Here is a 42,654-nt window from a genome sequence, read left to right as displayed (position 1 = left end):
AGCACTGGGGTTATAACCTTAGATAACTTGGAGCGGCACACGAGGCTCGAACTCGTGACCTCGACCTTGGCAAGGTCGCGCTCTACCAACTGAGCTAGTGCCGCATTTCGTTATCTTGGGGGCTATGCCCTCTCAACACGGACGCATTCTACAGAGATTATTAAACGCGTCAATACAAAAAATGCTAGTTTTGAACTGTTTGCTTGTTTTTTATCTAAAACGGTGCGTTATTATACATTTACAGTTAATTTTTGGTCAATTCACTCCATGCAGCGTTCAAATATTGCAGCATAGAACTCAGGGTCAAAAAGGTTGCTATATAGAGTAGCCCAAAACTTAAATAATTCATCCAGGTGTCATATTGCCAAATCAAACCAATGATGGCTAACATTTGCGCAGCAGTTTTAATTTTCCCCATATTAGATACAGCCACGTTACCACGCTTGCCCTGCTCAGCCATCCATTCCCTTAATGCTGATATAACTATTTCTCGACTAATAATAATAAGCGCAGGAATAGTCATATACATTGACTGATATTGATCAGAGAGAGCAACAAGTGCAGCACACACCATTACCTTGTCTGCAACAGGATCTAAAAAGGCTCCAAATGGCGTTGATTGTTCTAATTTTCTTGCAAGGTAGCCATCAAGTATATCGGTAATTGATGCAAGCCAAAAAATAAAAGCGGCAGCAAAAAAAGCCCAGCTATAAGGCAAATAAAATATCACCAAAAAAATGGGGATAAGAAAAAGTCTAAATGTTGTGAGTGTGTTTGGAATATTCCACATAACTACTTGGATATGTCTTTTCTTTTATATTCGCATGAAGGGCTAGCCCTTGTCATGTAAATGGTTAAATATCTTCTCAGCCATATCAGGGCTGATCCCGGGAACTTTCTTTAATTGTTCTATATTAGCAGCTTTTACCCCCTGCATGCCCCCTAAATATTTTAATAATGTTTGGCGACGTTTAGAACCTACTCCATTAATTTCTTCCAACAATGATTGTGTTCGCTGTTTTTGGCGCTTATTACGATGCCCAGCTATTGCAAAACGGTGAGATTCATCTCGTATATGTTGTATTAGGTGAAGTGCAGGCGCATCAGAATCCATCGGAATTGTTTTACGCCCCCCATCTATGAGTAATGTTTCTAGGCCAGGTTTACGGCTCGTCCCTTTTGCAACCCCAACTAGCAGAGGCATTTTAGAATGAGACCAATTAGAAAAATATTGCTCTGCACGCCCTAACTGTCCTTTACCGCCATCTATAAATATTACATCTGGGATTTTGTCTTCATCCACTAATTTGTTGTAACGCTTATTTAAAGCAAACTCCATGGCTGCATAATCATCACCACCGGTTATACCGGTTACATTATAGCGCCTGTATTCTTTTGTATTTGGGCCTTGTGAATCGAAAACAACGCAACTTGCTACCGTGTTTTCTCCCATAGTATGGCTTATATCAAAACATTCCATTCGCGCTATATCATCTAGGCGTAATGTTGCTTTTAATTGGGCATAGCGTTTATTAATAGAGTCTTGTGTACTTTGTTTGACAGCAATACTGTTTAACGCATTTTTATTTGCTAGTTGAAGGTATTGCGCACGCTCTCCACGTGTAACCACTTTAAGCGCCACTTTACGATCGCTTATTTGCGTCAGTGCTTCGCTTAACGCACTGCTCTCTTCTATTTCAAACGGGAGTATAATTTCTTTAGCAATGCGTCCTGTTGCACCTGGTGCTAAATAATATTGACCTAAGAATGAAGTTAAAATTTCTTGCTCGCTTGAATCTTTTGGTACTTTTGGAAAGTACGTTTTACTGCCTAGTACTTTATGATCGCGAATCATTAATAAATGTATGCCGTTTAATCCATTTAAATGCGCAAAGCCCACCACATCCATTTCTGCAAAGTTACCCGAAATAGATTGTTGCTCCTGCATTTTACGCAGTAGCATTATTTGGTCACGTACTTTTGCGGCAAGCTCAAAGTTGAGCTCCGCACTGGCCGCTTCCATTTTTTTTATTAGTTCGGCAATGACTTCATCCGATTTACCCGTCAGAAATTTGCGAACATAGTCAACTTGTTCACTGTAGTCTTGCTCGGTAACTTTGTTAACGCATGGCGCAGAGCAACGCTTGAGCTGATACTGCAAACAAGGGCGACTTCGGGCACGATAATAAGCATCTTCGCATTGACGAACGGGAAATATTTTTTGCATTAAACGCAAACTTTCCGAGACAGCGCCTGCACTCGGAAATGGACCAAAATACTCACCTTTTATTTTTCGGCTCCCTCTATGGAACGCTAACCGCGGATGCTTATGGTTCGTTAATAAAATATAGGGGTAAGACTTATCATCTCGCAGTAGAATATTATAACGAGGCTGATATTTTTTTATGAGGTTATTTTCGAGCAGTAGCGCTTCGGTTTCGGTGTTGGTCAGTGTGACTTCAATATCATTAATGTTACTGACTAAAACACGGGTTTTGCTGTCGGTAATGTTGGATCTAAAGTAACTGCTTACGCGTTTTTTTAATTGTTTAGCTTTACCAACATAAATAACTTGGTTGTCACTATCAAGCATGCGGTAAACACCGGGCTCGCTTGATAGCGTTTTTAAAAAATGTACGTGATCAAATTCAGACATATAAAAGGGTTAGTACGACACGTCTATGTCAATCATCTTATGACGAATAGCTAAATGTGTAAGTTCAACATCGCCACCTACATTTAATTTTTCAAACATACGGTAACGATAGCTATTAACTGTTTTAGAACTGAGGTTTAAGCGCTCTGCAATATCTTGTGCTTTTTCACCTTTGGTGATCATAAGCATTATTTGAAGTTCGCGTTCTGATAAACTCTGGAACGGATTTTCGTCTGTGCGACCAGTAACCTGTGCCAGTGCTATTTGTTGTGCAATTTCAGGCGCAATGTAGCGTTGACCGGCGTGGACTGAACGAATGGCACGAACCATTTCATCAGAGCCAGCTCCTTTGGTAAGAAAGCCATGAGCACCAATTTGCATTACTTTAGACGGAAATGGGTCTTCGCAATTAACAGTAAGAACGATAATTTTTACATCTGGGCAATAGCGACAAATCTTTTTAGTTGCCTCTAATCCCCCCATGCCAGGCATATTCATATCCATAAGTACAATATTAGGTGTGTGCTGTCGGCAAAACTGAACAGCGGCTTCACCGTCTTTTGCTTCACCTACAACTTTAAACCCACGCACATCATCTAATATGCGTCTGATCCCAGTTCGTACTAGTTCATGATCATCAACTAAAAGTACATTAATCAATGCAATACCCTCATTAACTCAACTACACACGTCTAAATAATTTAATTTGTCACATTAACACAGTTAAAGCGAAACAATAACTAATATTATCGCTCTCACTCAGGCACGTTAACTAAAGTTAAAACTACTGAAATCAATGTACCCAGCGATTTAAGAGGCTGACTTTTCACTAAAACGGTCAACCCATAATGCAATAATACCATCACCGGTAACATTACATGCCGTACCAAAGCTGTCTTGTGCTAAGTACAGTGCAATCATTAATGCCACAGCTCCTTCATTAAAGCCAAGCATGCTTGTCAGTAAGCCAAGCGCCGACATTACCGCACCACCCGGTGCGCCTGGCGCTGCAATCATCACAACACCGAGCATAAATATAAATGGCAACATACCTATTAACGATGGCACTTCCATCCCGGGTGATAAAAACATAACAGCCATGGCACACGTAACAATCGTAATTGTTGAACCCGACAAATGAATGGTGGCACATAAAGGTACTGTAAAGTTTGCTACGTCTTCTTTCACATTATTTGCTTTACTTGATTGCAACGACACAGGAATAGTTGCTGCACTCGACATAGTACCTAATGCAGTAAAATAAGCCGGTAGCATATTTTTAACTAACTCAAGTGGATTACGCTTCAATAAAATGCCTGTTGCAATATACAGAACACTTAACCATAACCAATGCATTACAAGGGCTGCAATAAGCACCACGCCAAATGTTTGTAGAGTATCAACCACTGTGCCTGCTACAGTCATTTCAGCAAATACACCGGCAATATAAAACGGTAATGCAGGAATAATCACTTTTGACAATAACGCATCTATTACATCACGCCCCTGATCCGATACTTTTTTTAGTGTGTCTAATTCAAGCTGGCTCATACCAATACCAAATATGAAAGCCGTAGCAAGCGCAGTCATCACCCCCATTAATGGTGGGATTTCTATATCAATAAGACTGCCTATTTCCGTGGCTACTTCAGCTTCGAATGTAATACCCCCACTTAAAAATGGGATAACAGCACTGACTAATAAAAAAGCAAGCGTGCCGGCAATGACGGTAGAGCTATATGCAAATCCAACCGTTTTACCAAGTAAGTGGCCAGAACCTTTAGGAAGCCCTGCAATACCAGAAGCAATAAAAAACAGAATAATAAGAGGAATAGTGAAGGAAATAATTTGACCAATTAACTCTTTAACCGTAAATAAGAGTTCAACACCTGTCAAAGGCACATAAAAGCCTACCAATATACCAGCCACAATGCCGGCAATTAACTTTAAAATTAACTTCATTTTTATTACTCAATTATTGTTAGATAAACGTTTTTATCATGTTTTGGTTAGCTTGTGTCATAAAACCGCTGAACTAAAGTTTGTTTGCATAAATAATCATCAATAAAAAGTGCATTTGACCTCGGTAAAGTATCGTATTCAAAAATCAGTCAATTTATTAGCCGTTAGGCCGCATGGGTGTCTGCGCCTATTTAAATATTTAAGCGTCTCTTTAGTTTATTTATAGGTAAAAAGCCGACATTACAAACAAAAGCGTCTTATCATTAAATTTAATGTGCGCACCTAATAACAAAAGGCACAGCTAATATAGATTTTTATTTCACTTAGTTATAAGCTCAATAGATATATCTTATAGCCAAACTTTACTTTTATTTTTTAAACTCTCAGTAAAGTGTCAACATATAGTTAGTAGCAAAGGCTATTAGCACGTTGATCAGATTGTATCCAAAGGAACATTATGTCTACTATTTTTGAAGATAACTCACTTAGTATCGGTAATACACCACTGGTAAAACTTAAACGTGTTACAGGTGGGAATGTATTCGCTAAAGTGGAAGCGCGTAACCCAAGCTTTAGTATTAAATGCCGCATTGGTGCATCGATGATTTGGGAGGCTGAAAAAGCAGGTCAGCTAACTGAGGGTAAAGAACTTATCGAGCCTACATCTGGTAATACAGGTATTGCATTGGCCTTCGTTGCCGCAGCACGTGGTTATAAACTGACGCTTACTATGCCTAACACTATGAGCTTAGAGCGTCGTAAACTTCTAAAAGCGTTGGGTGCTAACCTTGTGCTTACAGACGGTGCTAAAGGTATGAATGGTGCAATCCAAAAAGCAAAAGAGATTCAAGCCACCGATCCTGAAAAGTATATCTTGCTACAGCAGTTTGAGAATCCAGCAAACCCAAAAATACACTTTGAGACTACAGGCCCAGAAATTTTTGACGCTCTTGACGGAAAAGTGGATTACTTTGTAGCAGGCGTAGGTACTGGCGGGACTATAACAGGTGTTAGTCGTTACCTTAAAACAGAAAAAGGTTTAAATGTTAAGTCTATTGCAGTTGAGCCAACTAATTCGCCAGTGATCAGCCAAACACTTGCCGGTGAAGAAGTTAAACCAGGGCCACATAAAATCCAAGGTATTGGCGCAGGATTTATCCCTGGAAACCTAGACATGAGCCTAATAGATGCTGCAGAGCAAGTATCTAACGAAGATGCAATTGCAATGGCACATGAACTAATGAAAAAAGAAGGTATACTAGTGGGTATTTCATCGGGCGCTGCTGTAGTGGCAGCAAAACGTATTGCTGAAAAACCAGAAAATGCCGACAAAAATATTGTTGTTATTTTACCAAGTGCCACTGAACGTTACTTATCAAGCCCACTATTTGATGAGGAATTTAGTGACCAAGAGCTTGTTCAATAATCATAGCTAACCTTTTTTTGAAAGGATGCCTAGGCATCCTTTTTTATTATTTACTCTGCAATATCTTTTTATTTACCTTCCATGTCTTTACATATTAGCTAATTCACCACACACTTAAATAAAACTAACTAACAAAAATTAACATGAAAAAAATAACCTATTTAGTCAGCCTTATTCTGTGTTTGTTTTTAGTTGCCTGTAGCGATGATGTAAAAAAACTTGGTGATTCACCCGGAGACACTGCAACAGCCTATTTTGATGCCTTGTACAATCAGCAAGACCTTCAAAAAGCAACAACCATGGCAACACCCAACCTTACGCGAATCATGAAGTCGTACGGTACAGCTAAACAATTTACTCGTAACTTAGTTAATATGCAGTACGATGAGGTTATTATTGAAGTCGATATGACCAATATGAGTGTACGCGAACAGTATGGTGACAATGCTAAAATAAATCTTATTTTCACCGGTTATTTAAATGGTAACAAAATAGATGACATGCGTAGCGTAAAAATGCTACGTAAAAAAGGTAAATGGTATATCGACAAAATAGTTGCTGACCCATACGCACGCTAATCATTATATTGAAAAAAGGCCTTACACTTGTAAGGCCTTTTTTATTTACAGTTCAAATAATTAGCTACAACTCGCCTTGCTGAAAGTTATCAACCGCTATTGCTTGTTTACGTAGCTTATTGGCATGGTGCATAGCATCGGCATCGGTTTGCGTTACTAAATCATTGTCTAATGCAAAGTTAATCGCACCTTCAATATCGAGCGTTGCAGGAATATTACCCTTGCGCTGCCATTGTTTTAAATCTTTGAATTGAGCCTGCATATCGTGCATAGCTAAAAATGCATTTTCCATTACCCCTGTACCTGCGTTTTCATCTACATAACACAAATGAGTTAAGCGATTTCTAAACACACCTGGTTGTGTCATATGCTCGCAAATACGTTGTGCAATTTCATCGCTTGGTTTTTCGTAATGATTGCCAATTGGAAATACAATACGCTTAAGCACAAAATTAATAATCGGGTTTGAGAAATTTTTGAAAAAGCCATCAAACGCTTGGCCAATTTCAAATAACGATGTTTCTATCGCATATTTAACAAAAGGTAAGTCTGCTTGTTGACGACCTTCGTCTTCGTAGCGTTTTAAAACAGTAGAAGCTAAATACAACTGGCTCAATACGTCGCCTAATCGGGCAGATATCATCTCTTTGCGTTTGAGCTCACCACCTAACATTAACATGGCTACGTCGGTACAAATAGCTAAGCCTCTGCTCATTCTGCTTAGGTGCTTGTAATAAACTGCTGTTTCGCCGCCAACAGGCGCTTTTGCAAAGTAACTACGTGTTAAACCATGTATAAATGCCATGCTGGCATTACTTACAGCAAATAATATATGGTTCATTAATAAACCATCAAATTGATTCAGAGCAGCATCGTCGTCTTCAAGTGCAGCGGCCTCCATTTCTTTTAGAACAAAGGGGTGACAACGGGTCGCACCTTGGCCAAATATCATTAAATTTCGAGTTAAAATATTTGCGCCTTCTACCGTAATAGACACCGGTATTCCCATATAACCATGTGCCAAATAGTTATTTGGTCCCACCTGAATGCCTTTGCCTGAATGAATATCCATCGCATCATTCATGACTGTACGACCCATTTCCGTCATATGGTATTTGGCAATAGCGGTGACAACCGAAGGGCTAAGTTTTAAATCGATTGCGCCAGCCGTCATTAATCGACATGACTCTAGCGTGTAAGTTAAGCCACCAATGCGAGCAAGCGCTTCTTGCACACCTTCAAATTGCCCAATAGACACACCAAATTGCTGGCGAACTACGGCATATGCTGAAGTCATTTTAGCCGCTAGGTGACCGGTTGCAGCACTTAAAGCCGGCAGCGAAATACCACGCCCTGCACTTAAACACTCCACCAGCATGCGCCAGCCACGCCCCGCACACTCTTGCCCACCGATAATCCAGTCAAGCGGAATAAACACATCTTCACCATAGGTTGTACCGTTCATAAATGCCATATTGAGTGGGTAATGGCGCTCACCTGTTTTAACTCCTGGGTGATCGGTTGGAATAAGTGCGCACGTAATACCAAGCTCTTTTTCGTCTCCTAATAAACCATCGGGGTCATACATTTTAAAAGCAAGGCCTAATACTGTGGCAACGGGTGCAAGGGTAATGTAACGTTTTGACCAGTTTAAACGTAGGCCAATTACTTCTTCACCGTTGTGCTCTCCTTTACATACAACACCAGAGTCTGGAATGCTACCGGCATCAGAGCCTGCTTCTGGGCCTGTAAGTGCAAAGCATGGAACATCTTCACCATTGGCAAGCGTTGGTAACCAGCGGTCTTGTTGCTCTTTAGTACCGTAATGCAGCAATAGCTCACCTGGCCCTAAACTATTTGGCACCATTACGGTAACCGCCGCAGTTAAACTCTTAGTCGAAATTTTTGAAACAATGGTTGAATTAGCAATCGCCGAAAACTCTCGCCCACCAAACTTTTCAGGAATGATTAATGCAAAAAAACCTTCTTTTTTAAGTAATCCCACACTTCTTTTGGCAAGTCTTTGTCTTTTTGCACTATTTGGTAATCATCTAGCATCGCCATTAGGGTCTCAACCTGATTAGCCATAAATGCGTTTTCTTTTTCACTCAATTCTGGCTTTGGAAAATTGTGTAATTTTTTCCAATCAGGGTTACCACTAAATAGTTCTCCATCCCACCAAACATCGCCTGCTTCCATAGCCTCTCGCTCTGTTTGCGAAAGCGGTGGAAGTACTTTTTTAAACATTTTAAACGTGGGTCTACTGATCAGGTTTAAGCGGATATCTTTAACAGCAAAAATAACCACCATAACAACCAGTAAAATGATAAATACCGACATGCCTACATTCCTTTAACATTAGAAATTAATAACCTAAGTATGACCCATCTTAGTTTAAATACAATCATTGCAAATACGCTGTCTACTAAGCCTGTAAATTAGGGAATAAAGAATAAACTAGTCTGTAATTATTAATTTTGATATGGGTAAAGCAACTAAAAAATAAAACGTATAAGCCTTATCAATACAAAAGCCCGCTGCATGAGCGGGCTTATATTTTAATTAAGCTGAAAACTTAAATTGCGTTATTCATTAAAACTGAAAACGCATGTTTGCAAAGTAAGCATCATTATCAGAGTCATCGGCATTATTCTCGTAACCTACTTTAAGGCCAATATTTTTGTTAATAAAGTGCTGAGCACCAAAGCTGTAGGTATCTTGTTTATCGTAGCTTGCAAATACAGAAGTCGCTTTTGAGAAGTAGTAATTCGTTTCTGCCACCCATTGGTTTTCAGCATCATCAATACTTTCGTATTTACCTTCAAATGTTAAGTAGTTACCTTGCTGTAAATCAATAAAGTATTTAGCAGCAACGGCGCGGTAGTCAAAATCATCATCCGCAGTAACAGTTACACCAACGTAATCGGTACTGTTAAGCATATGGTTATACGCTAAATCGAATAAAGCGAAGTCTTCGCCATCTTTATTTTCAACTAGCGTCACTTTTGCAAGCAAATCTGGGTTAAAAAAGTAACCGCCTGAAATTGTATATGCTTCGTTATGATTGCCAACATCAAGGTTTGTGTATGATGCACCAATAACAAATTCATTAATAAAGTACTCACCACCAACTAACGTTGTATCGCTAAAGTCATCATCAGCGTATGCGCCGTAAATGTTGCTTTGTTTATTAATGTATTCAAATTGGTCGTACGGGCCTAATGTTTTTTTAGGTGATAGGTAATAAATAGAATCTACAGCAACGGTATCGTTATTGTCGCTGTCTTTGTAACTTAAGTTACTGATTGAGTTATAGCTGTCTGCAGCAGCCGCAGTGCTAGATAATAAAATGCTTGAAATAATAACTGCTAATTTTTTCATTGTAAGACTTCCCTATGTACATTGCGTTTTATGCTTTAGCTAAATTACTAAAGTGGGCACATGCTAACGCCGGGAAACTGAATGAAAACTTAATTAAACTATTGTATTTGTTGAGTTAATTGTAAGGAGGTGTAAGAAACTGTAAAATTAAAGTAGTTGCAACATTTAGTCAACAACTACTTAAAGTATATGTATGATTATAGAGCGTGTTGGCTAATTACTCTATAAACTTCATTAATGTTATCGCCTGCTTTAAACTCTTTTGTAAGTGGCGTTGGGTCAGAGCCAATCCAAATTTTAAGTTCAGCATCCAAATCAAAGTGCCCTGCACTCTCTTTGCTAAACTTGGTAATTTTAGAGTAAGCAATACTCACCATTTCCATTTTAGAACCAGTTACACCTTGCTTATCAATTAAAATTAAGCGCTTATTAGTAAAAATGAACATATCGCGAATAACTTTATAGGCTTTTTCGACGTGCTCACCCTCAATTAATGTATTAGCGAGTACTTTTTCTAAATCAGAATCATCAACTTCGCTTGCGTTACCCATTAATCCGCTTAATAAACCCATTATACTTTCTCCTGTTTAAAAATTTGATTTTCTAATGTATGGCCATTAACCAATTGCCTGTATTGCCAATTATGTTGGTGGCAAAACTGTAATAGTGCAATATCAAGTGCCTGCTCAGATTGTGTGTATTCAATAACATACTCTTTGTGTTGGCTCATATAAACAGAGCTTACACCATTGAGTAACTGTAACTGTTGCTCAACGTTTTCATACATCTCGTTTAGCATTAATGTGTAAAAGTGTTTGTCGGTTTGATTTACTTTTGTTTGGTGCTCACTCAATACGCCTTTATCTAAATGCAGCACTTGGGAACATAATCGCTCAAGCTCAGTTAAATCGTGCGAGCTTAAAATAAAGGTTGCTTCAGAGCTCAACGTTGACACCAACTCACGTACTTCTCTGGCATGAATAGGGTCAAGTCCTGCAGTTGCCTCATCTAGCATAACAATTTGCGGCGAACCAATAAGAGCCTGCGCTATGGTTACACGTTTGCGCATACCATGAGATAAATCACCTGCACGGTTTTTAGCAATTTCACGCAGCCCAACCAAATCAAGCACGCGCAATGCTTCTGTTTGACTTTGCTTGGTACTCATACCTTGTAATTTGGCGTAAAAAGCAAGTTGTTTATCTATATTAAAACGCGGATCGAGCTGCGCATCTTGTGGTAAAGCACTGACCTTATTAAATAATGCGGCACTGCCGGGTTTATGGCCGAGTATTTCAAGCTCACCATTGCTGGGCGCTATATAGCCGCATAACAAACTAAATAATGTCGTTTTACCCGCACCATTTGGGCCAACTAGAGCAACAGGAGCACCTTGCTCAATTTTAAAGTTCACATTATTAAGCGCAAGTTTAGACCCATACGACTTACTTAAATTACGCCCTGTAATTAATGGATTCATAGTGAGCTCCTTGCAAAAATACGTTGAGCCACTGCCAGTAACACAGCTGTTTGTACAAGTGGTATTCCCACGGCACTTAATAATGGCAGGTTTTGACCGGCGAGTTGCTCTATTTGTACACCCGGGAATAAATAATCAAGCACGCTTAATGCAGGTATTTGCCATTGTAGTAAACCCACTACAATTCCACCCGCTGTAAAATATAAAATAGCGAGTACAATTGATAACCGCGATGAACGTGCAAAAGTATTAATTAAAGTCATTAACGCCACAAACGGTGCAAATGTAACTATAAGAATTGAAAATATCGACACAGCGCGGCCAACGCCACCTACCAACAAACTCGGATCGCGATACCCTAACACCGCTAATGTGGCCACAAGAGTAATTGCTACCAAACACGTTAATACCGCTAATTGCCCAATAAACCGGCCAAACAAAATTTCAAATCGGGTTGAACGCAATGATAAAAACCTAAGTGTACCGCGCTCTCTGTCACCCACTGTTTGGTCACTACAAATAAATAAACTAAATACAGGAAAACTGTACAAAGCAATTAACCAATACATAGCAAACTCGGCTTCAGGCCAATCAAGAAGTTTACTCAAGCCAATTGAGCCTGAAATATCGCGGGCTATTTGCTCAAAGTTTGGGGAGCTAATAATGCTCACAGCTTGCCCTATCGGGTAGCGCAAAATAATTAACCAAACAAGTGCAAACGCCGCAAGGGCTATAAGCCCACGTTTAGTTAAAAACATACGTACAAGCTCAAATCCCGCTATTTGCGTTAATCGCCCTACGTTTATTGGTAATGGTGTTGCCATTGACTATCCTTAATGACGTTGCTCATGCTTTAGTTCAAAGCCTAATATAACTACCCTAAGTGTAAACACCTTGAATTACCAGCAAAAAAAAGCCCACGAAGAGTGAGCTTTGTAACAAACCATTTAAATGTAACTAGCGCATAGTTATAAATGCAGCTTGTATACCTCAAGCGCTTGGGTTAAATCAGCTATTAAGTCATCGATATCTTCAAGGCCAATATGCAATCTAATAACCGGTCCTAGATCCCACCCGGTGGTTGAACGCAACCCTTTCATGGTTAAATTAGCGGTGACCAAGCTTTCAAAGCCTCCCCACGAAAAACCCATCTTAAAATGCTGAAGGCTATCTAAAAATGCATCTATCGCTTTTTGATTCCCTGTTTTCATAACAATTGAAAACAAGCCATTACTACCATCAAAATCGCGCTTAAAAAACGCATGGCCTGGGCAGGTTTCAAAGGCTGGATGGCGAATATGATCAACTAACTCATGCTGTTCAAGCCATTTTGCCACCTCTATCGCCGCCTTTTCATGCTGATTTAAACGCACGCTCATAGTGCGTAAACCGCGTAATGCTAAGTATGCATCGTCAGCACTTGTACACTGACCTAGTAAGTAAGAATGCTCGCGCAGCGTTGGCCAATATTTTTTATTAGCCACTGCAACCCCCATCATTACATCTGAATGGCCAACAATGTACTTTGTTGCCGCTTGAATACTAATATCGACGCCATGTTCTAGCGGACGGTAATGAAGACCGTTTCCATAGGTATTATCCAGCATGGTCATTACATTATGTTCTTTGGCTACGTTTACCATGGCAGGGACGTCTTGAATTTCCATCGTTATGGAGCCTGGCGATTCTAAAAATAACACCTTGGTATTTGGCTTAATATAATCTTTTATACTTGCACCAACTGTTGGCGGATAATAAGTAGTGGTAATACCTAGGCCTGCTAAAATTTTATCGCAAAAATCGCGAGTAGGCTCATACGCATTATCAACCATTAAAATATGGTCGCCACTTTTTAAAAACGACAATAGCGCTTGGCTAATTGCAGCAGCCCCGCACGGATAAAGTGCACACCCTTCACCGCCTTCTAAATCGGTAATTGCTTCTTGTAATGCAAAATGGGTGGTTGTGCCACGACGCCCATAAAAAAGGGTTTTATCGCCACGCTTCTTCGCCGCTTCTTTAAGTTCTGCAACCGAATCAAATACCACCGTTGATGCGCGCTGCACAACGGGGTTTACTACACCATGGGTGTAAGCTTTTTTGCGCCCAGATGACACAAGCTGAGTATTTTTATTACTGTTACTCGACATGGTTATTCCTTATGGATTAGTACGCCAATGTTCAATTAAATAGCGAGAAATAGAATCAGTACGAGGAAGTTTTAAATGATCTCCTTCGTCATGCCAATTACCAAAGTTTGCCAAATCTTCACGGCTAAACCACCTAGCATCATCAAGCTCATCTTTATCTACGTTAATTTGCTCAGACGTTGCCTTTGCAAAAAAGCCAAGCATGATAGATGAAGGAAATGGCCATGGCTGAGAGGCCACATAAGTTACGTCATCAACGTCAATCCCTGCCTCTTCTTTTACCTCACGGGCAACAGCTTGCTCTAAAGTTTCACCTGGGTCTACAAAGCCGGCTAATGACGAATACATTCCCGTGGGCCACATTGCTTGGCGGCCAAGCAAACATCGCTCAATGCCATCAGCAAACGTTTTAGTTACAACCATAATTACCGCAGGGTCAGTACGAGGAAAAGTAGGGTGTTTACAGCGCTCGTTTTCACATAAACGAGAATGTCCTGCTTCAACTAAGTGGTTTTTACTGCCACAACGCCCACAAAAACGATGCGTTGCATGCCAGTAACACAATCCGCGGGCAAGTGCAGCAATAGACCCCTCTTTTATATCAACAAGTGGGCCCTGTTTACGAATATCCATAAACTCTGCGCCACTTATTATGGGGGTAAGTGTTGTGTCATCAATAGTAGATACATCGAGGGCAAACACCCCCTGCTGTGTGGTTTTTAAGCCTAAAAATAGGGCATTGGTTAAGTTTAGCTGTGCAATTTTCTCGTACGGTAAAAACTTTATTTGAGGCGTATTTTTAATAAATAATGTCTCGTTGTTTTTTACCAAAAGCCACACGCTTTGCGACGACAATTGACCTTTTAGCCATATTGGGTCTTTTCGCACATTGGAGCATCTATCAAGCGGCATATCACTGTAGTTGAGCATGTAAATCCTTAATTACTCGTTATCGCTTAAAATTAACATAACCGACGAGCAAACCCAATTTATTACAGCAACAATAAAGCCTATATTAAACTATATAAGCTCTGTATTAAAAACTCTCATGTTGCAGGCACTTAGCCTCTTTTTTGTAAGCTTTAAAGTAATAAATTATCATCAATCAAATGAAACTGTTCTGCACTTTGTTTGAGTACTTCAGCGGTTAACTTATCTGCTCCATAAACATCACACGGCACATTATATTGATTTTTTAAATGAGCAAGTAACAGTGCAAAATCACCGTCGCCCGAGAGCAAAATTACTTTATCGAGATTTTTTCCATGCTCTAACATATCTATCGTTATGCCTACGTCCCAGTCGCCTTTAGCACTGCCATCTCGGCGCTGAATAAACGGCTTTAGTTTTACTTCAAACCCAATCGCTCTCAAAATATTTTGAAACTGATTTTGCTTTTCATCTCCACGATAAATAGCGTAAGCAAATGCACAATCTATTTCGTACTGCTCCTGAATAACTCGCCAAAAAGCATTGTAATCAAAGTTTTTACTATAGCTTTCTCTACACGTGTAATAAATGTTTTGTACGTCAACAAATATGCCTACACGTGGTTTAATGTTTTGCTGCGAGTTAAATGAAGTCATGTAATGCCCTAGTTAGAATAATAGCTATAGCGAAATAATTTAAACTCAGTGTACCTTGCTATTTGCTTTTAAGTAACCTAAATTAGTTACATAACGCTATGTAACCATTTTTGGTTACATTTTAAAAAGTAACTAATTTGGATTGTTATGATTGGTGTGATCAGCGGCGATATTATTAAATCGCAAACTATTCCTAAACAGCAATACGATGCCATGCTTTATGAGCTAGAGCAAAGTTTACGTTGTGTATCGGGCGAGAGTACACTTTGGAATATTTATCGAGGCGATTCTTTTCAATTACAAATTAATGACCCTGAGTATTTGTTTAAGCATGCCGTTTTAATTTATTTATATTTGAAGGTATCAGGGTACGAAGTCAGACAAAGTATGGCTATTGGGGAAATAGATAACCCGCGCAATGATATAAAAACAGCTACAGGTTCAGCATTTACTCTTTCGGGTCATGGCCTTGATAAAATAGCCAATCAACGGTTTTTATTTAATACGCCTCCTCAAAACATCCATGAAAGTTTAAACCTCAATTTAGCCTTTGCTGATGTACTCCTTACTAAAATAACACAAAAACAAGCCAATGCTTTGTACGCCTATTTAACCAGTACAGATAATAGCCATGCAGCTTTAGCAAAAGATCTTAAAACCAGCAGAGAAAACGTAACTAAGCTACTTAATTTAGCCCATTACCAACTTATCGAACGGTTTTTAGAGCATGCGAGCAACATCATAAAAAATATAAATCAAGGGAGAAGCTAATGGCTTTTTCGCTTTTACTCGTAGCCCTAATTATTGGCCATTTATTGGCTGATTTTTACTGGCAACCTATGAGCTGGGTTAACGACAGAAACTCCCGCCACTTCAAAGCAACTAAACTGTATTTTCATGTATTGGTCCATGGGGTCACTAGCGCAATAATTATTAGCGCTTGGGAATACACTTATGGCTGGCAACAAATTAGCAGTGTTGTAATAGCAACCGCCGTTATTATGCTTAGTCATTACGCAATTGATATAGCCAAATCTTACTCAAGCAAAGGTGTCGTGCCCTTTTTATTGGATCAACTTGCCCACATAGCCGTAATAATCTACTTAAGCGTATGGCTGAGCGATAATACACACTTTTTAGATACCCTATATTCACTTGTCACTAACCCAAATGTGCTGTGGGTTGTGTGCGGTTATTTAATTATTTTAAGCCCAAGTGCAGTATTTATTAGAATGATGCTAGAGCGTTTAACGGGTAACTTTAGCAGTAAAGGCAGCTTAGTACTTGCAGGGCAAAGTATTGGCATGTTGGAGCGCGTATTAATGCTGAGCTTTATTTTACTCGATCAATTTGCGGGGGTTGGATTTTTATTAGCGGCTAAGTCGGTCTTTAGGTTTGGCGATTTAAGCGCCAGTAAAGATAAAAAGCTCACCGAATACGTAATGTTAGGCACACTACTTAGCGTAAGTGTAACTTTGTTTGTAGGTTTAATAGTAAGGTATTTAATACATTAAAAAACGCGCTACCGTTTAAAGTAAGCGCGTTTTTATTAAAACTAACTAAACCTAATTAGTCATTATTATTTGGACGGCGACGGCGCTGACCGTTTCCGCCTACCGACTGACGCTTTGCCCAGGGATTTTGTGCGTTATCATCTTTTTTTAGCAGCAGGCTTTTTAGAGCCACCGCGACGAGGGCCAGTACCGTTGCCGCCATTATTTGGCTTTTTACTATTTGGCTTACTGCTATCAGATTTAGGCTTGTTAAAAGGTTGCTTTTTCTTTGGCTTTTTAGCAGGTAATGGGCGTGCGTCTAATGCGCGTTCTGCTACTGGGTTTACTGGTTCAAAGCCCTCTTCTTCAGCACGAGGAATAAGCTCACCAATAAAGCGTTCAATACCGTATAAATCGACTGCATCATCAATTGTAACAAACGAAATTGCATGGCCCGATGCACCCGCACGTCCTGTTCGGCCAATACGGTGAACATAATCTTCATACACATTTGGTAAGTCGTAGTTAACAACATGCGGAAGCTCAACAATATCAAGGCCACGTGCCACAATATCAGTGGCTACAAGTACACGTACTTCGCCACTTTTAAAACCATCTAACGCTTTTACACGTGCGCCTTGCGATTTATTACCATGAATAGCTGCGCCTACGATATCGTCGCGCTCAAGTTGTTTAACCAATCGGTTTGCACCGTGTTTAGTGCGGCTAAATACTAAAACTTGCTGCCAATCGTTACTACGAATTAAATGACTTAGTAAAGCTGTTTTACGGCCTTTATCTACCGCGTAAACGCTTTGCGTTACACTTTTAGCTGTGGTGTTTTTTGCAGCGACTGAAATTTCAACCGGATCGTTTATTAATCCTTTAGCTAACGCTCGAATATCATCTGAAAACGTAGCCGAAAACATGAGGTTTTGGCGCTTAGCAGGCATTTTAGCAATAAGGCGTTTAATGTCGTGAATAAACCCCATGTCGAGCATGCGGTCGGCTTCATCTAAAACGAGCACTTCTACGCTATCAAACTTAACGGCATTTTGATTATGTAAATCAATTAAACGCCCAGGTGTTGCCACTAAAATATCGACACCTTTACGAAGGCGCTGCATTTGCGGGTTAATTTTAACCCCACCATACACAACAAACGAACTCACGTTTGAATGCTTAGCGTACTCTTCAACGTTTTCGCTTACCTGAAGTGCAAGTTCACGTGTAGGCGCTAAAATAAGCGCACGTACATGGTTACTTTTCGCTTTTGGACCCGTAGATAAACGTTCGATAAGTGGAAGCGTAAAACCCGCTGTTTTACCTGTGCCAGTTTGTGCTGCCGCCATTACATCGCGACGCTCTATAATTGCAGGAATTGCTTGAGCCTGAATTGGCGTTGGCGTTTCATAGCCCTTTTCTAAAACCGCATTAACTAAAGACTGTGATAAACCTAGACCTTCAAAACTCATATAAACTCTCTTTTAAATAAGGCCAAAACGGCCAGTTGCGCGCATTATACCTGTCGTGGGCTAGAATGCATGCCATTATTTACTTTGCACTCAATTGAAGCCATATATTACTAAGCTTAAAACGCAAAAAACGGACTAAAAGCCGTTTTTTGTTAATGCTTAAAAACCTAGAAGTAAGGCTTAATTAAGCTCAGGTATTACTTAACACCTAGCTCGCGTAAACGTTCTTGCAAGTAGCTATCTGCGGTGTAACGCTCTGAAAGTACAACATCTGGGCGCGGGTGTAAAAACAGCGGTAATGAAATACGCGACTTAGTAGACGCTTTGCCTGTTGGATTAATAACTCGGTGAATAGTAGACGGGAAATAGCCGCCAGATGCTTCTTGCAGCATATCGCCAATGTTAATAATTAAGCTACCAAAATCACATGGTACATCTAACCAACCGCCGTCTGTCTTTTGAACTTGTAAGCCCGGCTCGTTTGACGCTGGTAATACAGTTAGTAAGTTGATGTCGCCATGTGCAGCTGCGCGAATTGCGCCTGGCTCTTCATCACCAGTCATTGGTGGGTAATGTAGAATACGTAGCAATGTTTGATCAGAGTCTGCAATCATGTCTTTTAGATCAATCGAAAACTTAGCACGCACATCGGCAGGCGCCTCAGCTTGAACCCAGCTTAAAAGTGTTGCAGCAAACTCGTTTGCTAAGCGGTAGTACTCACGTACATCAGCTTCAAGCTCAGCAGGTACACGCCCTTTTGGATAAACATGAAAGTACTCTTTTATGTCTTTAACGGTAAAGCCTTTAGCTACTTCAGACACTGAAGGCGGAAAGTAACCGTCTTGTGTTTCTTTAGAGTATAAAAAGTCGTGCTTTTGCTCTGAGTTAAAAAAGTCTTGCCAGTTTTTGTAAATAGACTCAACTAAAGACTGTGGAATTGGGTGGTTTTTTAAAACACCAAATCCAGTATTTCTTAACGATTCAACAAATTGTGCAGCCGCATCGGGAGCTTTATAATCAACAGTAGGTAATTGCATTGTACGTTCCAGTGAATAGGTTATTTGAAGTTAGGTACTTCAAGTACTTTTATGTATATAAAGTAGCAAGGACTTCATTATAGCGCCATGCGAGGATAGACAAACAGCCCCAAAAACATAAGGACATATGTCCGCAAAGCGCCCCCATCAAAGGGTGTATTGATCAAGATCAATAAATAAAAATGATTGAATTTGCACACATTGATGCATATGTATGGTCTAGTATTACAACGTATTTTATTTGTTCAAAAAGGCGACCCATGCGACAAAAAGTATCTTTTAAAAGTGGTAATTTAGAACTTGCCGGACAACTTGAACTCCCCGATGATGAAGTAAAATTTTATGCCCTCTTTGCCCATTGTTTTACCTGCGGTAAAGACATTGCAGCAGCAACACGTATTAGTCGTGCTTTAACAAAGCAAGGAATCGCTGTACTTCGTTTCGATTTTACCGGTCTAGGCAACAGCGATGGCGACTTTGCAAACAGTAACTTTTCATCAAATATTCAAGACTTAGTATCTGCTGCTGATCATTTGCGAGCGCACTTTAAAGCACCGCAATTACTCATTGGTCACAGTTTAGGGGGTGCCGCAGTGCTTGCTGCTGCACAATATATTCCTGAGGTGACAGCTATTACAACCATTGGCGCACCGTCAGATGCACAACATGTAGCACATAATTTTGAAGCCCATTTAGATGAAATAAACGCAGCTGGCGAAGCAAAAGTGAGTTTAGCTGGGCGTGAATTTACCATTAAAAAGCAATTTATCGACGATATAGCTAAATACGATAAAAGCCACATAAGTAAACTTAAACGCGCTTTATTAGTCATGCACTCACCGGTTGATACAACCGTAAACATTACTGAAGCTGAAAAAATTTACGCATCCGCTAAGCACCCAAAAAGCTTTATAAGTCTAGATAACGCCGATCATTTACTGACAAATAAAAACGATGCCGATTACGCAGCAACAATTATTGCACATTGGGCAAACCGCTACGTAAATTACGCATAAGGAAAACTTACCATTACGCGCTGCTAAAACGGCGCGTTAACCTGCTAATTTATAAACTTAGCAACTTCTTTACTCATTCTATCAACCAACCAGTTAGGACCACCATCATACATATCGTTATGGCGCGATTTTTCTATACGTAATTGAGTAACCGGAAACTCACTCAACTCTTTTTCGCTTAAAAGCACGCCGGCATCTGCCGGGTAATCACTACCTCTAAGGGTAAGTACACGAATATCTTTATTACGAGGCAGTAACATGCGGCGATGATCAAGCGTAATTAAATCACTGACTTCATCAGGATACAAGGCTGAAATATCTCCACCATTAGAATGACCAAATAAAGTGAGCTTTGAAAAATCATACTCTGTGTATTTGGCTGCTAATTCATTAACTAAAAATTTAAGGGTGACCACACCGCGGTGCCAGTTCTCCATGCGAGTTGCCATATAAGGTGGATGCACATTTAACATAGGATCTGTTTTTAATTCATGGCCCACTGCAATGGCTAAATAGCCTTGTTTGTTAAATTCATCACTGGCAAAAGTATAGCTATTGTGAGCCATACCATACCCTGCATTAATAAAGGCAACTGGGCATTTATTTTGTTTGCTGCATTTAACGTTATTTGTTGGCAACGAAATGCTAATTGGGATCTCACGATCACGGCTAATGTCTGTAATATATGTTTCGCTGGCATAGGAGCTTACACTTGTGAAAAGAAGTGTGAGGTAAAAAAGTGTTTTATGCATATTACTTAACGTATTGTTTATTATAATTAATGCGGGTTAGTTTAGGCGTTTTATACTATTAATGACAGCCTTAAAAGTAATAGTAGTCTGTGTGGTTATACCAAATTTATTTACATTTAAATTGCAGATTAAAAAATGTTGAAAAAGACTAACAGCCGCAAACACAAAATTGTGCGATAATAGAGGCAATTGTTCCAATATACTCAGTAAAAGATCCGATACATGAAATCATACAGCACCATTGAACAGCGCATTGAAATTCTAGAAGAAAAGTTAGCCTTAATTAATGATGAAATTAGCACATTAAAAACACCCGCTAAAAACAACAATGAACGGATTATATTTAAGTTTATTGAAACCGGCAGTACAGGTAAAACAAAGGACTTTGTTCGTGAATTAGGAATTAAATCACCGCGTGATGGACTGTTTTCATCGGGTGATGTTACTGCTTTAATTAAAAATGGCGCTGACGATATTTCACCTGCGTTACTAGCGATTGCTAGGCAACTAGCCAGTGCACGCAATAAAAATGGTCCTAGCCGGTAATTAAGCAACGCGTGTAATGTTAAGAAGCTTAGGCATCACCTTTGCTTCTTTATTTTAGTTAACCTTTATAATTAACCCTTTTATCTTCTCAATTATCAATGGCTGTAGTCGCCTCTCTCTGGCAAATCTTTTCTTAGCGCAAGCACTGCAATATAAATAAGCCCAAATAATGGAAATAATGCTAAGCAACCGCCTACAAAGGCTAAAACACCAGGGCTGGTGCTTTTTCGCTTACCTATTTTGTAGCTAATTACAGCAAAGACAGGGATACACAGCACAATAAGAAAAGCTAAAAATTCACCAAAGAAGGTTGCATTGATCGACATAATAATTCCTTTTTCATCAGTTTGGTTAAATTACAATCTGCGCTAAATTTAACCACAAAAAAACCCTTAAGCAAACAACTTAAGGGTTTTAAATTCAATGCTGTAAACTCAGCTTAAATTACTCTTCGCTGGCGGCTGCTTTCTCTACCACACTGATTGCCAGTTCAGTCAACGAATCACTATTCGCTTTACTTGGCGCGTCGGTTAATAGACAAGACGCTTGTGTAGTTTTAGGGAAAGCAATAACGTCACGAATGTTATCTGTTCCGCATAAAAGCATAACTAAACGGTCTAAACCAAATGCTAAACCTGCATGTGGCGGTGTACCGTATTTAAGGGCATCAAGTAAAAAGCCAAATTTATCTTGTTGCTCTTGTGCCTCAATACCTAAAATTCTAAATGCGGCTTCTTGCATATCTGCATTGTGAATACGTACCGAACCACCACCTACTTCGTAGCCGTTTAATACCATATCGTAGGCATCTGAAATAGCCGCTGCTGGGTTTGCTTCAAGCTCACTTGCACTAATATCTTTTGGTGCTGTGAACGGATGATGCACAGCGTGTAATGTACCTTCGTCATCTTCTTCAAACATTGGGAAGTCAACAACCCAAAGTGGTGCCCAGCTATCTAAATTAGTGATTTCTAAATCTACACCGATTTTAAGGCGTAGGGCACCCATAGCTTCATTTACTGTGTTGCGCTTATCAGCACCAAATAAAATGATATCGCCCGTTTGTGCATTAGTACGCTCGAGTAACTGTGTGATCACATCTTCGCTTAAGAATTTAGCGATTGGCGATTGCACGCCTTCAACGCCTGCATCACGGTCGTTTACTTTCATCCATGCTAAGCCTTTAGCACCATAAATACCAATAAACTTAGTGTAATCATCAAGTTGCTTACGCGAAAGCTTAGCGCCACCCGGTACTGTTAATACAGCAACACGGCCTTTTTCATCGTTTGCAGGGCCTGAGAATACTTTAAACTCAACATCTTTCACTAAATCAGCAACGTCTACTAATTTCATTGGGTTACGTAAGTCTGGCTTATCAGAACCATATAAGCTCATCGCCTCAGAATAAGGCATAATTGGGAAGTCGCCTAAGTCAACGTTTAGTAACGATTGCCACATTTCACGGATCATTTTTTCAGTCATACCACGTACTTGATCCGAACTCATAAACGAGGTTTCTAAATCTATTTGCGTAAATTCAGGCTGGCGATCGGCACGTAAATCCTCATCACGGAAACATTTAACAATTTGGTAGTAACGGTCAAAACCTGACATCATCAACAATTGTTTGAATAATTGTGGCGATTGCGGTAATGCGTAAAAGCTGCCTTTATGAACACGGCTTGGCACTAAGTAATCGCGCGCGCCTTCTGGCGTTGCTTTTGTAAGTACCGGTGTTTCAATGTCTAAAAAGCCATTTTCATCTAAAAAGCGACGAACAAAGCTGCTTGCTTTAGCGCGTAGTTTAATACGGTCGCTCATTTCAAGGCGGCGAAGGTCTAAATAGCGGTACTTTAAGCGGCGCTCTTCAGAGTTTGTTTGGTTAAAATCAAGCGGCAATGGCTCTGAACGGTTAATAATTGTAAGCTCGGTGCCTAAAATTTCTACTTCGCCAGTTGCCATGTCTTTATTTACTTGGCTTTCTGGGCGAGCACGTACAACCCCTTTTAACTGAACACAAAATTCTTGACGAAGCTTGTTCGCTGTATCCATTAGTCCTTCAACTTCTGGATCGAATACAACTTGTACTAAACCTTCTCTATCGCGTAAATCGACAAAGATAAGTCCACCAAGGTCACGTCGTTTGTTGATCCAGCCACATAGTTCAACTTCTTGATCTACGTGAGTTTTATTTAGCTGTCCGCAGTATATAGAGCGCATAGTTTTCCTGTCAGATAAAAGGCTTCAACGGTAAAAATTATTTGTTTTTATAGGCGCATAATTTAAAAAAGAGCCACCACACTTCAAATAAAGCCGTAAGCAATCTAAGAATATTCAAATTAAGCCCTGCATTATACCCAAGTAGGTTGAAGATGCTAGGCGTGTTTAGTGTGTTGGTGTTAATTTAAAGCAGGCACTGTTGGTATTTGCTACACTGGCGGCACGATGTAATTTATCAGCTATTTTTTATGTTATATATTGGATGCCCTCAGTGGTCTAGCACTGCATGGAAGGGCAATTTATTTTCAAGCCAATGTAAAAACGCCGACATGCTAAGCCAATACGCGCAGCATTTTAATTCGGTAGAAGGTAACACCAGTTTTTACGCCGACCCATCACCTAGTACTGCTTTGCGCTGGGCACAAAGCGTACCTGACGATTTTAAATTTACCTTTAAATTTCATCGTCGTTTTAGCCACGAGCTACAGCTGACCAATGTGCAAAAAGAACTTACCGATTGGCTAACTCTATTTGCCCCTTTGCTTGAAAAAACAGGGCAAATAATGCTGCAATTACCCAAAGCATTTGGCCCAAATGATTTATCCAAATTGGTACACTTTATTAGCTTACTGCCTAAAGAGCTTACCTATGGTGTAGAAGTACGCCATACTGAGTTTTTTAAAAAAGGTGAAGCCGAAATAGCGCTTAATCAGTTATTAATGGCAAACAACATAAATCGTATTTCAATGGATACGCGAGCGCTTTTTGCAGTAAAGCCAACCACCGAAGCGTTAATAGATGCGCAGCAAAAAAAGCCTCACTTGCCGGTGCATGCAATTGCCACGGGGTCAGAGCCTATAGCACGGTTTGTGATTGCAGATTTACAAAACGACTACCAAACCTTTTACAAGCCGTGGCTTAGTAAAGTAAAACAATGGCTTGATGAGGGTAAATCCCCTTACGTGTTTTTTCATACTGCTGATAATCGTGAGTCGCCATTACTTGCACGCCAATTTTGTAAAGATCTTGGGTATAACCATAGTGTACTCAATCCGTTTAGCGGCGAGAAAGAAGCGCAGCAACATGCCCTTTTTTAAAAATAAAACAAGAATATAGAGACATAAAAATGAGTGAATACGCCCGTTACTTTACAGGCTACCCTACAAATATTGTTGAGCAAGTATTAAGCCTAATTAGTAACAACAAGGTTTGTGACTACTTACTTAAAAAGTACCCGCAAGCGCACACCATAACCACCGATAAACTACTTTATAGCTACGCCACTGATTTAAAAAAACAGTATTTAAAAAACGCTCCACCATTTGGCCGTGCGGCGTTTAAAAAACAAGGCGATATGGTTACCAACGCATTGGGTACGCACACCTATCGTATGCAAGGCAAAACCCGTAAACACGATTTAGCCATAAACAGCGATTTATTGCGCGCCCCCGAGCCTTTATTAAAAGCGTTGGTTGTGCACGAACTCGCCCATTTTAAGGAAAAAGATCACAATAAAGGCTTTTATAAACTGTGCTGCCATATGGAGCCGCAATACCACCAGCTAGAGTTAGATTTAAGGATATTTTGTGTGGTGGTAGCGATGGGAGAGAACCCGTATACATGAGCGGTTAGCCGTTAGCCGTTAGCCTAAAATATAAATACAACTTAATCTATTATCAAAGTATTCATAAATAAAAACGCGATATTAAATCGCGTTTTTTGAATAACTTTTCAGCTTATAGCTATAAACTGTCAACTTTGGAGGTTACAGCCCTAGTTCAGCCATAAAGTCGTCATCTGCATCGTCTTGCGCGGGCTCTTTTTTTGCCTGCGCTTTCTCAGCTTTTTGCTTAGCTTCGTTTTCGATAATGTCGTCTGGGTCAATGGCTTCAATAATGTCAAAATCGTGTAGTTTAATAAACTCAGTTTTATCCATTGCCAGTTCTAGGTAAAAAATATTTTGATTGCGGGTAGTAAACGTTACGCGGCGTGCTTGCGGGCGATCCATTGTGGTATCAACCGAAATTTGCACTTGTTTATTAATTGCCATCATTTTTGGCTGATTTTGCGTAATAGAGGTATGAAGTTGTTCGCGAACCTTAGAAGTAAAGTCACCTACTATCTGGTTCATTAACTCGCCCATTACGTTTGAAACATCGTCTGACAAGTGACTGTGTGCAATTTCTTCTTCTGGCATACCCATGTTGCGCATGTAGTCGCCGTATATTTCCATTGCCGCTTGCGATGTGAAGTTGGTGACAACAAGCCCTGTAAATCCGCCATCAAATAATACAAAGCAACCAATATCTGGTCGCATGCAGGTGCGTGTTATTTTTTGCACCATGGCTGAGTAACTTATTTCGTTACCACTTGCTGATGAAAGTACCCCTGTCACTGAGTGACAAAGTGTTGCTAGTATATCGTCGGTGCTAATAACTTTACTTTTACTCATTTAACGTTCTCTTTTGTACTTATTATTCATAATTCTAGCCAACCTACTGAATTTATCACTGACTATCCAGTATAAAATGTTAAAATAACCCTATTATTTTTAAAGAGACTGCCTTCGTGACCATAAAAGACAGTATTTACGCCTCTGAGCAACAAGTAAAAGATTTTAGCTTTGACCAAAATGTGGTTGAAGTATTCCCCGATATGATTCAGCGCTCTGTGCCTGGCTATGCCACCATAGTAAGCACGATGGGTAAATTAGCGGGCCAATACGCACAAAGTAATTCAAACCTTTACGACTTAGGCTGCTCGCTTGGTGCAGTAACGCTGAGTATGCGTCGCAATATTCGTACCGATAATTGCCATATTATTGCAGTAGACAACTCACAAGCCATGGTTGAGCGTTGCAAACTGCATTTACAAGGTTTTAAATCTGAGGTACCTGTAACAGTTACTTTAGGGGATATTAACGTGCTTGATATCAAAAACGCATCGGTTGTGGCAATGAACTTTACACTGCAGTTTATACCCCATGCGCAGCGCCAAGCTGTTATTGAAAAAATATACGCTAATTTAAAGCCTGGCGGTGTGTTACTACTAAGCGAAAAAATTAAAGCCGAAAACGAGCAATGCGATAATTTATTGATTGATTTGCATCACGACTTTAAACGTCATAATGGCTACTCTGAGCTTGAAATAAGTCAAAAACGTACCGCAATAGAAAACGTAATGCGCCCCGATACACTCAGCACGCACCTTAACAGGCTAGATGATATTGGCTTTAGCCAAACACAAGTGTGGTACCAATGTTTTAATTTTTGCTCAATGGTAGCAATTAAATAATAAAGAGTAATTTATGTCTCAATGGTTTAATCAATTTTACGCAGCTATTGCACAAAGCCCACTTAGCCACTGGTTAGAAACCCTACCCGCTCAATTAAAACATTGGCAGCTAGAGGCAAGCCATGGTGATTTACCAAAATGGCAAAAAGTACTTAAAAATTTGCCTGTGGTAAAAACAACTCACGTTGATATAGCCACTAAAGTAGAAATTGGCGCAAAAGGGGAGATGAGCGAAGGCGAGCAAAAGCAAACTACACATTTATTAAAACGCATGATGCCTTGGCGTAAAGGCCCATTTAATGTGCATGGTATTGAAATAAACACCGAATGGCGCAGCGATTGGAAATGGGACAGGCTCCTTCCACATATTGAGCCATTAAAAGGCCGTACCGTGTTAGATATTGGTTGTGGCTCGGGATATCACTTGTGGCGCATGCGCGGAGAAGGCGCCGAGTTTGTAGTGGGTATTGACCCGTCTGACTTATTTTTATGTCAGTTTCAGGCTATTAAACACTATAACCCAGACGAAAACGTACATTTGTTACCCCTAGGTGTAGAAGCCCTACCAGAGCTTAAAGCTTTTGATACGGTGTTTTCGATGGGGGTGCTATATCACCGTCGCTCGCCTATCGACTTTTTAGCGCAATTAAAAGCGCAGCTTCGCCCGGGTGGCGAATTGGTGCTAGAAACGCTAGTAATTGAAGGCGACGAAAACACGGTACTTGTACCAACTGATCGCTACGCTAAAATGCGCAATGTATGGTTTATTCCAAGTACTGCTGCATTAAAACTGTGGATGGAGCGCGTTGGCTTTAAAGATGTGCAAATTAAAGATTGCGCAATTACCACGCTTAAAGAGCAACGTAAAACTGATTGGATGGAAAATGAATCGTTAGTTGACTTTTTAGACCCAAACGATACAAGTAAAACCATTGAAGGTTACCCTGCCCCACTCAGAGCAATACTTACAGCTAAAGCCTAATTGCGATATTGAGTTTTATTTTATTATTAAAAAGCGCCGTTGGGCGCTTTTTTGTTTACTAATACAGCAACTAGCGGACAAGTGTCCTTGTTAATTATTTCAAAGCTATATTTGCGCTAGCCGCGCAGATGCAATTGTTGTAAAATATGCGCGTTTCTAAGCAACCCAAAACAACTATTTTGAGGAAAACCTGTGAGCGAACAAAAACAGTCTCTAAGCTACAAAGACGCGGGCGTAGATATCGACGCTGGTAATGCACTTGTTGAGCGTATTAAAGGCGTAGTTAAAAAAACTCGTCGTCCGGAAGTGATGGGCGGAATTGGTGGTTTTGGCGCACTTTGCGAAATTCCTGAAGGTTACAAGCAACCTGTATTAGTTGCTGGTACTGATGGTGTTGGTACTAAACTTCGTTTAGCTATCGACTTAAAAAAGCACGACACTGTTGGTATTGATTTAGTTGCAATGTGTGTAAACGATTTAATAGTACAAGGCGCTGAACCCCTGTTTTTTCTAGATTACTATGCAACGGGTAAACTAGACATAGACACAGCAGCTGACGTAGTAACCGGTATTGGTAAAGGGTGTGAAATTTCTGGTTGTGCCCTAATTGGTGGCGAAACAGCAGAAATGCCAGGTATGTATGATGGTGAAGACTACGACATGGCAGGCTTTTGTACCGGTGTAGTAGAAAAATCTAAAATTATTGATGGCACTAAAGTAGCAGCAGGCGATCAACTTATTGCACTTGCATCTAGCGGCCCTCACTCAAACGGTTTTTCTTTAATTCGCAAAGTACTTGAAGTATCAAACGCCGACACTAATCAAGTAATTGACGGTAAAACATTAGGCGAGCATTTATTAGAGCCTACACGTATTTACGTAAAAACTTTACTTGAGTTATTTAAACACGTTGACGTACATGCCCTTTCGCACATTACGGGTGGTGGCTTTTGGGAAAATATCCCTCGCGTATTACCTGCATCTGCTAAGGCAGTGGTTAAAGGTGATAGCTGGCAATGGCCAAGCGTTTTTAACTGGTTACAAGAAAACGGTAATATTACCACGCATGAAATGTACCGCACATTTAACTGTGGCGTAGGCATGGTGTTGGTTGTTCCTGCCGATAAACTTGAGCAAAGCTTAACTTTGCTTAAAGATTTAGGTGAAAACGCTTGGCACCTTGGCGAAATCCAAGATGCGGCTCCAGGCGAAGAGCAAGTAGACATTGTAGGTGGTGCTAAGTAATGGCACCCACTCGTCTAGTAGTTTTAATTTCAGGCAGTGGCTCTAATTTACAAGCCATTATAGATGCCTGTGAACGTGGCGAGATAAACGGACATATTGCGGCTGTTATTAGTAATAAAGCAGACGCGTATGGCCTAGAGCGTGCTAAAAATGCAGGCATTACAACGCAAGTTCTTAGTCATAAAGATTTTGACTCGCGCGAGGCCTACGACGCGCAGTTAATGAACGTTATTGACTCTTTTGAACCAAATCTAGTTGTATTAGCTGGGTTTATGCGTATTCTTACACCTAGCTTAGTGCAAAAATATATTGGAAAAATGTTGAACATTCATCCATCTTTGTTGCCTAAGTACCAGGGGCTGAATACCCACCAAAGAGCAATTGATGCAAAAGACGATGTTCATGGCGTAAGTGTTCACTTTGTAACTGAAGAATTAGACGGTGGTCCGGTCATTCTTCAAGCGCAAATACCTGTACTCAAGGATGATACAGCAGACAAATTAGCAAAACGCGTGCACGAACAAGAGCATATAATTTATCCTTTGGTGGTCAAATGGTTCAGTGAACAAAGACTTACTATGGAAGCAGATTATGCGGTTCTTGACAAAAAACAACTTCCTGCACACGGCGCGCACTACCCACAATAAAAAAATAAGCGCCCTAATGCTATTTGCGGGCGCTTTACTTCCAACAAGCCTTATTGCAGGCGAATTGACTCAATACGAAGCCAAGTATGATATTTTGCGTAAAGGCAGCAATCACGGCACGGCAGTTCGTTCTCTTAAAAAGCTTGATGATGAAAATTATGAATTAACCTACCACAGTGACATTGAGTGGATGATTTTTTCTGACTCGCGTAAAGAAACCTCTAAATTTACGTTTAAAGACGGTAAGGTCTCTCCTGATCATTATTCAATGCTACGTAAAGGAACAGGTCCCGATAAAAACTATAAAATTGATTTTGACAAAGAGAATGAAATTGTTACCAGCAGTAACAGTGAGTACCCGCTAAAATGCGAGTGGACTGATGATTTTCAAGATGCCATTTCGTATCAAGTTCAGGTTCGTGAAGGGTTAAAGAAAGGCGAAACCAACTTCTCGTTTCCGCTTGTTGATAAAAAAGGTAACCGTCGGGATTATAACTTTGAAGTGGTAGGCACAGAGATGATTTCTTTGCCTATAGGTAACATAGAGGCAATTAAAGTAAAACGTTTATACGATACCGACAAGCGACAAGCCCTCGCTTGGTTTGCACCTGAAATGGATTACATGCTTGTGCGCATGTGGAAAGGTGAAAAAGGGACTGAGCAGTTTGAAGTTCAAATGAACTCCTTTACTGTGACTGCACCAACCGCAACAGCTGAGCACACTAAAAACCTTCAAGCTAACTAGCTAACGATTTATTTGCAAAATGGGTGAACTATATAAGCTCACCCATTTTAAATAACGAAAACTCGCCTGGCTCCATTTTTTGCCAACGCTCGTCATTAGTGAGCGGCCTTGTTGCAATGACAGTTACCACATCGTTTGGGGTTGTCTCTTTTTGAAAATCAACAACCATATCTGCATCTATTAATGTAGCTTTACCAAAAGGCGCACGGCGCGTTATGTAATGTAAGTTATTAGTGCAGTACGCTAAAACAAATACACCATCGGTCAAGAGCATATTAAATACGCCCTTTTCACGCAGCGTGTGAGAAAGCTTGGCAGCGTATCTAAAAACAGACGCCATATTAGATGGTCGTTTAGGGTATTTTTCACGAATTTTATCAAGCAACCAACAAAAAGCGAGTTCACTGTCAGTGTTACCCACTGGACGATAATATTCGGGTTTTAAATCGTGATAGTTTGAAAGCTGCCCATTGTGTGCATAGGTTATTTCTCGCCCCCACAGCTCACGCGTAAACGGGTGGGTATTTTCAAGGCATACTCGCCCGCGATTACCTTGACGTATATGGCTAATAACCGACACACTTTTTATAGGATAGGCTTTAACAAGCTTAGCAATTTCTGATTGGTAGCTTGGTTCTGGGTCTTTAAAAGTTCGACACCCTTTTCCCTCATAAAACGTAATGCCCCATCCATCTTTGTGTGGCCCCGTATTACCACCACGCTCTAATAGACCTGCAAAACTGAAACATATATCAGTAGGCACATTGGCAGACATACCAAGTAATTCACACATTTATAAAAAAGCCCTTAAAAAGTACGGATAAATAGCAGTACATTTTACAAAAAAAATTTTCTAAATTAGTTGCATATTTACTTAAAAAAATCATTATGGCTACCTGAATTATAAATTTTTAACGCTCTGAATTAATAAAAAACATAATGTGTATGGAAAAAAGCACTATCCGTCCCCTTAAAAGGTATTTTGTAAAGCAAAACTTCTGACTTTTTACTATAATTTTACACGCTAATTTACTTGAAACTTGAGCTGACTAGCGCTACTCTAAATGAGGTGGTCTGACCTCTATTAAGGAATTAAAATGACACTCATATTTACACTCGGTTTAATCGTGCTGCTGTGCACTGCGATTTACCACAGAGCGAGTTGGAACACAGCACTTGGTGTTTCTGCTGCAACATTATTAATCGGTACCTTCGCAGGTGCTTTTGGTTTAATTAGCTGGTTGATCTTTTTGATCATCGCAGTGCCTCTTTCAGTTACTGGTATTCGCCAGCAATACATCATCAAACCTATCTTTACGGTATTCAAAAAAGTAACACCGAGCATGTCTGACACTGAAAAGTCAGCTATCGATGCGGGTACAACTTGGTGGGAAGCTGATTTATTTTGCGGTAACCCTGATTGGAAAAAGCTACACCAATACCCTGTGCCTAAACTTACTATTGAAGAGCAAGCCTTTATAGATGGCCCTGTTGAAGTAGTATGTAGCATGCTAGATGATTGGGAAGCAACACACGAGCTAACTGATTTACCGCAAGATGTATGGCAATACCTTAAAGACAATAAATTCTTTGCCATGATCATTAAAAAAGAATACGGCGGTTTAGAGTTTTCTGCGTTTGCTCAGTCTTGTGTACTTCAAAAACTAACGAGTAAATCAACATTACTTTCGTCAATTGTTGGTGTTCCAAACTCGTTAGGTCCAGGTGAATTATTACAACACTATGGTACAAAAGAGCAAAAAGACCATTACTTACCGCGCTTAGCTAGCGGCCAAGAAATTCCATGTTTTGCATTAACATCACCAGAAGCTGGCTCTGACGCAAGTTCAATCCCTGATTACGGTGTTGTATGTAAAGGACAATGGAACGGTGAAGAAGTTGTAGGTATAAGCCTAACGTGGAACAAGCGCTATATCACGCTTGCGCCTGTGGCAACGGTGCTTGGTCTTGCATTTAAATTACAAGATCCAGATGGCTTATTAAGTGATGTAAAAGAGCCAGGTATTACCTGTGCATTGATCCCAACAGATACTCCTGGAGTAGAAATTGGTCGTCGTCACTTCCCGCTTAACGTACCATTCCAAAATGGTCCTACTCGCGGTAAAGACATTTTTGTACCTCTTGATTACATTATTGGTGGGCCAGATATGGCTGGCCAAGGCTGGCGCATGCTAGTTGAGTGTTTATCGGTAGGCCGTGCAATTACATTACCGTCTAACTCTGCCGGCGGCATTAAAATGATTGCAACCGCTACGGGTGCATACAGCCGTATTCGTCGTCAATTCCGTTTACCTATTGGTAAAATGGAAGGTGTTGAAGAATCAATGGCTAAACTTGCCGGTTACGCATACAGCTCAGATGCTGCAGTAAGTATGTCGACTGGTGCGGTTGATTTAGGTGAAAAACCATCTGTTGTATCAGCGATTATTAAATATCACTTAACCGAACAAATGCGCGATGCAACAATCCATGCAATGGACGTTCTTGGCGGTAAAGGGATCATGCTTGGTCCAAATAACTATTTAGGTCGTGGCTACCAAGGTGCACCTATTGCCATAACCGTTGAAGGTGCAAACATCCTGACCCGTAATATGATCATATACGGCCAGGGTGCGATTCGCTGTCATCCGTTTGTACTAACCGAGCTAGGTGCGTGCGAAATTGAAGACCGCGAAGAAGCGCTTAACGTATTTGATAAAGCGCTAATGGGTCACATAGGCTTTACTATGTCAAACCTAGTGCGTACTAAATGGCTAGCCCTTACAGGTGCTCGCTTTACAAGTGTGCCTTACCATGACGAAACAGCTGAGTTTTACCGTATAGCGTCGCGCTTTAGTGCTTCTTTAGCACTTATGTCAGATATTAGCATGGCTGTATTTGGCGGCTCTCTTAAACGTAAAGAGCGTATTTCTGCACGTTTAGGTGACTTACTTAGCTACCTTTACTTAGTATCTGCAACGCTTAAGCGTTACAACGACGAAGGCCGTAAAAAAGAAGATTTTGCGCTTGTTCAATGGAGCTGTCAGGATCACCTTTACCACTGTCAACGTGCTCTTGCTGACTTAATTAACAATATGCCTTCTGCACCACTTCGTGGCGTATTAAAAGTGTTATTGTTCCCGTTTGGCCGTCCGGTACGTAAACCGACAGATAAGTTAGAGCATAAACTAGCTCAAATCTTACAAGTTCCTAGCGAAACACGTAACCGTTTAGCAAGTTATGTATACTTAACAAATGAGCCTCTTAACCTTGTAGGTCGTCAGGAGCAAACGCTTAAAGACGTACTAGAAGTAGAGCCGCTATTTGAAAGAGTATGTAAAGAGAAAGGTGTTAAACTACCGTTCTTCCAACTTGATAAAGTAGCGCAAATGGGTCTTGAAGCAGGTATTTTAAGCCAAGCTGAGGCCGATAAGCTAGCTGCTGTAGAGCAAGCTCGTTTAGACGTAATCAACGTAGACGATTTTGACCCTGCTGATTTGCTTGCAGGTAAAGCAGCGCGTGATAGCGTTATTACAAAAGTGGATGCCGCTTAACTAGTTTAGTAAAGCAAGCAACCCAACGTTAGAAATAATCCAAACCAGCGCATAATGCGCTGGTTTTTTTTGTGCAAAATAAACCTGCAATAAACACCACACAAACCCCAGGCTTAGCAAAGTGCTGTTTAATCTATCAAACGTAATGCTATAGGCTATAAAGGCTCCTAAAAACAAAAGCATACTGGGCATAAACTGGCTAATATAAAACGCTCGCGCCTTTTGATTCATTTTAAAAAACAACCGATGTTGTCCATGAACTTTAGTACAATCAAATTGTAATGAGCTGCTAAAAAGTACAATAAAAGCAACCGCCACACCGGCTATTATATTCACAAGATCTGGCCGCTTTTCTAATAACTCAGCAGATGCCATAAATACACACAAAAGCAACGATATACGCCATACTAATGTCCAACTATGGTTTATGAAGTAACAAAACCAAAAGCTAAATAAAGACCGAACACTCGTCATTCCATTTATATTAATGACAGGTATAGATGCGCTTAAAAGAAAGATAATTGCAAAACCCAAATGATAAATTAGCGGCGATAACTCAAAAGGAGTAAACAAAAATAAAGTACTTAAAGTAAATCCATAAACGAGCGCGCTAGGTTTGTATAAACAAACAATGCCTAAACCTAACTGTATAAACATAAAAACAAAAAAATGCGGTACTTTTATCCACTGAGCCCAAGTTAAATCAAGCGCTATCAACAGACTCGTTATAAGCCAGCCATTACTAATAAGTAATAATTTAATATCTGCTATGTTCAGCCAGCTAGGACAAGCTATTGTGTGTTGAAATAGCCGTTGCTTGCTATTTTTAATTGCCGACTTAATCGCGCTTAACATCACACTTTGCAATAACAAATAAAACAAGGCTATTTGGGCACCATATGCAGGTGCATCTGTACTATCTATAATTTCCCTAGGCCCAAAAAGAGCAACAACACCAAGCCTAAAATAGATGAACCCAACACCACTAAAAATATCAAACCAAAGCTTTTTAACTGCAGTAGCAGCTGCTTAAGCTCAAACGTGTATGCTAGGTACCGATAACTCATAAATGCACGATACTGCTCAAGCTTACCTTTCACGCTCGCGAAACTCATAGCGAAACACACTTAAAGCCATGCTCAATAAATACAGCCGGCTCATGGCAAGTAATAATAATTTGCCCATTAGGCTTATCATTTAAATACACATCGAGTAATTGTAAAAGGTGCTCAATGCTTGTTTGATCAAGCGCAGCACTTGGCTCATCAAGTAGTAAATACGGTGACTTTCGCATTAGCGCTAATATTAGCTGACACTTTTTTTGGTTACCCGAGGACAAAGCATCAAAACACGTATTTAAAAATGCTGTAAAGCTAAACCCTTTAACCAGCTCATGTGGCCACGGGCAGTCGACAGCACTAACAGACAAGTCAATAATTTGATGGGCTGTTAAAAAATCAGGTAACGTAATACGGTCACTGGCTATGGCCACTGTTTTTGTGGGCTCATTCAACTCCCTCCCCGCAAACAAAAGTGAGCCACTTTGCGGTTTATCAAGCCCCGCTAGCATCATAAGTAAGGTGGTTTTACCGTGGCCATTAGGTGCTTCTATGCAGAGTTTTTGATCTGAAAAACCTGGTTATAATTTTTAAAAACTACATTGTTGGAAAATTGCTTATTTAAACCAATAACTTCAATCATAAAATATCCTTATAAACTAAGGTTTTATTATAAGCCTACAAAGTAAAGAGGCAAACTTATTGATTTGATTACTGCGTTAGCTAAAAGTACTTACTCATTTTTATAAATAAACTAATACCAACTCGCTTAATTAAATGAGCTATTTTGAGGCTGGGAAAACGTGTTAATAGCTAGGTAAAAAATTCACTATTTAATTGTTCTAAATGAGAATTTTTTAACGCAGGTACCGACACGTTTAGCCCCGCTAAATGATTAAGTATTATTGCGGATTGGTATAAAACAACTTAATTAGCTCTGAGGCAATTTTTTGGCGGTAAAAAAATTAAATAGAGGATTTTATCTGATAACGAAAAATAGCATCAACAGTGGCGTTATAAGCCTATTTAAGGCAAATACATGTTTATATTTAAAAGTATTATTTAAGATACAAAAAATAAATAAAAGTGATTATTTATTAATTTTTATTTAATAGTTTGATAAGTATCGGTGATTATAAAATTTATAAATGATTTGATGATAAGAAAATTAATCTTTAAAACCTTGTTATTGAGTGAATAACAAGTGGCGGAGTGGACGGGACTCGAACCCGCGACCCCCGGCGTGACAGGCCGGTATTCTAACCAACTGAACTACCACTCCGCATTTTCGTTGCTGTTTAGGTCTCCCTGACAGCGGCGTGAATAATACGAACCAGCCCCTATTTCGTCAAGGGCTTTTTTGTTTTTTTACAGGTTTTTTAGTCATCTGACATCGAAAGGTTTAAAATTTCACCTAATTTGTCATTTTTTGAACCATTTTTGTCTACTTGATTTTTTTCTGTGTCGTCCGCATCTTGATTCGCGTGTTTCTTTTTATTTAAAAAAGGTAACGATAGTTTAATTTTAATCGGTTTTTTTTGCACAAATATTCGAATAGCTAACCAGCCAAGCAGTATAATTAAAATATTACCGCCAATTATTAAGCCCACAATGGTGGATGTGGCCATTTTTTCTTCTTCCGGCTCAATGGGGGTGGCTTGCTCGGCTTCAACTATTGTTGCAGGGTCAACTTCTGGTACCGCTTCTATTGGCCGGGCTATTTCAAATTTATAGGTTGGTAAAGTGGCCATAAATTCACGGCCGTTGTTATTAGTACCAAATACAGAGAGTTCTACACTGTAGCGCCCCCAGTCATAGTTTTTAATTATTAACTCTCTTGTCTCACCTGGCGCAGCGTTTATAGTAAACATTTGCTCTTCGTTGTTAGGGTAATAAATCTTACCCTGAAAAATAACGGTCTCTGGTTTAACTATTTTGTTGTCTGTTGTGATCGTTAATACGTGTTCATCAATATTTTCATCTGCAAGCGCGATATTAAAGCCAAAGGGGGGTTCGTGAACAATAATGGTGTCTTGCACGATTCTGCGTTGCAGTAAAGGAGTAGAAATGTAAAGTTCTGGGGTCCACTCACCTTCAGGGAACACAAGTTTAAACTCACCGGTAAATACACCGTCTTTTGGACGTTCATCAAATCCACGCCCGTCGTCTTTAAATTCGGCGACTTCTTGTGTACCTGCGCCAAAGTTTGCAAAGCTATCGTTATTCGTACTTACAAAGTCAACATTAAGACTAACCACATCTCTAAATAGATTAGCGTTAATCGGTTCACCGTCATTTAAAATTTGGCCAGTTACTTTTATCGTTTCGCCTCTAAAAAGCATGGGAGGTAATGGCTCTGCCTGTAGTGATATTTCACCCAGTACAACAATTCTGCTATCTGGTAAAATACTCCCTATAACTTGCCAAGGACCTGGCATTGGTTTTTTTATGGTGACAAGGTCATAGCTAAGTTCGTCAAACCATTCAATATTAGTATCCCTAACTGCGTTGGTAGCAAAATACTTACTACCATCAGGCCTAACTAAAATAACGGCAGGTGTCCCTGGTTTTCTGAAAAAGAGTAATGTGATTTCGTCTATTTGGCTGTCAATCCGAAAGCGGTTGTCGAGTAAGGGGATTTCATTTTGTAGGCCATCCCGTTTTAAAACTTCAACTTGCTCTGCGCTATATGCGTTACCTGATAACAAACTGAGTGCACATAACACGGTTACAAAATACATTATTCTCATTATAAGGCCTTATTCAGCGCGCCATAGGCATTGGCCGCCTTCTTTATTTACAAGATCCAATCTGGCTTCGTGTGCGCTTTGCTCTTCATCTGTAGCGCGTAATACTACCAATGGCGCTCTTTCACTGTTTAAACGTCTTATGCCGCCTTGCTGTTGCTCACTACCATCATCTTTATTTTGATTTAAGTTTAGCTTTGTTTGTCCGCCTGTCATGGCAAGATAAACATCAGCTAAAATTTCAGAATCCAGTAACGCCCCGTGCAAGGTACGTTTAGCGTTATCTATGTCGTAACGTCGGCATAACGCATCAAGGTTATTCTTTTGTCCTGGATGCAAGTCACGCGCCATTTTAAGCGTGTCGAGAACTTGACAGTAATCATGCGTATTTGGAAAACCTTGATTAAGCAATGCAAATTCATTATCCATGTGGCCCACATCGAACGGGGCATTATGAATTACAAGTTCAGCACCTTTTATATAATCAAAAAACTCTTGTGCAATATCGCGGTAAAGCGGTTTGTCGCGTAAAAACTCATTGGTAATACCGTGAACATCAATCGCTTCTTCTTCTATGCTACGTTGCGGATTAATATAAACATGAAAGTTATTACCCGTTAAACGACGATTTACTAACTCTACACAACCAATCTCTATAATTCTGTGCCCTTGTTTAGGGTCGATGCCGGTTGTTTCTGTATCTAAAACTATTTGTCTGCGTGCCATATCGAATTAAGCCTGACTCTGGTATCTTTCTATAATCACTTTATTGTACATAAGATCAAGGTAAAACAGTGCAAAAAACCGTAGAGATTTACACCGATGGCTCATGTTTAGGTAATCCAGGCCCCGGTGGTTATGGTATTTTTATGATTTATGACGCCCATGAAAAAAAATTAAGCCAAGGCTATAAGCTCACTACAAACAATCGCATGGAAATGCTTGCGGCTATAGTGGCACTTGAATCACTTAACCGTGCTTGTGTTGTAAACCTTACTACCGATAGTCAATACGTAAAACAAGGTATCGAGTCATGGATTTCAAACTGGAAAAAACGCGGCTGGATAACGTCAGCTAAAAAGCCAGTTAAAAATGTGGACTTATGGAAACGCCTAGATGCAGCTTGCAGCAAACACACAGTAAATTGGAAGTGGGTTAAAGGTCATAGCGGCCATAAGTACAACGAAATTGTCGACGATTTAGCTCGTGATGCAGCTGGCAGCACAGATTTACTCGAAGATGTGGGCTACCAGCCTTAATTTACTTGATACTAATGGTTGTCATTTTTTTGGTCGCACGTTTTGTAATGCTGCTTTGAAGTTTGCCTAAGCCCCGCTCCTTTAACAGGCACAAATTGTGGCCGTGCGTGCCACTTAGGCTTTATAGGTGTAAGGGGCGCAACGCGTTTTCGAGCCACCAGCATATAAACACTACCCATAGGTTTTAAATACTGCTTGGCAAATGCTCGCCAAAATTCAAACCGTGATAACCTGTTTCCCCTAGCAAGTGATGAGTAAATAAACCGCTCGTCACTTACAATTTCAAAACCCAATAAATTCAGCCAATCCTTTACCCTTGCTGGGGTAAAAAATCGTCCTGTCCACGGTAATTTTTGCCCGCTAAACGGCAACATTTGAGCCAACCCACACAAGCTCAGCGGATTAAACCCGGTAATTAAAACGTAGCCGCCAGGTATGAGTGTTCGATGAGCTTCGCGTAAAATGTGATGTGGGTCAGAGTGGTACTCTAAACAATGGCTTAAAATACACGCGTCAACACTATGTTCGTAAAAAGGTAATTCATCTATATCTGCCACTACCCCTGTATATGGTCCGGGCTCAGCGACACACACCTGGTGCTTAATAGTACTTAAACTTGTATTTAACTCACCGCTTAAGTTACCTAACTTAAGCATATGGTAACCAAACATGCGTGGTAGCCAATATTGCATTTTACGTTCAATATCAGCTTGCAAATAATCCCCGTGAGGGAACTGCTGCCACGACAGTGGTTTGGGTCCTTCTTGAAAACTAAGGGCTGGTTTCATTTTATGAGCTCGTTATACTATGCGTTAAGTGTCACTTTATAGAGCAATTTAACATGGTGCAAGTCAAAGCAATTAAAGCCTTTTCAGATAATTACATTTGGTGTTTAACCACTGAAGGCAACGCTAAAGCATGGGTCGTTGACCCTGGGCAGGCTGAGCCTGTGCTAGCTCATCTCGCAGCAGAAAACTTAACACTGGGTGGCATTTTAATTACCCATCATCATTATGATCATACCGATGGTGTTGCGCAGCTAGTAAAAGATGACCCAACAATAAAAGTTTATGGACCTAAAAATAGCCCCTTTAAAGGAGTGACGCATCCATTGGTTGAGAGCGATAGTATTGATGTTTTAGGCATCAACTTTAAAGTGCTCACAACTCCAGGGCATACACTTGATCACATTTGTTTTGTAAATGACAACATGGCATTTACTGGTGATACATTATTCAGTGGTGGCTGTGGACGTTTATTTGAAGGTACTAGTGAACAAATGTGGCATTCTCTAAACAAATTAAAAACGCTACCAGCAGGGTGTAAAGTGTTTTGCACCCACGAATATACACAAGCTAATTTAACTTTTGCTAAAGCCGTTGAGCCTCGTAATCCATCGTTACTTGCACACAGTGAGCTGGTAGATGAGTTAAGGAAAGAAGATAAAATTTCACTGCCAACCACTATAAGCCAAGAGCTTAAAATAAACCCGTTTATGCGCAGCGACATTCCAACCATCATAGAGGAAGTACCTAAAGAATTTATCTCGGTTACAAAAAACAATGAACCTTGGCATAACTTTGCTGCTCTGAGAAAGTTCAAAGATAATTTTTAGCGCATATAAGTTTATTATTTTAAATCATTAACTTGAAATACATGAACACTTTCTACTAACTGCTGTAATTGTCATAAAGTGGTAATGTTAGTTTATTAAAGGTAACATTTGCCGAGTTTTTTACCCGATGTATTGGTATTTATGAATAAATCTCCTCTTATAATAACCTTGGCGCTTGCGCTAAGTGGTTGTCAAACATTGACTACCTTAGAATCAGACCCTCAGGTCGCAAATCAAGCTAATAATAAGCTTGAAGGTGCAAGCCCAAATGATATTAACAATGCATTAATGGTAAACGCGCAATATCAACAACTAGATAGCGATGAACAAGATGCGCCGGTATTTGACGATGTATGGGAGCGTATTCGTTACCAATTGTCGATTAATGTTCCTCAAAACCGCCCGGTTGTGACCGAGCGAAATTATTATGCGAAGCATCAACGTTATTTAGACCGTATTTCAAAGCGTGCAGAGCCGTACCTTCACTTTATTGTTGAAGAAGTAGAGAAACGCGAGATGCCAATCGAAATTGCGCTCCTTCCTATTGTAGAAAGCGCTTTTGACCCCTTTGGCTACTCTCACAGAACCGCATCGGGTATTTGGCAATTTATGCCACAAACGGGTGAGCGCTTTGATTTAAAACAAAACTGGTGGTACGACGGCCGCCGAGATATTGTGCAATCAACCCGTGCAGCGCTAGATTACTTATCTTATCTTCACAAAACACTTGAAGGTGATTGGCTCAATGCCATAGCCGCCTATAACTCCGGTGAAGGGCGCCTGATGCGCGCAAATTAAAAAAAATCGTAAAAAGCATTTGCCCACCGATTTTTGGTCATTAGATTTACCAAGAGAAACCACGGCTTACGTACCAAAGCTATTGGCACTAGCTGACTTATTAAAACGTTCGGATGAATTTAATGTAACGTGGAAACCCATTATCAACGCCCAAGTAGTAGAAGTAGTTGATGTAGGCTCACAAATAGACCTAGCACTTGCCGCCGAAATGGCCGACATGACATTAACAGAGCTTTACAGATTAAACCCTGGGTTTAACCGTTGGGCTACAGATCCAAATGGCCCCCACTCTTTGCTATTACCTATTGATAAAGCGCAGCAATTTTCTGAAAAGCTTGCCAATACTGATATTAAAAATAGGCTTCGCTGGCAACGATACGTGGTAAAAAGCGGCGACAGCTTATCTGTAATTGCTAAAAAGTTTACCACTAGCACCAGCGCAATTAGATCTTTGAACAAGCTTGATTCAAATACGATACGCATTGGACAAGAGCTACTAGTCCCGTTAACCGATGGTGCAATAAATAGCGAGCACTTACCAAAGCAAATGCGTATGGCTGCAAATAAAACATCACGCACTAAGCTTTCGCATACCGTAAAAAGTGGCGATACCTTATGGGATATCAGCCGCGAATACGATGTGACTATGGATGAATTGGCAAAGTGGAATAAACTTAAAAAAAGCGCTGTGCTACGCTTAAACCAAAAGCTCACAGTGTATAAATCACAAAATAAAACCACCAGCGTACCAAAAAGCACTAATCGCACGATTACGTACAAAGTACGAAGAGGCGATTCACTTGCGCGTATTGCGTCTAAGTTTAATTTAACGGTAAGCGAAATTATCAAATGGAATAATTTAGCAGGTCAAAAGTACTTGCAACCGGGGCAAAAATTAAAGCTTAAAGTGGACGTAAGAAGTAGTTAATTTCAGCTAACAAAAAAGAAG

The 42,654-nt window shown here is 40.1% G+C and carries 36 protein-coding genes, 2 tRNA genes and 5 pseudogenes; 17 read left to right on the top strand and 26 right to left on the bottom strand.

The features are described from left to right. Positions 1–28: 28 nt before the first annotated feature. From P20480_RS02840 to P20480_RS02860, 5 genes are all read right to left on the bottom strand, one after another. Positions 29–104: transfer RNA gene (locus P20480_RS02840), tRNA-Gly, on the bottom strand. 140 nt (positions 105–244) lie between these two features. Further along, positions 245–790, bottom strand: a complete 546-nt coding sequence (pgsA, locus tag P20480_RS02845; protein ID WP_006794013.1) for a CDP-diacylglycerol--glycerol-3-phosphate 3-phosphatidyltransferase — start codon at positions 788–790, stop codon at positions 245–247. Between the two features lie 42 nt (positions 791–832). Further along, the gene (uvrC, locus tag P20480_RS02850; RefSeq protein WP_008132243.1) at positions 833–2,656 is read right to left on the bottom strand and encodes an excinuclease ABC subunit UvrC; all 1,824 of its coding nucleotides are present in this window, start codon (positions 2,654–2,656) and stop codon (positions 833–835) included. A gap of 9 nt (positions 2,657–2,665) precedes the next feature. Next, positions 2,666–3,316 carry a UvrY/SirA/GacA family response regulator transcription factor gene (uvrY, locus tag P20480_RS02855; RefSeq protein ID WP_006794015.1) on the bottom strand — a complete coding sequence of 217 codons (651 nt, stop codon included), beginning with the start codon at positions 3,314–3,316 and terminating at the stop codon, positions 2,666–2,668. 150 nt (positions 3,317–3,466) lie between these two features. Beyond that, entirely contained in the window at positions 3,467–4,618 is a 1,152-nt protein-coding gene (locus P20480_RS02860) for a dicarboxylate/amino acid:cation symporter (RefSeq protein ID WP_008132242.1), read from the bottom strand. A 457-nt stretch (positions 4,619–5,075) separates the two neighbouring features. Here P20480_RS02860 and cysK point away from each other — a divergent pair, with 457 nt between their 5' ends. Together cysK and P20480_RS02870 are read left to right on the top strand one after the other, a co-directional pair. Then, a complete protein-coding gene (gene cysK / locus P20480_RS02865) occupies positions 5,076–6,044 on the top strand; it encodes a cysteine synthase A (RefSeq protein ID WP_006794017.1) in 969 nt (322 codons plus the stop codon). Positions 6,045–6,187: 143 nt separating this feature from the next. Continuing rightward, a complete protein-coding gene (locus P20480_RS02870) occupies positions 6,188–6,622 on the top strand; it encodes a hypothetical protein (protein ID WP_008132238.1) in 435 nt (144 codons plus the stop codon). Between the two features lie 64 nt (positions 6,623–6,686). On the opposite strand, the pseudogene P20480_RS02875 reads toward P20480_RS02870, so the two are convergent. The 8 genes and pseudogenes from P20480_RS02875 to P20480_RS02910 form a co-directional block, all read right to left on the bottom strand. Then, a pseudogene (locus P20480_RS02875) lies at positions 6,687–8,962 on the bottom strand (acyl-CoA dehydrogenase). Between the two features lie 252 nt (positions 8,963–9,214). After that, on the bottom strand, positions 9,215–10,003 hold the full coding sequence (locus P20480_RS02880) for a putative porin (RefSeq protein WP_008132234.1): 789 nt from the start codon (positions 10,001–10,003) through the stop codon (positions 9,215–9,217). A 197-nt stretch (positions 10,004–10,200) separates the two neighbouring features. Further along, positions 10,201–10,575, bottom strand: coding sequence for a PH domain-containing protein (locus P20480_RS02885; protein ID WP_006794021.1), 375 nt, complete (start codon positions 10,573–10,575; stop codon positions 10,201–10,203). Beyond that, complete coding sequence (locus P20480_RS02890) at positions 10,575–11,483, bottom strand: ABC transporter ATP-binding protein (RefSeq protein WP_008132233.1); 909 nt, start codon at positions 11,481–11,483, stop codon at positions 10,575–10,577. The genes P20480_RS02885 and P20480_RS02890 overlap by 1 nt, the downstream gene beginning before the upstream one ends. Next, a complete protein-coding gene (locus tag P20480_RS02895; RefSeq protein ID WP_008132232.1) occupies positions 11,480–12,307 on the bottom strand; it encodes an ABC transporter permease subunit in 828 nt (275 codons plus the stop codon). The genes P20480_RS02890 and P20480_RS02895 overlap by 4 nt, the downstream gene beginning before the upstream one ends. Positions 12,308–12,451: 144 nt before the next feature. Further along, positions 12,452–13,633 carry a cystathionine beta-lyase gene (locus P20480_RS02900; RefSeq protein WP_008132231.1) on the bottom strand — a complete coding sequence of 394 codons (1,182 nt, stop codon included), beginning with the start codon at positions 13,631–13,633 and terminating at the stop codon, positions 12,452–12,454. Positions 13,634–13,642: 9 nt separating this feature from the next. Continuing rightward, entirely contained in the window at positions 13,643–14,563 is a 921-nt protein-coding gene (gene nudC / locus P20480_RS02905) for an NAD(+) diphosphatase (protein WP_008132230.1), read from the bottom strand. A gap of 152 nt (positions 14,564–14,715) precedes the next feature. After that, positions 14,716–15,219, bottom strand: a complete 504-nt coding sequence (locus P20480_RS02910) for a LabA-like NYN domain-containing protein (protein ID WP_008132228.1) — start codon at positions 15,217–15,219, stop codon at positions 14,716–14,718. A gap of 147 nt (positions 15,220–15,366) precedes the next feature. Between P20480_RS02910 and P20480_RS02915 the strand changes: the two genes are divergently transcribed. After that, positions 15,367–15,990 (top strand): hypothetical protein, encoded by a 624-nt coding sequence (locus P20480_RS02915; RefSeq protein WP_008132226.1) that lies wholly within the window; start codon positions 15,367–15,369, stop codon positions 15,988–15,990. Further along, positions 15,990–16,733, top strand: coding sequence for a DUF3307 domain-containing protein (locus P20480_RS02920; protein ID WP_008132224.1), 744 nt, complete (start codon positions 15,990–15,992; stop codon positions 16,731–16,733). Before P20480_RS02915 ends, P20480_RS02920 begins: the two co-directional genes overlap by 1 nt. Positions 16,734–16,870: 137 nt before the next feature. Here the strand turns inward: P20480_RS02920 and P20480_RS02925 are convergent, their stop codons facing one another. Then, complete coding sequence (locus P20480_RS02925) at positions 16,871–18,187, bottom strand: DEAD/DEAH box helicase (RefSeq protein WP_008132220.1); 1,317 nt, start codon at positions 18,185–18,187, stop codon at positions 16,871–16,873. Positions 18,188–18,384: 197 nt separating this feature from the next. Then, positions 18,385–19,224, bottom strand: a complete 840-nt coding sequence (locus P20480_RS02930) for an isopenicillin N synthase family dioxygenase (RefSeq protein ID WP_006794030.1) — start codon at positions 19,222–19,224, stop codon at positions 18,385–18,387. Between the two features lie 260 nt (positions 19,225–19,484). On the opposite strand from P20480_RS02930, the pseudogene P20480_RS02935 reads away from it, so the two are divergent. Next, positions 19,485–20,234, top strand: a pseudogene (locus P20480_RS02935) (alpha/beta hydrolase family protein); the annotation flags it as partial. 50 nt (positions 20,235–20,284) lie between these two features. On the opposite strand, the gene P20480_RS18715 reads toward P20480_RS02935, so the two are convergent. Beyond that, a complete protein-coding gene (locus tag P20480_RS18715; RefSeq protein WP_033025816.1) occupies positions 20,285–20,992 on the bottom strand; it encodes an alpha/beta hydrolase in 708 nt (235 codons plus the stop codon). Between the two features lie 222 nt (positions 20,993–21,214). Between P20480_RS18715 and P20480_RS02940 the strand changes: the two genes are divergently transcribed. Beyond that, positions 21,215–21,538 (top strand): hypothetical protein, encoded by a 324-nt coding sequence (locus tag P20480_RS02940; protein WP_006794033.1) that lies wholly within the window; start codon positions 21,215–21,217, stop codon positions 21,536–21,538. A gap of 95 nt (positions 21,539–21,633) precedes the next feature. Here P20480_RS02940 and P20480_RS02945 read toward each other — a convergent pair whose 3' ends face one another. Together P20480_RS02945 and aspS are read right to left on the bottom strand one after the other, a co-directional pair. Further along, complete coding sequence (locus P20480_RS02945) at positions 21,634–21,864, bottom strand: hypothetical protein (RefSeq protein WP_008132212.1); 231 nt, start codon at positions 21,862–21,864, stop codon at positions 21,634–21,636. 118 nt (positions 21,865–21,982) lie between these two features. Further along, a complete protein-coding gene (gene aspS, locus P20480_RS02950; RefSeq protein ID WP_008132210.1) occupies positions 21,983–23,761 on the bottom strand; it encodes an aspartate--tRNA ligase in 1,779 nt (592 codons plus the stop codon). Between the two features lie 248 nt (positions 23,762–24,009). Between aspS and P20480_RS02955 the strand changes: the two genes are divergently transcribed. Next, positions 24,010–24,858: a DUF72 domain-containing protein gene (locus tag P20480_RS02955; protein ID WP_008132207.1), complete on the top strand. Its 849-nt coding sequence runs from the start codon at positions 24,010–24,012 to the stop codon at positions 24,856–24,858. Positions 24,859–24,887: 29 nt separating this feature from the next. Next, positions 24,888–25,385, top strand: coding sequence for a M48 metallopeptidase family protein (locus tag P20480_RS02960; RefSeq protein ID WP_008132206.1), 498 nt, complete (start codon positions 24,888–24,890; stop codon positions 25,383–25,385). A gap of 141 nt (positions 25,386–25,526) precedes the next feature. Here the strand turns inward: P20480_RS02960 and P20480_RS02965 are convergent, their stop codons facing one another. Then, positions 25,527–26,213: a DUF3334 family protein gene (locus P20480_RS02965; RefSeq protein WP_008132204.1), complete on the bottom strand. Its 687-nt coding sequence runs from the start codon at positions 26,211–26,213 to the stop codon at positions 25,527–25,529. 116 nt (positions 26,214–26,329) lie between these two features. Between P20480_RS02965 and cmoA the strand changes: the two genes are divergently transcribed. The 5 genes from cmoA (at position 26,330) to P20480_RS02990 (ending at position 30,674) form a co-directional block, all read left to right on the top strand. Beyond that, on the top strand, positions 26,330–27,055 hold the full coding sequence (gene cmoA / locus P20480_RS02970; RefSeq protein WP_008132202.1) for a carboxy-S-adenosyl-L-methionine synthase CmoA: 726 nt from the start codon (positions 26,330–26,332) through the stop codon (positions 27,053–27,055). 13 nt (positions 27,056–27,068) lie between these two features. Beyond that, complete coding sequence (cmoB, locus tag P20480_RS02975) at positions 27,069–28,037, top strand: tRNA 5-methoxyuridine(34)/uridine 5-oxyacetic acid(34) synthase CmoB (RefSeq protein ID WP_008132199.1); 969 nt, start codon at positions 27,069–27,071, stop codon at positions 28,035–28,037. A 192-nt stretch (positions 28,038–28,229) separates the two neighbouring features. Beyond that, entirely contained in the window at positions 28,230–29,282 is a 1,053-nt protein-coding gene (gene purM, locus P20480_RS02980) for a phosphoribosylformylglycinamidine cyclo-ligase (protein WP_008132197.1), read from the top strand. After that, on the top strand, positions 29,282–29,929 hold the full coding sequence (gene purN, locus P20480_RS02985; RefSeq protein WP_008132195.1) for a phosphoribosylglycinamide formyltransferase: 648 nt from the start codon (positions 29,282–29,284) through the stop codon (positions 29,927–29,929). Before purM ends, purN begins: the two co-directional genes overlap by 1 nt. Positions 29,930–29,945: 16 nt before the next feature. Beyond that, entirely contained in the window at positions 29,946–30,674 is a 729-nt protein-coding gene (locus P20480_RS02990) for a DUF3108 domain-containing protein (protein ID WP_008132192.1), read from the top strand. A gap of 28 nt (positions 30,675–30,702) precedes the next feature. On the opposite strand, the gene P20480_RS02995 is transcribed toward P20480_RS02990, so the two are convergent. Next, a complete protein-coding gene (locus P20480_RS02995) occupies positions 30,703–31,467 on the bottom strand; it encodes a class II glutamine amidotransferase (protein WP_008132190.1) in 765 nt (254 codons plus the stop codon). A 304-nt stretch (positions 31,468–31,771) separates the two neighbouring features. Here P20480_RS02995 and fadE point away from each other — a divergent pair, with 304 nt between their 5' ends. Then, positions 31,772–34,228, top strand: coding sequence for an acyl-CoA dehydrogenase FadE (gene fadE, locus P20480_RS03000; RefSeq protein ID WP_006794046.1), 2,457 nt, complete (start codon positions 31,772–31,774; stop codon positions 34,226–34,228). On the opposite strand, the pseudogene P20480_RS18710 reads toward fadE, so the two are convergent. The 5 genes and pseudogenes from P20480_RS18710 to dnaQ all read right to left on the bottom strand — a co-directional run bounded on the left by P20480_RS18710 (position 34,229) and on the right by dnaQ (position 38,759). Beyond that, positions 34,229–35,295, bottom strand: a pseudogene (locus tag P20480_RS18710) (DUF6136 family protein). A gap of 44 nt (positions 35,296–35,339) precedes the next feature. Then, positions 35,340–35,929 (bottom strand): annotated as a pseudogene (locus P20480_RS18705) (ABC transporter ATP-binding protein). Positions 35,930–36,491: 562 nt separating this feature from the next. Next, a tRNA-Asp gene (locus P20480_RS03005) sits at positions 36,492–36,568 on the bottom strand. A 97-nt stretch (positions 36,569–36,665) separates the two neighbouring features. Beyond that, positions 36,666–38,036 (bottom strand): TIGR03503 family protein, encoded by a 1,371-nt coding sequence (locus tag P20480_RS03010; RefSeq protein WP_008132181.1) that lies wholly within the window; start codon positions 38,034–38,036, stop codon positions 36,666–36,668. Positions 38,037–38,045: 9 nt separating this feature from the next. Next, positions 38,046–38,759 (bottom strand): DNA polymerase III subunit epsilon, encoded by a 714-nt coding sequence (gene dnaQ / locus P20480_RS03015; protein ID WP_006794050.1) that lies wholly within the window; start codon positions 38,757–38,759, stop codon positions 38,046–38,048. 68 nt (positions 38,760–38,827) lie between these two features. Between dnaQ and rnhA the strand changes: the two genes are divergently transcribed. Next, positions 38,828–39,292 (top strand): ribonuclease HI, encoded by a 465-nt coding sequence (gene rnhA / locus P20480_RS03020; RefSeq protein ID WP_006794051.1) that lies wholly within the window; start codon positions 38,828–38,830, stop codon positions 39,290–39,292. Positions 39,293–39,303: 11 nt separating this feature from the next. Here the strand turns inward: rnhA and P20480_RS03025 are convergent, their stop codons facing one another. Then, complete coding sequence (locus tag P20480_RS03025; protein WP_008132180.1) at positions 39,304–40,080, bottom strand: class I SAM-dependent methyltransferase; 777 nt, start codon at positions 40,078–40,080, stop codon at positions 39,304–39,306. A gap of 53 nt (positions 40,081–40,133) precedes the next feature. Between P20480_RS03025 and gloB the strand changes: the two genes are divergently transcribed. Next, complete coding sequence (gene gloB / locus P20480_RS03030; protein WP_008132179.1) at positions 40,134–40,907, top strand: hydroxyacylglutathione hydrolase; 774 nt, start codon at positions 40,134–40,136, stop codon at positions 40,905–40,907. 141 nt (positions 40,908–41,048) lie between these two features. Then, positions 41,049–42,633, top strand: a pseudogene (locus P20480_RS18700) (lytic transglycosylase). The last annotated feature ends 21 nt before the right edge of the window (positions 42,634–42,654 follow it).

Origin of the sequence: Pseudoalteromonas sp. BSi20480 (genome assembly GCF_000241365.1) — a bacterium.
Lineage (GTDB): Bacteria > Pseudomonadota > Gammaproteobacteria > Enterobacterales > Alteromonadaceae > Pseudoalteromonas > Pseudoalteromonas marina.
The sequence above is the reverse complement of the archived record's forward strand: the minus strand, read 5'-3'. Positions and strand labels throughout refer to the sequence as shown.

Bases quoted from the DNA above. Each gene is read 5' to 3' on its own strand.
- P20480_RS02940 (WP_006794033.1), top strand. From the start codon at position 21,215: ATGAAATCATACAGCACCATTGAACAGCGCATTGAAATTCTAGAAGAA.
- purN (WP_008132195.1), top strand. From the start codon at position 29,282: ATGGCACCCACTCGTCTAGTAGTTTTAATTTCAGGCAGTGGCTCTAAT.
- P20480_RS02925 (WP_008132220.1), bottom strand. From the start codon at position 18,187: ATGAGTTTTGAAGGTCTAGGTTTATCACAGTCTTTAGTTAATGCGGTT.
- P20480_RS02945 (WP_008132212.1), bottom strand. From the start codon at position 21,864: ATGTCGATCAATGCAACCTTCTTTGGTGAATTTTTAGCTTTTCTTATT.
- P20480_RS02885 (WP_006794021.1), bottom strand. From the start codon at position 10,575: ATGGGTTTATTAAGCGGATTAATGGGTAACGCAAGCGAAGTTGATGAT.
- P20480_RS02920 (WP_008132224.1), top strand. From the start codon at position 15,990: ATGGCTTTTTCGCTTTTACTCGTAGCCCTAATTATTGGCCATTTATTG.
- P20480_RS02960 (WP_008132206.1), top strand. From the start codon at position 24,888: ATGAGTGAATACGCCCGTTACTTTACAGGCTACCCTACAAATATTGTT.
- P20480_RS02890 (WP_008132233.1), bottom strand. From the start codon at position 11,483: ATGAATCCATTAATTACAGGGCGTAATTTAAGTAAGTCGTATGGGTCT.
- P20480_RS02910 (WP_008132228.1), bottom strand. From the start codon at position 15,219: ATGACTTCATTTAACTCGCAGCAAAACATTAAACCACGTGTAGGCATA.
- P20480_RS02900 (WP_008132231.1), bottom strand. From the start codon at position 13,633: ATGTCGAGTAACAGTAATAAAAATACTCAGCTTGTGTCATCTGGGCGC.
- P20480_RS02990 (WP_008132192.1), top strand. From the start codon at position 29,946: ATGCTATTTGCGGGCGCTTTACTTCCAACAAGCCTTATTGCAGGCGAA.
- pgsA (WP_006794013.1), bottom strand. From the start codon at position 790: ATGTGGAATATTCCAAACACACTCACAACATTTAGACTTTTTCTTATC.
- P20480_RS02955 (WP_008132207.1), top strand. From the start codon at position 24,010: ATGTTATATATTGGATGCCCTCAGTGGTCTAGCACTGCATGGAAGGGC.
- P20480_RS02895 (WP_008132232.1), bottom strand. From the start codon at position 12,307: ATGGCAACACCATTACCAATAAACGTAGGGCGATTAACGCAAATAGCG.
- P20480_RS18715 (WP_033025816.1), bottom strand. From the start codon at position 20,992: ATGCATAAAACACTTTTTTACCTCACACTTCTTTTCACAAGTGTAAGC.
- P20480_RS03010 (WP_008132181.1), bottom strand. From the start codon at position 38,036: ATGAGAATAATGTATTTTGTAACCGTGTTATGTGCACTCAGTTTGTTA.
- P20480_RS02870 (WP_008132238.1), top strand. From the start codon at position 6,188: ATGAAAAAAATAACCTATTTAGTCAGCCTTATTCTGTGTTTGTTTTTA.
- P20480_RS02915 (WP_008132226.1), top strand. From the start codon at position 15,367: ATGATTGGTGTGATCAGCGGCGATATTATTAAATCGCAAACTATTCCT.
- P20480_RS02930 (WP_006794030.1), bottom strand. From the start codon at position 19,224: ATGCAATTACCTACTGTTGATTATAAAGCTCCCGATGCGGCTGCACAA.
- P20480_RS03025 (WP_008132180.1), bottom strand. From the start codon at position 40,080: ATGAAACCAGCCCTTAGTTTTCAAGAAGGACCCAAACCACTGTCGTGG.
- cysK (WP_006794017.1), top strand. From the start codon at position 5,076: ATGTCTACTATTTTTGAAGATAACTCACTTAGTATCGGTAATACACCA.
- P20480_RS02965 (WP_008132204.1), bottom strand. From the start codon at position 26,213: ATGAGTAAAAGTAAAGTTATTAGCACCGACGATATACTAGCAACACTT.
- fadE (WP_006794046.1), top strand. From the start codon at position 31,772: ATGACACTCATATTTACACTCGGTTTAATCGTGCTGCTGTGCACTGCG.
- dnaQ (WP_006794050.1), bottom strand. From the start codon at position 38,759: ATGGCACGCAGACAAATAGTTTTAGATACAGAAACAACCGGCATCGAC.
- nudC (WP_008132230.1), bottom strand. From the start codon at position 14,563: ATGCTCAACTACAGTGATATGCCGCTTGATAGATGCTCCAATGTGCGA.
- uvrC (WP_008132243.1), bottom strand. From the start codon at position 2,656: ATGTCTGAATTTGATCACGTACATTTTTTAAAAACGCTATCAAGCGAG.
- P20480_RS02995 (WP_008132190.1), bottom strand. From the start codon at position 31,467: ATGTGTGAATTACTTGGTATGTCTGCCAATGTGCCTACTGATATATGT.
- aspS (WP_008132210.1), bottom strand. From the start codon at position 23,761: ATGCGCTCTATATACTGCGGACAGCTAAATAAAACTCACGTAGATCAA.
- P20480_RS02860 (WP_008132242.1), bottom strand. From the start codon at position 4,618: ATGAAGTTAATTTTAAAGTTAATTGCCGGCATTGTGGCTGGTATATTG.
- cmoB (WP_008132199.1), top strand. From the start codon at position 27,069: ATGTCTCAATGGTTTAATCAATTTTACGCAGCTATTGCACAAAGCCCA.
- gloB (WP_008132179.1), top strand. From the start codon at position 40,134: ATGGTGCAAGTCAAAGCAATTAAAGCCTTTTCAGATAATTACATTTGG.
- P20480_RS02880 (WP_008132234.1), bottom strand. From the start codon at position 10,003: ATGAAAAAATTAGCAGTTATTATTTCAAGCATTTTATTATCTAGCACT.